The following is a 57,671-nucleotide window of genomic DNA, read 5'->3' on the forward strand; positions in this document are numbered from 1 at the left end:
GGGGACACCGTATTGAGCTCGGTGAGGTAGAAACTGCCCTGAACAGCCTGAGCGCTATTCACCGTGCTGTCGCCGTCGTGCTCTCTCCTGCCGGACAGCCTGCCTCACTCGCTGCTGCCCTGTTGGTTGACCATACAGATGATACTGACACCGAGCAGTTCAAGGCGGATGTCACTGACCAACTCCGTGCCCTGCTGCCCGACTATATGGTTCCTTCTACCCTCGCGCTGGTTGATGAAATTCCACTCAGTGCCAACGGTAAAGTTGACCGGAAAACGCTCTCCAGTCTGCTAAACCGACAAACAGAAAACAGTTATGAAGCACCACGTGATTCGATAGAAGAACAAATTGCAGAAATCTGGGCCTCAGAGTTGGGTGTCGATCAGATATCACGAAACGATAACTTCTTCATGATTGGCGGCGATAGTTTAGCCGCAACCAGGATCGTTCAGGCGATGCAGCAACAGCGAATAAGCCCAACGGGAGTAACGTTATCAATGCTCTTTACAGCACCAAGCGTTGCGGAATTTGCAATGCCGATAAAAGCACAGTGGCAGGCTCTCTCTGAGGGAGACAAGGAAGATACTGAAATTTTTGAAGAGGGTTCGCTATGAACAAACCAATGACTGATATGACCGCTTTTGAGCTCGTTGAAAGTTTGCAGAACCGCGGCGTCCAGCTTTGGGTAGAAGACAACAATTTAAGATTTAAGGCGCCAAAAGGCGTCCTTACCTCAGAACTCAAGTCTCTGCTTTCGTTTAAAAAACCTGATGTTATTGATTTACTTAACCAAGCCTCTGAGGAGACTGTGTTAACAACCCATCCAGAAGATAGGTTTGAACCTTTCCCACTCACCGACTTGCAGTTGGCTTACATAGTAGGTCGAAGAGACAACTACGAATTGGGAGGTGTTGGGTGCCACTCTTACATCGAGCTGGAAATGCCGAGGCTGGATCACGCCAGGCTAGAGAAAGCTTGGCACAAGCTCATCATGCGACATGACATGCTAAGAGCTGTCATTGACACTAACGGCCAACAGCAGGTGTTGAAGAACTATACACTGCCTTCTATATCATGTGATGACACCAAAGGTCAGCCTGAAGAAGTGTTCAGAGATTCGGTCACCAAGTCACGGGAAGAAATGGCTTATCGTCGTTATGATTCGACGTGCTGGCCACTTTATGAGTTGCGCCTGACCCAACATGACAGCAGCGCAATTCTTCATCACTCTACTGATCTACTGATCGCGGACTTTGCCAGCATTCAGCTGCTTTTGGCTGAACTTGGGGATATGTATCTGCATCCTGAAAAGGAACATGAACCACTCCAAGCCTCATTCCGTGATGTCGTTCTCTATCAACAACACAGTAAGCTTCATCAAGAAGATGATTCAAAATACCAGCTAGACAAAAACTATTGGCAGAAACGCATTCGCTCCCTCCCCGGCGCCCCGGAATTACCCGTTAATCCAAACTTGCAACCAGATCATTTGGCAACGGGTGCAGCACCCAGTTTCAAAAGGCTGTCTTTCGAATTGCCTGAAGTTCAGTGGAAGATGTTTAGTCAAATTGCTAAAACTCATCAAATTACCCCTTCCAGCGCAGTGATGAATGCGTTCGCTGAAGTGCTTCAGCGCTGGTCGAGAAATGATGACTTTTGTATCAACCTGACACTACTGAACCGAAAAGCCCCCCACCCCGATGTAAACCGAATTGTCGGCGACTTTATTGCAGTCAATGTATTGGAGGTTAATGGATTAAGAGGTGAAAACTTTAAAGACAGATCCGCGGCGCTCCAGCATCAGCTTTGGCAAGACCTAGAGCATGATGCATACACAGGTGTAGAGGTCCTTAGGGACATCACCAAAGAAAGAAAAAGTAACACACTGATCCCAGTGGTTTACACGAGCACAGTTGGTGTCGGGAGTGAATCACTCCCACAAAACGACTTTATGCATAACGCTAAATTGAACTTCGGTATTACACAGACGCCACAAGTCTGGCTGGACTGCCAAGTGACAGAGCGACGTGGCTTATTGTTTGTTGATTGGGACATACGAAGCGGCGTATTCCTTCCGGGAGCCATCGAACAAGCCTTTGATGCATTCAAAACACTGCTCGCGACATTAGCAACGTCAGAGTCTCACTGGGGCAGCCACAAGCCCGTCAGTCTGCACCCTGAGAGTAAAAAGCTGCGCGAGCAACTTAATACTGAAAAAGACACTTCTTTGCCTTCAGGCTATTTGCATGAGTCATTCTGTCAGCATGTTATCGCAGCTCCTAATGAAATCGCACTTGTGCATGATACACAAACGCCCGCGAACTATACCTACCGTGAGCTTGCAGAGTGGTCTTTGTCCATTGCAGATACATTAATCGACAGAGGTCTGCTTTCCGGAGAACCCGTCGCCATATTTATGGACAAAGGACCCAAACAAATTGCTGCGGTGCTTGGTGTACTGCTGGCGGGTGGCGCTTATGTTCCGATAGACGTAATTCAGCCAGAGAAAAGGCGCAATACCATTCTCGAAGATGCCCGTATACGCCTCGTACTCACCTCTTCAGATACATCGGAGGTAGAATGGCCAAGTGATGTTAATGCCCTCTTTGTTTCCGAATCGCCATTGCTTGAGAGTCAGAGTGAACGATTGGAAGACCGTCTTTCAGAGATCATTAAACAAGGCCAACAGGCCAATACTCACGAACAACTCGCCTACATACTGTACACATCAGGCACGACTGGTCGTCCCAAAGGCGTAATGCTGACACACGAAGGGGTGAGCAATACGATTGCCGGTTTTAACAGAGAGTTCGGTATCACCGCTAGCGATAGAACACTGGCCTTGGTTAATTTCAGTTTTGACCTCTCTGTATTGGATATATTCTGCACGTTCAGTGCAGGTGCTACCCTCGTCATTCCGGGGAATGGCTGGCGCAATAATCCTGAAGTTTGGGCAAGAACAGTGCAGAACCAGAAAGTGACGATCTGGAACTCTGTGCCGGCACATATGCAGATGCTCATGGCATGGCACGAAAACAATAGCTCAGTCAGTCTATCGACCCTGAGGCTGGCATTTATCTCTGGTGATTGGATTCCTGTCACGTTGCCGCCGAAAATTCTCGCTGCGCTACCAAACCTGAACCTGAACAGTTTGGGCGGGCCTACTGAAATTTCCGTCACCTGTATTTCAAACCGTATTATGGATGTTCCTGACGGAGCAACCAGCATTCCCTATGGTCTTCCTCTCAGTAATCACAGACTTTATGTCCAGAACACTCGCTTTGAGGACTGCCCTGACTGGGTACCGGGAGAAATGTTAGTTGGTGGTCCAGGCGTTGCAAAAGGATTCATTAACGACCCTACAAGAACTGAAGAGCGCTTCATTATTCATCCGGAGACTGGCGAACGAATGTATCGAACGGGCGATATATGTCGCTATCGACCAGATGGGGTCATCGAGATCCTGGGGCGTCAGGACAATCAAATCAAAATACGAGGTCATCGTATCGAACTAGGTGAGGTTGAAGCAGCACTCAGTGAACTTAGTTATATCAAACAAGGCGTCGCTCTAGTAAAACCAGAACCATTGGAGTTGGTCTGCGCCATTGTGCTAGATGACTCTGAATCAGAAGAAACGAATGGAGAAAGTTCCAACCTGCTTCAACGCGTTCAAGAAGAACTTTCTTCTTTACTGCCGGGCTACATGATCCCATCACAGGTCTTGGTATTGGATTCCATCCCACTTAGTAGTAATGGAAAGGTAGATAGAAATACACTCAAAGAGCACTTCTCTGCGTTGCCAACGAATTCCAACATCGAGGAATTGCCATTAGAAACACCTTTGGAGCTCAAACTCGCCGACATTTGGAAAGCACTGCTCAAGGTAGAGCACGTACAAAGAACTGATGACTTTTTCCTTAAAGGAGGTTCTAGTCTCTCCGCTGTAGAGTTGCTAAATCGACTTTCCGAGGCAGGCTTTATCGTTAACATTGATATGATTTTTAACAACGCTGTTTTTGACAAAATGGTAGGCGTATTAGAAGCATCAGAAGATGCAGAAGAAGCCTTCCGTCAATCTATCGATCTAGACCAGTTGTGTGCAGAGGCCTTCAGAAATCTACCGCAGGCGTTGCCTTTAAGCACTCCAACAGGAAAGCCGCAAAACCTATTTATGACGGGTGCCACAGGTTATTTGGGTGTCTACATACTCAAAGCACTACTCGACAAGACCGAGGATACACTCTATTGCCTTGTACGCTGCCAAGACGAAGCAACCGGTTATGAGCGCATCCGGAAAGTTATTGCTGACCAAGGATTAGACTGGGAGCTCGATACCCAAAGAATTAAAATCATTCCAGGAGATCTCACCTTAGATCACTATGGCATCAGCGATTCTGACTACGACTTCCTGGCACAAACCATAGACAAGGTCGTGCATATTGCCGCGCTAATCAGCCTTATCGCACCACTGTCTGACCTTTACCCAATCAACGTTAAAGGGTCTGCCAATGCTATTGAATTAGCAACTACCGGGAAGATAAAGCCTATCCACTATATGTCTACAATTGGCGTCCATTATCGACTTCCGTATGAAGAAAATGAACCGCCAGTGCTAGAGTCAGTGGCTCCTGATGGCCCTTGGCATAAGCCAGAACTTACTTACGAACACACCAAGTACATGGCGGAGCAAATCTTCTACCGTGCCAGGGAAAAAGGTGTTCCTGTTAACATTTACCGATCCGGTGCTATTACCTGGGATAACACATTAGAAAAACCCTTCATCAATGATGATGCGTTCGTCAAATTCTTCCGCACATGTTTAAGCGTCGGCGCTTATCCAGAGTCACGCATTTTGATTAGTACGACACCCGTTAACATTGTCGCTGACTCGATTGCAGAAATAAGCAAGATGGATGTTGAGGAAAATGGAAAGAACTTCCATGTAGTTTCACGTCAAAGCCATACAGGTGAGCAAATATATCGCTGGCTTAATGAACTTGGATGTAATTTCAAGTCGGTTGATTTTGCAACATGGGATCAGCAACTTGCGGATAGTTTCGGCCGTGGTTTCATCAATCGCTATTTCAAACATGGTATGGAACAAGGCGGACACCACCAATATCGTATCGATAATACTGAATCCGCATTAGCCCTCGTAGATAAGGCACCTCACATCATCAGTCAGGAATACTTTAAACCGCTCGTTGCTCATTACCAAGAGACGATCAAGCGCGTATTCGCACAGCCTTATAATACCGTGCACTCCGCATCAGAAGAGGAGGCGTAATTTTGGAATACACAGCTCAACCTCGAAGAATGCAAAGTGTAAAAAGCAATAAGCCATCCTCATGGTTCAGGGTACTGAAAACACACCCAAACATCAGGAGGCGTATCTTTTGCTTCCCCCATGCCGGAGGTGCTGCCAGCTATTTTAAACAATGGCCCGAGGCTGTTCCCGAAGATACCGAGTTCGTTGTTGTTCAATACCCCGGCAGGGAAGAAAGGCTGAATCACCCATGTATAAACAACATGGAAGATATGGTACGGGCGCTTTTCGACCAACTGACCGGAAACCCACACTTATTGCAAATTCCATTTGTGATATTTGGCCATAGCATGGGCGCTTCGATTGGGTATGAACTGATCCTTGAGCTGCAAAAGGCAGGTCTAAGGCTTCCTGTTGCTCTTGTTGCTTCAGCAACAGACGCCCCCGGCTACGCAAACCCGACCCAATTTCATATCAGTTCAGATAGCGAGCTCGTAGAAGAGATCGTCAGGTTAAGCCCCTCACTTTCATTCTTAAAAGAACATGAGGAGCTATTGGAAATGGTGCTACCAGCTTTAAGAGCTGACTATCAATTGATCGAGACCTACGGCAAGAGAAACGAGCCACGCCCTCCCTTGCCGATCCCTATCAAAAAACTCATTGGGGATAACGACTCTGAGCTAAGTAGAGATGATGCATTGCTCTGGAAGAACCAAACCTCTGCCAATTTCTCCTTGCAGTCTTTTCCAGGGGGGCATTTTTATCTTGCTGATCACTATGAAGCGGTTATTCGTGTCTTCATGGAAAGTTATAAAGATAGTTCGACGTTAAGTCCCTCCCTTTCCTTCCAGCTGCCTTGACCCATTCAGTGAAAACGCCCCGCACTTTTGCGGGGCATCCAATCCCGATTCGGGTAGTAAGAGCAATACCTAACATCTAACATCGTTTTCCTATCTAACCAAATCACATCAGATACCAAATTTCAGTGGGTCACCAACCACTATTGAAAGGACAACTTCGCCCAAGTTAGCACCATTTTAAATCTGTTTGATATGAAACCTGAACGTGAATGGAAGCCAAAAATGAACAGCCAGTTAGTCAAGAAGATCCTGTTGAAACCAATTATTGAAGCGCCATTTGACGCCAAATCTGTCACTTCAATGTTAGTTTTAGCAACGCTGATATTAAGTCCTGGCATAAGTGCAAATGATGCTTTCCCAGTTACGGTGACGGATGATCGGGGTAAGCCTGTAACAGTATCAACGTCACCTTCTTCCGTCGCGTCTGTTTCAGCCTTTGGTGCAGACACGCTTAAAGCACTGGGCCAGAATGCAACGGGGATTTCGACACTTCAACATCGTAAATCTGTTTTCCTTGGCGAGCAGGTTCACACCGCCGTTGATCTCGGAGAAGTCCATGAGCCGGATATGGAGAGGTTAACCCAACTGAAGCCCGACCTTATTGTGGGCTTACAACAGTATGCGGAACCCTTTTCAGGGCAGTTTGAGAAAATAGCCCCTTTGCTAACCTTTGATCTGGTGACATTGGAAGACTCAAATCGATCGATTAGTGCCTTGGCCGATGCGGTAGGAAAACACAAGCAAGGTATTGATATTAATGATGAGTTCGATAGAAAGCTCAATGAATATCGCGCCCAAGCTCCAGGTGGGGTCAGTGTTGTTTTTCTCTGGCATTGGGCAGATACCATTTATGTGTTTTACGACCACCATATCGCCACTCATATTATGACATCCCTCAAGGCCGAGTATTCGATGGGGCCCTCTCCGACGCCTGAGCTTAAAAAACCTGACGCTACCGTTCTCTCAATGGAGCAGCTACTTACTCTCAACCCAGATGTGATCATCTCATTCACAGGTGACGATAAGCCCGTCAGTTTTCACCCCGTTTGGAAGAGACTTAAAGCAGTGAAAACCTCCAGAGCGTACCGCGTTAGTGACCAATATGTAATGACTCATGGCCCAATAGCTCGAGATATGGTCCTCAGAGAGCTTGCTCATCTTTTTTACCCAGAAACGTTCCGCGAACCCATTGATATCCCAGCAGAAGCAAGAGCAAAACCGTTGGTTATATCTGAAGGATAAGCGACTGAATGATTTCCCCTACATCTTCGGCTCCACCGGTGGCTTTAAAGGCACATGAAGGGGCATGGCGTTTTGTGATCATTCTTATTTCCTGCGCCTTGCTGTTGCTCGTTTCTGGTTCGTTATCCTTAATGACCGGAGAAACATCCTTTTCAGCCACTCAAGTGATCAAGGCTTTGATTCAGCCCTCTGATTCATTGGCATCATTTTTAGTATTGGAACTCAGATTGCCCCGGTTCATCATTGCTGTATTGGTTGGCGCAACACTTGGGATGGCGGGGACTATTGTTCAGTCCATAACCCGTAACCCTCTGGGTTCCCCGGACTTGATGGGCGTGAGTGCGGGTGCATCATTTGCGATTGTTGTTTGTATGGCTTGGTCGGCACTAACCCCTCTGCTACTGCTATTGACTGGTACCTTAGGTGGCTTTGTTGCCGGACTGACCACATTTCTTATCGCTTGGAGAACGAAGCTAAGTCCACTTCATCTAACGCTATCAGGTATGTGTGTAGCGCTATTTTTTAATGCCGCTATTGTCGTCGTTTTGATTACCGCTAAGGCTGATGCTAACGGGATTTACTTCTGGCTAACTGGCAGCTTGATGGACCGAACCTGGCAACATGCGGGTCTACTTGTCCCCTTTTCGATAGCAGGTTTGGTTATGGGAGTCACTTTCTCTCGGCCACTTAACCTACTTATGCTCGATGACGTGACTTGTCATTCTTTAGGCTTTCCTGCCCATCTGTGGAGATTGCTGCTTGGCCTCATTGCCGTCGTACTGACCGCAGCCACAGTCTCTGTTGCTGGACCTATTTCTTTCGTGGGTCTTATCGCGCCACATCTCACACGATTAATGCTTCAGAACAAAAGTCAGGCTCAGTGTCTTGACCACAGACAAAGTCTGCCCGTTTCTGCAATGTTAGGAGCGACATTGGTTGGAGTGGCTGACACCATTGCCAAACTACAAAACGTGCCAGTCGGCATCTTGTGTGTCTTAGTTGGCGGCCCTTTGTTTGTTTACCTCATTAAGAAAAAAGCGGAATAAAGCATGACAACAGTTGCTTCAGAAGGAACCGACTCTTTGCCTGGAGGGAGGCATAAAAAGTCAGATAATTACCGACTAACTCTCCTTATGCTATGGTTCGTTGCCCTTGCTTTGGCGGTACTGTCTCTTATGTCGGGCTCTATTCATCTTTCACCGACTGAGGTCCTGCAGGCCTTTTTTCCTAATACAACGCATACCACCGCTTATGAAGTGATATGGAACCTTCGCCTCCCCCGAACATTACTTGCACTCTTGGTTGGGCTTCAGTTCGCCATTGCTGGTCTTATCCTTCAATGCGTGACGAGAAATCCGCTGGCAGATCCCAGCATCATAGGCATTTCAAGCGGCTCTAGCTTGGCTATCGTTACCGTCTTACTCTTGGTTGATTATGTCAACGCTATGTTTCTCTTCAACACCCCAGTGAAGATATCCCTTGAATGGCTGCCATTCGCAGCATTTATCGGAGGAGCCATATCGACACTCTTTGTTGTATTGCTGTCTATCAAATCAAACCTTCGCCCTGTCACCCTGACATTAAACGGCTTCGCGGTTGGTGCAATGACTAATGCTATTGTCATGTGGCTGGTGATTGTATGGGGAGGTGGTAGAACAGAAACGACTGTGCTTTGGCTGGCAGGAAGCCTGTATGCCAGGGATTTTTCACACATCATGCTGGTGTTGCCCTGGACACTTCTGGGCTTGTTACTACTCCCTCTTTTGAAGTCACCAATGTCCTTGCTTCGTTTTAATGAACAGCAAGCAAAGGCATTGGGCATGAACGTTATGGCTTGGAGGATCGCTTGTATCGCTGTCGCCGTCATTTTTGCTGCTAGCGCAATTTCAGTCAGCGGTCCTATTGGCTTTCTAGGATTAATTGTGCCGCATATTTCCAGATTGCTGGTTGGTGGCGACATCAAGAGGCAGTTTTGGGTCTGTGCCCTTGTTGGTGCCAGTCTGACATTAGCAGCCGACTTAGTTGCCCGTACTATTGTTAGCCCAATTGAACTGCCAGCAGGCGCCATTACTACCTTACTGGGCATACCTGTATTACTTTTTCTTCTACAAAAGCAAGTTAGGCACCAATCATGACACTATTCGCTGATCACCTTACTCTTAGCTATCAGTCGAACACTATCGTACCCGATGTATCTTTAGCGATTAACCATGACGAAATAACCTGCATCGTGGGTGCAAATGGGTGCGGAAAATCGACATTACTCAAAGCGCTAGCAGGCATACTCAGGCCTTCTCGTGGCGAGGTAAGGCTCAATGAAACCTCCTTATCAAGATGGTCCAGAAAAGCATTGGCTAAAGAACTCGCTTTTCTACCGCAAGACCCTATAGCACCCGAAGGCATTTCAGTTTTTCAACTCGTTTCACATGGCCGATTCGCACACCAAGGGTTGCTGGGCAAAGTGTCAGAAAAGGACATAGAAGCGGTAGAGATGGCTTTGAAGCAAACAGGTATGACTGCTTACAGAGATAGGCCATTTAATAGCCTTTCAGGTGGAGAAAGACAGCGCGGTTGGATTGCGCTATGTATTGCTCAACAGGCAAAGATACTGATCTTGGATGAGCCCACAACTTACCTCGATATAGGTCATCAGTACGAAGTACTTTCACTGTTAAAAAAGATAAACCGCCAACACAAGACCACTATCATCATGGTGCTTCATGATATCAATCAGGCAAGTCAGTTCTCGGATCGTATTGTCACTATGCAAGATGGAAAAGTGATCGCTGACGACTCGCCAATTAACACCATCAATGAAGAGATGATGAACAGAGTATTTGGCGTCAAGGTGGAAATGCAAATGCATCGGGATGGAGAAAAAATCTATCCTGTGGCCATACCACTTTGCGCTGGTCAATAGACACAAACGTTCTCACCAGCGCGCTGATGGTAAAGACGCTCGGATTCGGGTAACAGCAATCCTTATCGGGTAGCAGCAAACCTCCGCTCACTGCAGACTAGATGAATAATGAGAATGATTCCCATAACCATCTAGTCTTTGACAAGGAGTATCAAGTCATGCCGCTCACCCCCTTCAGCCCGCATTTAGATAACAAACACCAGAAAAACACGAGCTTGCTTTCAAAAAAAAAGGCTATTCAAAAATCATCAATTTTGAAGAAGAGCTTACCTATTGCCTGCCTGGTTATGTTACCAATAAGTCATAGTAGTATTGCTGCTGAGCAAGATGCACTGGAAGTCATTACCGTCACTGCTGACAAACGCAGCGCAAACAAAATGGATGTTCCCTCTAGCTTATCTGTTCAAACTGACCAAGACCTCAAGGACGCACAAATCACTTCGATTCAAGAACTCGGTCAGCATATTCCAAACCTACATATTTTCACCTGGGGAGGAAGCCGAGAAAGCAATATCTTCATTCGCGGGATTGGTCCAGGGCTATTCACTGACCCAACTGTTGGTTTTTACGTCGACGGCGTGAACTATACGAACAACGGGATGTTCGATCTCGACCTCATTGATATCGAACGAATTGAGGTTTTGCGGGGACCTCAAGGTACCTTGTATGGTGGTAATTCCCTCGCAGGTATCATCAATGTCGTCACCAATAAACCTGACAATTTCACCGAAGGGAGAGTTTCATTTTCTGCCGACAGCCTGAATGAGAGAAAACTGAACGCTACGGTTTACACACCCATTATCGAAGACGAACTTTTTGCAGGACTCAGCTTAGCCGGCATCCAGAGTGATGGACATATTGAAAATGTTTTTGATGGCTCAGATTACGGAAAAAAAGATGATCTATTCGCCAGAACATCACTTCGATGGATTCCATCAGATTCATTAGAAGCTAATTTCGTTATTGACTATCAGCGCCTCAGAGATGACTCCTACGCACTTGGTCTGGCCGAGTTCATCAAGAACAACCCAGAGAAAATCAATAATGATTTTAAAGGTATAGATAATCGAGATTCTGTCGGTATTTCACTGGCGGTGACAAAGAACTTTGATGCTTTCGATTTCACGTCCATCACAGGGTGGAGAGATTGGGAGAATAAAAGTTCTGCAGATCAGGACGCGAATTCCAACCCGCTTTATGTCTTTCACTCAAAATCAGATGAAAAGCAAAAGCAGCTATCTCAGGAGCTTCGTTGGAATTCCACGACCAGTACTGAGCTCAAGTGGCTTGGTGGGCTCTACGCCTACACCAGTGAATATCGAGTGATCGGAAAAAACAATGTCGACTACACGGCCTTTGGCTATGGCGGCCCATACGTTGACATGTCTAACGTTAAAAAAGATAACTCTGGTTACGCTGCTTTTGGTCAACTTGACTACAACATCACGCCAAATATTACTCTGACAGCCGGATTGCGTCTAGATAGAGAAAAGCGTAAAGCAAACATCAACTCCAATAATCAAAGCACCACCAGTGTGGTAGTGAATGGCACAAAAGACTTCGATGTTTGGTTACCAAAAGCTGGAGCGTCTTACAGCTTTACTGACGGTTCGTTGCTTTATACATCAGTGAGCCGTGGGTACCGAGCTGGCGGTTTTGACCATCTTTATCCAAGCCAGGAAGACCCTGTTTATGATGAAGAAACGAGCACTAACTATGAGATTGGCTTCAAAACTACCCAGCTAGACAACAAGCTCGATCTCTCTGCAGCCATCTTCCTTATCGATATAAAGGATCAGCAGGTCCAGCAGCTTATTCAAAGTACTAATCAGGTACTCACAGACAATGCAGGCCGAGGCAGAAGTCAAGGTATCGAAATAGAAGCTCGATACATTCCCGCGAACAATTGGTTTATCGAACTGGGTGGAAGCTTCACTAATGCCGAGTACAAAAAGTATGAAAATTGTGACCTTCTGGGGTCGGCAGGCAATTGTGACGGTAAAAAGATGGTGAACACCCCAAATGTTACGGCAAACCTTGCAGTTCAATACAAGAAGCCGTTAACACATAGCCTAGATTTGTTTACTCGCGTCGACGCTATGCACATTGGCAAATACTACTTCAACAGCTTAAACACCCTAAAACAAGATCCTTACCAGTTAATCAATGCCAAATTGGGTATTGAAGCCTCTTCGTGGGATGCCTATTTCTGGGTAAAAAATGCCTTGGACGAAAATTACTCCACCGTGGAGTACGATTTTGGCACTGGCCCAACAGCAGAAGCGGCTGACCCAAGAAGCTTTGGCATGACCCTCACCGCTTATTACTGATTCATTTAAATGAGCCCGTCACCACTGAGTGGCGGGCGCTCGTTAATTCTAAATACCTGACAACAATACTTTCGCAAGGAGCTCAATAGACATGGACTTCAATCAGCAAAAACGCGATGTTTTAATTTTGGGAGGTATGGGACAGGTCGGTCAGCAGGTCATGCAATACCTGCTCGACAACACATCCCAAAAAATTGTTGTTGCATCCCGCTCGGCCTCTCTATCAAACACCCAAACCAGTCACTTGGCGCAAAGAGTCTCGACAAAGCGTATCGATGTGTTTGATGAGCAGTCACTGAAGTCGCACTGTCAGGATTATGCACTGGTTATCTCTTGTGTCGGCCCTTCTGGCATTGTCGGAGATCGTGTTGCAAAAGCTTGTAAAGCATCAAACACGGCATTTATTGATGCAGGTGGCTATGACCCGGTATTCAAAAGCCTCAGAGAGGACGAATTTCTCACTCCTTCAAACGTCCCGCTCGTCATCAACGTAGGGCTATTACCCGGACTATCCGGTCTTTTTCCTAAATACATCCTAGAGCAGATTCGCTCAGTAGCCGATATTGATGAGATTGAACTTCAGTATGTTGGTCGTGATGCGTGGTCGTTTAATTCAGCATGGGACATCATCCATAGTCTTGGTGGCTTTGGCCATGACCGAGGTTTTGCATACCTCCAAAATGATGAAATTTTAAGGGCACCATTCCGTCAGGCCCGAAGTGCCGTCACATTCCCAAACATCGACGAAGAAATCGGAACCATGCTTGTTTACTCGGAAGAAGCGTTGGAACTTGCAAAAGAATTCAATATCTCGCACCTTCGCGCGTTTGGAACGAATATCGGCCCAAGGGCAATGAAAGCCTGTATTTTCGCCAAGATCTTGGGGCTGTATAAGTTCCGTTCAACAACTAATTTGGCCGCAAAACTCCTTGAAAAAAGTGCCAGAAAAGACCTGGAGTCACTCTCGCCCTTCTATGGTATTCAAGTGAGTTTACTCAATAAAAAACAGTTGCAATCTCAAGCACAACTAACGCTAACAAACACCTATCAAGCGACAGGCAAAATGATAGGTATTGCCGCAAGATGTGTATTAGAAGGCCACTGCTCAAAAACAGGGGTGCTAATGCTACATCAGGCGATTGCACCATCAATATTTATGCCCTACCTGGAAGAAGAAAATATTGCCGAATGGGGATTCAACATAGCGAACTATGATCAGCGCGTTAAGGAGAAAATCGCATGACGTCATCAGCAGATAAAAAAAGAGTGATTGTGCTGGGTGGTAAAGGGGAAACGGGTTACCGCATCATTCATTTTCTTCGTTCAATGAATACTTCCTGGGAGGTTGTTGGAACATCCCGTCACGCTGCTAATTTGTCGTCTGACAATACCCCTTTACTCCCTTTCGATTTGGCCTCCCCAAAAGAAGCCATCAAAACGCTATCAACATTTGATTTGGCAATTATCGCGATTGGCCCCATGGAAAAGGTTAGAGAAAAGGCCCATCAGCTCTGCCTTGATGCCGGAATTGACTGTATTGACATCAACGACAGCATAACGGCAGCAGACAGTATATTTTCATTGGATCAGAACGCTAAAGACCAAAATCGCCTTATCCTGACAGGAATGGGGTTTATGCCAGGGCTTTCAAGCTTGATGCTGGCTAGACTTGCAGAAGAAGAGCGCTCTTCACAGAAATATTATTCGATCCGCGCTTACATGGGAGCCGCATATGGTGGTGGAAAGGCAAGTCCACATGCCATCCTCTCTAGTTTCGAACCCTATGTATCTTGGATAAAAAATGGTAAAAGGCAAAAGTTGAAAACACCATGGAAAGATGGCAAACAACTATTTACCTTTTCTGGCCACACCAAAGCAATCAACCTCATCCCATACTCGGCTGTAGAGAATACCGCTATCGTCTCTGAGCAGAGTAATATCTCGGACAAGATAGAAAGTCTCGATAGTCGTTACAACATTCAATATCTGCACCAAGGTTTTGCAAGATTTTTGGCCGCTATCGCACCAAGCGAAAAGCGTAAAAACCAGCTCGCTGACATGTTTTACAAAAGCGGGCAATCCATGAAAGAAAAGCGGGACGCTGACCCTGATACCATACTTTGGTGCTACCCTGATGATTCTCCAGAAAAAGGACTCTTACTTCATGGGATGATCTCTTCCTATGATCTAACAGCACTTGTCGCTGCGTGCTGCGCGGAACTGTATCTTAACAATCAGTTTTCTAACACCCGTGGCGTTTTGAGTGTTGAAAGCCTGTCGAAGGCCCATAGGTATGCTTTGATAGAAGGACTCAGTGTACAAGGCGTCCACTTTAAAGAAGCGGACTTAGAGCAGTTAAAAGAAGCTGGGCTTTATTTTGGCTGGGTGGAGTGTCCGCAAAAATACGCCCAGCGAATGAAACACTATTCACGCAACTGGTATACCGCACCCAAACAACATCCTCGCATGATTCCTCTGCAAAAGATGTTTCTCTTGGAGTCGGATATTTGGGGAGCTCTTCGAAAAGAGTTTAACCCATTATCTTTTGCAGGTTTCATCGTTAAAACACTTTCTAGGTGGCGCCAACATCAAAAGATGCTGAGCGAATACTCGTCAAGCGTCGCATTGCCTCCACCTGATATTTGGGCAAAAGCGGTAAAAGATATCAGTATGTTTACATCTGGTTATTCATGCGCCAGAGACGCATTAGGGCAGGACAAAGCCTATCAGATGTATCGTAAAATGTTTCTTGAAACTGGAAAAATGGAGATGCGGTGGCTCTGGCCAGATGCGCAACAGTTTACGCTTTTGGAATCCCCTCATCACGGAGCAGTTCAATATTGGCTTGCATACCTGAAAAGTTATGCGGACCTCAATATCATTACCCTATCATCTGAAGTGGACGAAATTGGAAATACGTTTTTTGTCATCAAAGATTGCCTTTATGCAAACCTGTTTAGCTTCCTTGGTTGCCCCGAACTTTCTCATTTAGTCCGTGAGATGGAACGGGAAGCATTCGAATACATACTGCTTTCAAATGGTGGCAGAGTTGAATGGGATGTGTTTGAGCAAGGTAACGTTTCCGCTCTCATATGCCCTTCATCTAGTGAGAACATTGTTAAACATGCTGACCCCGAAGGACAAGAATTTGCAGCGCTTCACTTGTGAAGCGGTTCCGACATCAAAGATAGCGATGGTGTCGACAGACATTTGTTATGACGCCCGCTATTTGCAACGTTTGTCGTCAAGAGGAATACATTTACCTGAAAAAATGCATCACGAAGCAGTTTTAAAAAGAAAATGTGAGTTTTCTGCTGGTCGTTATTGTGCATTCTATGCCCAGAAAAATCTGGGCATAGAAATACCCAGCAAAGTCGGTATAGGCTCTAATAGAGAGCCCGTTTGGCCTTCCGGCATTGCCGGTTCTATTTCACACTGCCAAGGTAAAGCTGTTGCCGTGGCTGCTTATCAGTCCGACTGCAAATATCTCGGAGTAGATATTGAACCTCTCATAAAGCCCCAAACTTGTTCCCAGATATGGGATAGCATCCTTTGCGAAGACGAATTCAAATACCGTTACCACTTTTTAAACGAAGAGTTGTTTCTCACCACTATTTTCTCGGCAAAGGAATCTCTTTACAAAGCAATATTTCCATATATCAATGTGATAGCTTCTTTTGACACCGCGAAATTGACAGGTGTAGACCCTAGTTCTCGAGTTCTCTATCTTTCATTGAGCCGTTCTTTCAACGCCACACTGCAGCATGGATGCACTTTTCCAATCGGTTATCAAATGTTCACAGATAAAGTCATACTCACGTTAGTCCGTTGTAACACGAAGACTATTGGCGTCTAGGGGCTAAGAAGCCAACTTTTCACACAAGTGATAATGATTATCATTTTTTTTAATGTAATATGTACTGAGAATAAAAGCGAATATGCGAATAGAAACAAGCTAGGTCAACTACACAAAGGAAAAGGCAAATGAGTTCGGTTAGTCATCTCTTGAAAGAGAGGGATGTGACAGAAAAACATCATCAAGAGGAAGAAGAATCAGTTAATTTCGTCGAGGTAATGTCAGGCCTCGCTGTATGTATTTCGCGCTCAGACGCACCTTCAACACCTTGCACTTTCCCTGGGGACAGCGAATACGTTCACTTAAATTGCCTACTACAGGGAGAGTTTAAGGCCCGAGTCCGTAACATCAACATTCATCTGCGGGAAGGTGAGGTCACCATAGGTTTTTCTGATGGCGAAGAGTTTCATATGCCACGGCCAACCGAGTTTTGTAATCTAGCTGTTATGATTACTCCTAAACTCCTTCAGGAAATTGCGGGTGAACAGCTACTCCAGGATAGCTGGTGGAGTGATACTTCTTTCTTCGTTAAAGCTGTTGGAAAAAATCCCAAAATAGTTTCGGCCGCCCTGAATATTGCCACACTAATGAATGAGTCCCCCCAAAGAAAGTTACTACTTCACGCGGCGGTACTTAGCTACATTCATTGGAGTCTCGAAGCCTGTAATGACCCAGTTTGCCATTGCAGTTTCAATAATAGGGAAAAGCATCAGTTAGAAGCAGCCAAGCGTTATTTGTTGAGAGATTTAAGCGAGCCCCCTACGATTGCAGAAATAGCCAGCTTAGTTGGCCTGAACCAATGCAAGTTAAAACGTGGCTTTAAAATCTTATTTAATACAAGTATTTATGCATGCTTCCAACAAGAGCGGATGAAGAAAGCGCTCGAACTATTAAGGCAATCAAACGTCACCGAAACGGCCGTTACCCTTGGCTACAGTAACGTCAGTCATTTCAGTGCCGCCTTCAAGAAACAGTTCAGCATTTTACCTAAAGATGCGCGGAGAGAACTTCTGGCTAATGGAGAAAATAAATCAGCTCTACCATAAACACTGATAAGTAGATATGGCAGTTTATCGCTATGAGCTGTTCTTAAAAAGCAGAAGCGAAGCCAGTTGCGAGCTGAAATTTTCGTTCATCTTATTGGCTAGCCCGATAAAAAGCACCTCATGAACTGAGGTGCTTTAGGTGTTGAATTTGATCCCATGTAGAAACAACATTAAAGGATGTCTTTAGGCACAATTCTGCGCAGCTTTACCTTTAATTGTTTAGATGTCGACACCGTATCGTCCGGGTTGAATTCTTCGGTAATCCTCCAAGCATTCTCAGGTTCTAACTCTACTTCCATCGCTCGGCGAACATTCTCTGTGATTGGCGCAGAACTTATGATGGTAATGCTCTCGGTATTCAGATTTGCGCTTCTTGGGTCAAGGTTGTAGGTGCCAATGACAGTCGTATGATTATCGATAGTCATGGTCTTTGCATGAAGTCCAAAGATGGGTTGGGAAGGTAACCGCTTAACCATATGCTCTGTCATCACCCGCTGTCTTACCTTCGCATCAGGTTTAAATTCGTAGATCTCGACACCGGTATCCAGCAGTGCTTTTCGGTCTCTTTGATAACCGCTAAACGCCTCCAAGTTGTCATTAGATGCAAGGCTGTTAGTGAGGATTTTTATCGAGATACCGCGTCCGACAAGCTCCTTTAAAAATACCCTGTCACGCGCTGTTGTTACTAAATACGGGGTTTGGATAAGAATGCTGTCTTTTGCACTGTCAGCGAGTTCAACCAGTTTATCCTGAGTAATACTGCCACCACTAAGGAACGCACGCTTATCATTCTTGCCCGGTTTATCGTATACATATTCCACATCTTCAATAAACCGAAACTTACCTTGCTTTTCGAGATGGCGAAATGTCTCAGGCACTTTCTCGATTTCAGCGCGAATTTCAGGATTAAAGTTTTCGGGGTTGCATGCATAAGCATGTAGACGAGAGAAATCAGGGTTGGTGGAGAAAGCGTCTTCAGGGAAAAGCTTCTCAACGCTAACGCTTAAATCATGTTGCCAATATTCTTCAAAAGAGGTTGTCAGCGACTTAACTTCTTTGCCTGCCAAGAATACGTCTCTGTCTCTGAAGTTATAGGCATGATCGAAGCCAAAATATTCGTCGGCGATATTGCGCCCGCCAGTAATGGCCACTTGATTATCCACCACAAAAATTTTGTTGTGCATTCTTTGGTTCAAACCATGGAAATCGGTCAGCAGTACTTTGATTTTTTCGGCGAGGTTTTTTCCGATATTCACATTGGGGTTGTATATCTTGATCTCTATGTTTTCATGACCGGCCAGAATAAGCAGTTCGTCACCGCGGGCTTCTATCATAAGGTCATCGACAAGAACACGGACTTTTACGCCTCGCTCAGCCGCTTTAACCAGCATATCACTCGCAATCAGCCCTATGTTGTCCACGGAAAAGATAAAGTACTGAATATCTATCGATTTCTCTGCGCTTTCGGTCAGCCAAGCCCGCGACATCATAGCTTCAGCGCCCTGCTCGAGAACATAAACGCCAGTTTTAGCGCTAAGTTCATCTTCGTAAGGTGCTAAGTAGGATGAGAGGGGTTGACGCTCTATCTTGGATTGCCCATCACAATGGTTTTTCTGAGACAGTGGCACGCTATCTGGTGGAGTATCGCAGCCTAAGAGTAGGAAGGATAACGAAAGCATACTGATTTTAATCGAGGAGATTGCCAACTGATTCTATGTCCATTTAGTCTGATTCTTAACCACTTATTGAACATACACAAAGGGGTGGTTGTTGTCACTTCTTGCCACTTCAATAACGCACTGACCTTAAGCAACTTTTGTACAGCGTCTCGGCCTTTACTCTTTTGGTGATGCTAGGGGCTGTTGACTGGGTGTTTTTCTTTAAGCCGCCCATGCGGGAAAAGTGATGATAGCGAAACAGACAAATAAAGTTCCCAAAGATTTTTGTTTTTAATTTAGAGAAAAAGCACTACTATGGCGGCGTTTTGGGGAGTAGTCACTTCGTCGCGCTGTCGTCATCCCGTAGCTTATTGCTTCCGGCACGCGAGAACATTCACACAGAGTGTTTTGACAAGACCAACGCACACACTTGCTTTAACTTTCGTTTTTAGCTGTGCGGTTGGTTAGGCGATCCCCCTCTCCTGCAACCTCCGCATGCTGGAGGTACCATGTTCCTAAGCGAACTTTTCTCAGGTTATGAAGGCCTGTTAGTTCTCACACTTCTGATGCTCGGCATCGACTTGCTACTGACCCGCGGAAAAATCAGTTTCCGTAGTGCTGCTGTGTGGAGTGTTTTCTGGTTTGCGCTGGCGTTTGCCTTCGCTGCAGCGATTTATTTTTTCTGGCCGTACATGGCACCAAGCAGTGGCTTAACCAATGGTGAAGCGGCGACGTCATTTGTCACCGGTTACCTGCTTGAAAAGTCACTCAGTGTCGACAACCTGTTTGTCTTTGCGCTGATCTTTGCCCAATTCAAAGTGCCAGAGAAAAATGTTCCCCGCATTCTGATGTTGGGAATTGTGGGCGCCCTTATCCTTCGCGGTATTATGATATCACTGGGCGCGCCGTTGATTGCCCAGTTCCACGTCATTTTGTATCTGTTCGGTTTCTTCCTGATCTGGACCGGCGTACAAATGTGGCGTCAGCATGGTGAAGATAACGAGTCGTTCTCAGACAGCTTTGCGGTACGGTTGGTAAAACGCTTCCTGCGTGTTAGCCCGGATTACCATGGCAATAAGCTGTTCATCCGCGATGCGGTGGGTATCCTTGCTACCCCAATGCTGGTAGTGGTGATGGTGATTGCCATGACCGACGTGATGTTCGCACTGGATTCTATCCCTGCGATTTTCGCTGTAACTCAAGAACCCTACCTGGTACTGGCAGCTAACGTATTCGCTCTGCTAGGCCTTCGCTCTCTTTACTTTGTGCTGGGCGGTATGCTGAACAAGTTTGCTTATCTGCACCATACGCTGGCATTCATGCTGTGCTTTATCGGTGTAAAAATGCTGCTTATTGACACGCCGTTCGCTATCGCAACGCCCGTGTCTCTGGGTGTGATTGTCAGCTCACTGGCGATTGGTATTGGTGCATCTATCTGGAAACAACGTCAGGTAGAAAAATTGGCACACTAACAATCAAAACAAGGCACTCTCAAGGTGCCTTATTTCTATAAGTCAGTTTGTTAAAGCTTACCGAGATAGTCTCCGAGCAAACCACAACCTATGCCAAACATAGCGCTCGCGAATGTCCCTAGCATCACATATTCTGTGAACATCCTACTTCCATGATCTTTCAGATCCCCAAACCGAAAAACCGACTTGGCAGCTAATACCAAAGCGACCCCGGGCAATTGACCCCAAAGCACAAAAGTCACAATCAGTGTCCGTTCAAAATAGCCAATGAAGGTACCTGCTTCCTTCAATGGGCGGTTTGAAGCTGCATCTTCGGTTGCGGTTAGTTCTTGTGCCCAATTCTGCAAAATCAAAGCAATGGCTGAAGAAGACGGTTTGAGAGCAAGCAGATAAGCCAAGGTCCAACATAGCAAAGTCTGCCATTTGACGGACACCATTGCTTCCCATGCAATATGCCGCTGATCAGGATTCACAGCAAAAGCAGTAATAAGTGAAATAAGAACAATATGCAGGGTAAACTTGAGCAACATACCGCGAAGCCTTTCAGCAGGCATGGTCATACAGTAGCTGAGCACCAGATATTGGACAGCTAACGCGAACGTCGCGATGAAAACGGTCAGGATTGATGCTACCACAGCAGTGAATGCGACAAACGCTAAGCCTGCCTGCAATACAGTCACCAGAAATAACCCTTTCCGCTTGGATTCCATGATTGGGAAAAGATAAAACTCAGAGAATATGTGGATGACCACCAGAACGAGTATTAAGGTCAGCAAAACATTCCATTCCTTTGATATCTAATCAGCCTGTCAGCATACCATCTGAGTGTTTCGTCAATACGTACATAATTGGCACGGTTGATAATTCTTGTGAATGCACTTCGACTTACACCGAAATTCTCAGCCAGTTCAGCATGCTGCTTTGATGGATTATCGAGCCAGAGTAATAAAGCTCGTGCCATTTTCGCCGTCATTTGGCTCAAATGATCATCAAGAAAAGACAAGACGATTTTCACATCGCTGGTGAAAGGTTCACTGTCCGCAGAAAAGGCCAATCTGGTACTTTTCATCGCATCCAAATTTCTGCCTGACAGCGTAAATGCCTCGGAGTTATTCGATATACGAACGGGTAGCTCTCGCTCGGTGGCTTCTGCTACAGACAATGACAATCTGGCATCCTGTCCCAGCGATAACAAGGAAAGTCTTAGTATGATTGCCATCTTCACCAGTGATGCAGGCTCAACCGTGTATATTTGAAATGCGTCACCCCGGTAGATTTCGCCTTTCGCGGATTCTCCAAATACAGAAAAGCACTGTTCAATCGCTTCTATGCATCGGCGACGCAGTGTTTCTTCCATTTCTGTTGAACCGACTAAATCCCCGGTGATCACGCCAGCTATACTGATGCTCATGCAACCTCCAAGTTACATAAATAAGTAACATAACTAAATGTTACGCCTTTGTGTAACTTTGTCAAAGGTTACGCTGTTTTATCGCGTAATGGCTCTTCTTCTGAGCTTTCTAATTGGTCGTATAACGCCTGAAAGCTCTCGGATAGCTTGTGTTTAGGCGCAAAATGCATGAGTGGCTTTTGGTGGTAATGCGACTCTTTCATTTTGACCGATTGCGGAATAAAAGGCTCCAGCAACGGCAAACCTAACTCTCTCACATTCTCGATGATTTGCCCTGGGAACTTCGCCTGCGCGTTGAACATGTTGACCACCACCCCTTCCAGCATCAGCTTGCGGTTGTGATCATCACGCAGCTCGGCAAGGTTGTCCATCAAGGTCAACAGTGCCTGGTGGGAGAAGCTATCGCAATCAAATGGGATCAGCAGTTTATGGGCGGCAATCAGGCCCGCTTTACTGTAGAAATTGAGATTGGGTGGCGTATCGATATAAATGCGATCATATTCTTTTTCGAGCTCATCTAACGCATCACGTAGTTTGTAAATCTTGTATCGCCGCTCCAGCTCAGGCTCTAAGGTAGCAAGCCTCGGGCTTGAAGGAATGATATCGAGGTTTTCGTAAGCTGTTGCTTGGGGAAAGTTTTTGATTGGGGTTGATACAGAAAACCAGGAAACAGTTTGGTCGAGAAGATCAGCTATCGTTCTATCGTTCTTCGCGTTGATATCAACACCCAGATAGTGGCTGCTGTTACCCTGAATATCGAGGTCAATAAGCAGAGTTTTCTTGCCACTTGCCGCACTTAACGCTGCAAGGTTAACCGAAATACTGGACTTACCTACACCGCCCTTCTGATTGAAGATGATTCTTCGCATCGTTTTCCCTTCCAATGGTTTGAAACAGCACGACTACGAACTGTGCATACTCAACCAGTAGCTTAACAAGACCAGCAAAAGAAAAAGTGAAGATGTGTCTCGAATATACCCAGAAACAGCGGACGGCAGACACATAGTGAATGGTGAATGGTGAATGGTGAATACGAAACTATCGAATTCAGATATCTGACAACCCTGAATATTTGCCCAAGACCTACCTTGCACTAAACAAAGCAATAACAAAGAAAGGCTCTAATTTTCAAAAGGTTTGGGATATTTGGGAAAATCTTCAAATGTGAGAGAGACATACAGTGCTTGCATGAATCCTAAGTGCCATACTACCTAATCAATAATTATTACGTTGGAGAGACCTTCATGATCCCCCGTTGGCGTACCGCATCAACTTTGCCTTTATTACTCCTTCTTTTTTCGTCTTCACTTGCCAGCTTTGCAAGCGCTGAAACAGCCTCTCTCTCCACTGAGACAGCAAGTGCAGCCAGTCAGTGGGAATCTAAAGTCAACAATCTAAATAGTGAACTCAGTGATCTTGTTGAGCTACAAGCCAAAGCCAGTGGCGAAGATAAGTTGGCACTGCAACTTCAAATGTTTCAGAAGAATGAGGAGTTGCGTTCAATCATCGCCAGCGGCGTAGAAAATGACAGCTTTGACCGACCATTTCTGATCAAAGAAATCAAACAGCAACAGAGTTACGCGGAGCAAGGGGTAAAATACCTAATAGAACGTACTTCCAAACTTTCCGCACAACTGAGCGAAGCAAAAAGCGAGGACAAGTTCGCCATTCTGTCAGAATACGAAGAATCCCGTAAATACCTCGACAGCATGTACGAAGAGCAAGCACAGAACATCGACTGGCTGAAAATACTCAATGCTATCGACCCGGCGGCAGAAGAGGCTTTTAAAAAAGAAATTAGCCGTCGAACCGAGCAAATTGCTGCCAACGTCGAATACCTTCGCCAACAACTGAGCGTGGATGAAGCCCAATTGAAAGTCGCGCCGGAATCTGAAAAAGCCGCAATACAGCTCAGGCAGCTCATCACCCAACGTCGTATGGCGATCACCACCCACAGTCTTTCTGTGATGATTGACCTTTCAGACAGAGTCGGCCTTGAAACGGCAGAATACAAACGCCTTTACTTTGAAGCGACCGGCAGTGTGACGCAGGATTTGCTGAGTGGTGACGTACTTCTATCGATCGTTAAGACCTGGTCAAGCAAGTTCTGGAATTGGTTTGTTGAAAATGCGCCACAACATATTTTCCAGCTCTTCGTCTTTTTGATCATTCTGCTTATTGCCCGACAAATCGCGAACCTGACGCGCAAAGTTGTGAAGAAAGCAGTGGCGGCGAAGAACCTCAAGTTCTCGGTATTAATGCAGGACTTTTTCATCTCTATGTCCGCTAAAGCCGTTTGGTTTATTGGTATTCTGATCGCCCTATCCCAGATTGGTCTGAACCTTACACCTATTCTAACGGGTTTTGGTATCGCTGGTGTTATCGTCGGTTTCGCTCTGCAAGATACACTCTCTAACTTCGCAGCAGGCATGATGCTTTTGATTTATCGCCCGTTTGATGTCGGGGATTTTGTTCAGGCTGGTGGCGTTGAGGGTAAGGTGAGCCATATGAGCTTGGTAAACACCACCATCAAAACCTTTGATAACCAAATCATTATTGTGCCAAACAGCAAGATCTGGGGCGACGTGATTAAAAACGTGACCCATGAAAGGGTTCGACGTGTCGATATGGTTTTCGGCGTTAGCTACAGTGATGACGTGGAATATGTAGAAAAGGTACTGACTGACATTATTAGCAACCATCCTGCTGTTCTGCGTGCACCCGAGCCGATGATTAAATTACACGTACTCAACAGTTCTTCTGTTGATTTTATCGTTCGCCCTTGGGTCAAGACCGATGACTATTGGGATGTTTACTGGGATGTGACGAGAGAAGTGAAAATACGCTTCGACAATGAAGGTATTTCTATCCCTTTCCCACAACAGGATGTGCACCTTCATATGGCATCAGGTCAATTGCCCTCACCAGCAGAAAAAGAAGCCTAAAACGAGAAAGCGCCTCAATCGAGGCGCTTTCAGATTCTATCTGGATTTTACAAACAAACCCTTAAGCCATTTGTATATAAGAATCAGGCTGTAGTACGGATTGGTTGAAGCGTTATATTCCTCTAGCGCATGGATGTAATTCGATTTGTACTTCTCTACCGCTTCATGAGCTGAATCTGCATATATCGAGTCATCTTCTACTTCATATCCCTGAGCCAGCAAAGCATCCTTTTCTACCAGGAAGGTGTTTGAAGCCATATCCAAATAGGTAAACTTTTGTCTGTTGGAATTTGGAATGGTGAAGAACTGATATTTGTTAGCCATTAACGTCCCCTAAATTGATTAATAGGCGGCGAAATCGCGTTGCTCAGTTAACTGCACGTCCTGTGCTTAGGAACGAAACCCAGTCATCACGATTTCTGCTTTTTGCAGCTTCAACGGCTTTGCGAACATCGTAATCAATTCGCTTGTGGTTCACGCTCCAACTTCTCCCACTTCCCTCTACGATCGCGTAAGAGGCATGATGGCTAAAGTTTTCCATCGCATGAACCCAAGGTTCGTCATCCTTGTAGGCAGGAAGTCCCACACTGCCAGGATTAACAATGAGTTGATTGCTGCGCGTCGAAACTGATCTAGCTAAATGGGTATGACCGCAACAAATTAGGTGGCTTGGATTGCCCGCCAGTAACGCCATAATGTCATCGTTACTTCTCAATACGGGACTTCCACTTGACGCGTCTTCCAACAGGTACACCAAATCGTTTTCCGGTGTGCCGTGGCAGAAAAATATATCCTCATTAAATTGTATGGTAGGTGGCAGTGACTTCATCCAGTCAAGGGGCGCTGTACCGAGATCATCCAGAATAAACTGCATCGTCGGGTTTGAAGCTATCTCCGCTTCCTGCGCCTCATAAATCTGTCTGTCCTGATTGCCACGAATGGTGACAATTTCATTCTGCATCAATAGATTAAACGTATCACGAGGGGCGATAGGTCCGTACAAGATATCACCAAGATTGACGATTACATCAACACATTCTCGACGAATATCACGCAACACTGCATCCAATGCAAAAACGTTGCTGTGAATGTCCGAAAGCAAAGCTAAACGCATTGGCACATCCTTATATCTAGCGGTCAGCGGGATGGTGTACACCGTCGTTGGTGACAACATCACCCAAATCAAAGGGATTAACCCCTTCCAAGCAACCCACATTGTAGCCATATTCTGAAGGATCTGAGCGACGCTGGTGGTGTGTGTAAATACCACACTCTGAACAAAAATAGTGTTTTGCTGTGTGGGTGTTGAACGTATACAGTTTGAGGAGCTCCTGCCCTTTGACGATGTTAATGCCATCCAATTTAACAGAAGCCACCACGGCCCCTTTTCTGCGGCAAATTGAACAGTCACAACGGCGAGGCTTTTCAATACCATTTGGCAAGAAAAGTTCTAACTCCACCCCACCACAGTGACAAGTAAGTTTATGCTTTTCTTTTATTTCTGTAGGGCCAACTTTACGAATCATACTCACCTCATCATCCATGGCATTAAGGTCAACTGATTTGACGCGTTTTATTCAACTGCATTGATTCTAAAAATAACAGAGGGTTGAGCGTTAAACGCCACTCAACTCCCAAATCAGTTATTTCTCCGAGGCGCTAACACTTTGAACAATTGCCATCCCGACGTTCGTACTCCAGCAGATTGCCTTGGCTGTCCAACGAGAACTTGCAGCACTGATTGAATAAGCCCATCAAGTTCTGCCGACTTTTCTTTAACCGCGACTTTAACGTTGAATAATTAATATCGTGAGTTTCCGCGTAATCTTTCTGGCTTACGCCGTCTATCTCAATCGCCTTTAGCAATTCAGCCTCACTCTCAGACAAACCATGTAAAAATGGGAGAATACATTTGGTAAGATCTTGGACAACAGAAGGCGACTCTTCATCCAGCCAGAGTTCGTTACCGACCTCATCACTATCATTGCTGTCGAACCTTTTTCTCCGATAGAAATCGATGATGGCATTGTTCGCTATCTGAAACAGCCAAGGCTTTAACTTACTGCGCTCATGCAATGAAGGCAGGCTGGTATACGTCTTCACCAGTATGTCCTGCAGCAAATCCTCCGCATCGTCCGGATTGCTGACTTTGCTACGAATAAAGGCTTTAAGACTTGTCTGATACTCAGACCAAATAGCTTCTGTTGTCATTGCTCACTCTTAAATAAACGGAAATTGACTGATGGAATGTCTCCCACCAGCCAAGTGTATTTCTTTTTAAAGTTAAATCGCTTAACCGCAGCAGCTTGACGATCCGCACTGACTAGCCGCCACATCTTTACCTTCACCAAGATAGGTGTTTTTAAGGTAGAAATCGCTGAATCGTTCAACAAAGTCCGATGATACTGACTTCACGGCATAACCTGTTTCTAAAACAGCGTGCTGCCATGCCTGCATCTTTGGCAGACCACATAGGAAGTCATATCCGGCCTTTTCTTTAATAATCGCAGCGCGATGCAAGAGCGGTAACCAAGCAACATCAACTTTGCCTAGCGTGTTTGAGTCAAAGAATCGCGTGTCACCTGTCAGTTGCTTCTCAGCTTTCTGGAAAACCAATTGTAACTTACTTGCCCTTTCATCAAAGGTCGCTTTATCTTTGCTGCTCATGGTGCCGCACTGCATCAGGTAGTGTTTGGTACCCAGATAGCTCCATGCGCGCTGCACCGCTTTATCTTCGTTACTCAACTTGTCTTGCAAAGGTCCGAATTCATCTTCGATGTATTCAACGATGGCATCAGACTCGAACAAAGCCACACCACTATCGGTGATAAGCAAAGGAACCTGTCCATTTGGGGAGATTTCCAAAAACCAGCCAGGTTTATCCTTTAGGCTGATATATTCAATCTCATAGGGGATTTCCTTAGCTTCCAGCAACGCAGTTACACGTTGAACGAAAGGGCAGATTTTAAAACTAACTACTTTAATCATCAGAATGCTTCTTCTATTAGGGACTTTACCTATAAGACGAAGCTGAAAAGAAAAAGACGAAGATTTCGCAAAACTTTTTTAAAGTCTCTATTTGTTATCAGATTAAAGAAGTGACTTCGTTACTCTCTTTTAACAAACTTTGCTAAAATGCTCTTATTATAAAACCCAAATATATAAATGGAGTTTCATGTCTCAAGCCTTGCCTAAAAATCGCACTGAATGGCTGATTTTCTTTCGTCGTGCAAAATCTATCGACACATTGGATTTGATGCTGGATGGTGCGTTAAAAAAACTAAAAACGCCTGCAGAACAGGCTGATGCAATCCTTGGCCACGAGGCCAGACTGGATGAACTAGAAGGGATTCGTAAAGCGATTTAAGAAAGAAGGCACAATGGTTTTCATTATGCCTTTTAATGTGTTTAGGCTGATTGATTAAATTTTTCAGACTCTTCTGGCTCTAAAGGTTTGACTGGCGCAGGTTCAGTTTGTTCAGGTTCAAGCATTTCTTCGGCTTTCTTTTCTGCTTCCTCGACCAGTTCGCTGCCTTTCTCTTTGCCTTTATTCCACAGCTCAGAGCTTTTTTCTTTCGCGCTGTCCCAGAGGTCACTGCTTCCTTCTTCAGCACCGTTCAGTAATTCTTCGCTTTTTTCCTTGGTGGCGTCCCAAGCGCTTTTACCTGCTTCTTTGGCTGAGCCCCAAGCTTCACTTGCCGATTCTTTTGCTTTATCCCAGCTGCTTTCTTCTTCCGCACTTGCCGCGAAAGGCAATACAAGCAATAACGACAGCACCAGCGTTTTTAATGGATTCATCATGATCTCCCTTGATGATTGCTTAGCATTTCAGTCTATACCCGCTGCTAAGCCAGTATATTAAAGACAACCTGAATCGAGTTACAAGTCACCCTAACAAATATATAAAACAGTGTTCAATATTTAGAGAAAGAAAAACCGCCTTTAAATGTGCGTAAAGGCGGTGAAGGTTTGACAAGGAGAATGTCAAATTATCAGGTTCAGTTGACACTAGGGTCTGGAGATCACAAGGGTTAGTCTTTATTTTTCATGTCCCGTTTGGGGTGGCCATCATATGTCCAGAGAAGATCACGTGGGATCGGGCCTTTGTTGCGGCCACCTTGCTGAGTTTGTTCCCAGGCATGTGCCAAAATTCCTACTGATCGGGAAAGACAAAATAACCCTCTGGCCAACTCGGCGGGTATACCTAATTCGCCATAGATAACCGCTGTCGCACCATCTATGTTCATTGGTATCGCTTTGCCTTTTTCTTTCAGAAGTTGTTTTTCCACCTGTAAAGCGATGGAATGAAAACGCCCTTCAACGATGCCATCAGCTTTAGCTTCAGCAACCAGTTCCATCAACCTCGGCGCTCTGGGGTCGACAGGATGGAAACGATGCCCAAAACCGGGAATGAACTTGCCATGCAATTCACGTTGTTTTGCCAAACCTTCGATCACAGCTTCTTCTATCGACAAACTTTTAGACACAGCAATTTCATTCACCATCTGGTAGAAGGTCACAGCCTGTTCTCCCGCTCCGCCATGAACATCACCCAGTACATTTACCGCAGATGCCATTGCATTATTCAGCCCAACACCACAGGTTGAAGCCATGCGGGCAATAGCGATACTTGGCGCTTGAGGTCCATGATCTACCGCTGACATCAAGGCTGCATCCAACAACTTGGCCTTTTCCGGTGAAGGTAGTTCACCTTGCGTCATCAACCAGATCATTTGTGTGAAGCTGACGTTACCAATCAAGGATTCAATCGGATAACCGTAGTAGCTGATTTCACCCGGTTTCATGTCAATGATGTCTGTTCGCCACCAGTCTGCCACTGCTTTCTCTGGCCCGGATTCAGGGCGTCGAATACTCATACCACGCCCTTCTCTTTCAGTTGTTCAATATCACTCGCTTTATAACCAAGCTCAGAAAGGATCATATCGCTGTGTTCACTCAAAACAGGTGGTGGCATATCGACTTCGGGTCGCTTTCCATCAACAAGGAAACCTGGGCGAGCGATATGGACATCGCCTTTTGTTCCTTCAACATCCTCAAATACTGCTTCAAATTCGCGTAACTTCACTTGCGGAAGATCCAGCGCTTCCGGCACCGTCATCACCCGACCTGCAGGCACTCCCAATTTGTTCAGGGTATCTTCCCAAAACTCGGCGGGATACGCCGAAAACGCAGCTTCTAGAATCTCGGTGAGTGCCGCACGGTTCTGCAACCTAGCCTGACGTTCGGAGAATCTCGGGTCAATTTTAAGTTCGGGTTGATTGATCGCATCGCAGACAGACTCAAACTGCTCCTGTTTGTTGGCCGCGATGTTGATAAGGCCCGTGGCAGTTTTAAATGCACCTGAAGGACTGGCGGTAAAATTGTCGTTCCCTATAGGTTTGGGGTCTTTGTTGGCAACTAAGTAATTCGAAACCACCCAGCCCATGGTCGCCATGGTCGATTCCAGCATGGAGACATCAATGAAACAGCCTTCGCCACTTTGTGCACGTCCTGCCAAGGCAGAAGAAATCGCAAAAGCAGCGGTCAGGCCGCCAATGGTGTCTGCAATCGGGTAACCGACTCGGTAAGGTGCATTTTCCGGCGCGCCGGTAATCGACATCACACCTGACATTCCCTGTATGATTTGGTCATAAGCGGGAAGGTGCTTCATGGGACCTTCAGCACCGTAGCCTGATATTGCACAGTAGATAAGGTTTGGGTTGACAGCTTTCAGCACTTCATAATCCAACCCCAAGCGTTTCATCACTCCGGGGCGAAAGTTTTCCACCAACACATCTGCGGTTTCTACCAGCGATTTCAAAATCGCTTTTCCTTCAGGGTCTTTGAGGTTAAGCGTAATGGAGCGTTTTCCCGTATTTTGCGCCAGAAACGACACACCCATTTTCTTGGCATTGAGGTCAGGATCTGCACCCAATTGTCGGGCGAGATCCCCACTCCCGGGGACCTCGACCTTGATAACATCTGCGCCCATATGTGCCAACTGGTGACAGGCAAAAGGGCCTGCCAACACGTTGGTCAAATCAAGCACACGGAAGCTGGATAAGGTTGTACTCATTTGCTTGTTCCTTATCCGTCACCACGATCAACCTGCACATTCGGGCGTTGGTTTTTCGACGCGCCTATCCCTGCCTTTTCCAGACCTGTGCGGATCACTGGGAGTAGCAGCACAAATACTGAAATACACATGATGGTGAGTGTCAGCGGACGTTCCCATAAGAAGCTCAAGCTGCCATCAGAGATGATCAGTGAGCGACTAAGGTTGTTTTCCATGATGCCGCCCAGAATAAAGCCGAGAAGCATCGGTGCCATTGGGAAGTCCAAAAGACGCAGGAATATCGCCGCAATAGTGATGATAACCATCATATTGATATCGAAGGTGTTAAAGCTGACCAGATACACACCTGTGATCGAGAAGAACAGAATGAGTGGGATCAGTATTGGCCTTGGGATCACCAACAAACGTGAGATATATGGGATCAGCGGCAAATTCAGGATAAGCAGTACAATGTTGCCAAAGTACATCGAGATGATAACCGACCAGAACACGTCTGGATTATCGACGAACAGACGCGGTCCTGGCTGGATGCCGTAAGCAATCAAAGCGCCGAGCATGATTGCCGTGGTACCTGAACCCGGAATACCCAAGGTAAGCAGCGGAACAAATGAACCCGTCGATGCAGCATTGTTTGCTGACTCTGGTGCTGCAAGGCCTCGCAATGCCCCTTTACCAAACTTCTCTTTCAGGCGTTTCGGTGCAAGGTTACGCTCCAGACCATAGGAGAGGAACGAAGCGATAGTCGCTCCAGCACCCGGAAGCACACCAACGATGAAGCCGAAAATAGAAGAACGGGCAACCGTTGGCGCTACCTCTTTCACTTCTTCTTTTGACAGCTTCATGCTGCCTAGCGCAGCCATATCCATGTCAGGCTCTTCTTCTTTATGCTGTCCTTTCAGCACCGTCATCACCACTTCCGCTAGCGCAAAAGTCGCCATTGCCAAAAGTAAGAAGCTAATACCATCAATCAAGTCGATATTGTTGAACGTAAAGCGCGGCGCACCGGTGATAACGTCGGTACCCACGGTCGCAATCATCAGACCGAATACCGTCATTGCCATCGCTTTTAACACCTGACCTTTACCGGCAAACGCAGCGACTGCAGTCAAACCAAGGATCATCAACGCAAAATAGTCTGCTGACTGGAAACTCAAAGAGACTTTTGCAAGTGCCGGTGCTGCAAACAGCAGAATAATTGCACCAATCGTACCGCCAGTGAACGATGAGTACGCAGCCAATGCCAACGCTTTACCAGCCTGTCGCTGTTGAGCAAGTGGGTATCCGTCAAAAGCAGTAACAACGGTACTTGCACAACCTGGTGCGTTAATCAGAATTGAAGATGTAGAGCCGCCAAACACGGCACCGTAATAAACGCCAGCCATCAAGATGATGCCAGACGCAGGGTCCAGACCATAAGTGATCGGGATCATGAGTGCGACTGCAGAAATGGGCCCAAGACCCGGCAGCATGCCGATGAAGGTACCGGCAAAACAGCCTACAACAACCATCATAATGTTAAAAGGCATAGTTGCGGTGCTTAAGCCCGTCGCGATTCCTTCCCACATAGCCTTAACCTCCGAACAACTGGGTAAACGCGCGTCCCGGCGCGAGATAGATGTCTAGCAGCTTTGCCAGTACAAACCAGATACCCACAGCAAACGGTACAGACGCGATGAACAAAGTTCTAGGACGACGCTCACCAAGAATCCAGTAACCGACAACCAGAAAGAAAATGGTAGAAAGCAGGAAGCCGACCCACTCAAGCGCAAAAGCGAACGCAACAATCAGCGCCAGCAGTTTCGCCACCAACAGGAAATCCAGACCCGCGAGAGACAACTTCGCCCCAGCGTCGCTGCGGCCTGTGACCAGCATAAGCACGCCCAAAATGACACCCATGGAAGATAAGGCAATAGGCAAAGTCTGAGCGTGGAAAGGTTCGTATTCGTCACCGGGCAGCATAGGAATTTGACGAGCGTAGTAGCCGTATGCCACTGAAAGAAAGAGAAATATGAGACCACCGATATGGTCTTTAGTGACAACCATGTGACACTCCTTGAACTGCAAAATAAGACGGCAGTATCCGCCTTGAAAAGCGATAAGGCCTTATCCATAGGCCTAAGGGTCATTTGACCAATTGAATCAGGGCTCGGGGAACCGAGCCCTTTTCGTAGAGACTTAGCGCAGGAAGCCAAGCTCTTTCATCAGTGCACCAACTTCTTGCTCCTGACCTTCAAGGAAAGTCACGAACTCAGCACGAGGCTTGAAGATTTCGATCCAACCGTTGCGGTCACGAACTTCAGCCCATTCGTCTGTTGAATACATTTTTTCCAGTACTGCGGCGTATTCATCAGCTTGTGCATCAGACAAACCCGGTGCTGCAAAGAAACCACGCCAGTTAGTGAATTCTGCATCAACGCCAAGTTCTTTCAGGGTTGGCACATCCGCAGCTGCTGAAGAGCGCTCTGGGCCTGTCATTGCTAGAATGCGAACTTCACCCGCATCTTTGAGTGCCAGTGCTTCTGAGAAACCGGTAGACAGCAGTTGTGCTTCACCTGACAGGATGCCTGCCATTGCTTTACCACCTGCATCGTAAGCGACGTATTTCAGTTTCTTCGGATCGCCACCGGCTGCTTTGAATGCTTGAGCAGCAACCAAGTGGTCCATGCTGCCTCGCGCAGAACCACCTGCGATCGCAATAGAACGTGGGTTTTCTTTGTAGTCTGCCAAAACGTCTGCGAAGGTTTTGTATTCGGAACTGGTTGGCACCACAAAAGCGGCATAATCACCAATCGTTGCCGCGATCGGCGTCAGGTCACGAAAAGACTGAGGGAAAACTTTGGAAAGTGAGCGAATAACGATCGGGGTTGAATTCACCATCAGTGTGTTGTCGGCTTGATCAGCAGTTTCAATCAAGTGCGCAATCGCTTTACCACCGCCACCACCGGACAGGTTTTCATAAGAAACAGTCTCAACCAGACCTGCTTTAGACAGTGCTTCACCGGTACCACGTGCAGTACCATCCCAGCCACCACCTGCACCACCAGGGATTAGGAAGTGAATTTCATCTACGGCAGCGTTAGCCAGTCCCGCACTCAGTGCAGATGTGAGCGCCAAAGCTGCAACGATAGAACGTTTTTTGGCGAACAGTTTAGAAATCATAGGTTTTTCCTCGTGTCGTTCCGTCCTTTGGACGAGTTAGATTTTTGCCGAAACTCCGCTCAGAATGGCGTTTAAAGCGCAATGCGCCGTTTCGGGATCTTTGCCCTACTCTTTCAACCTATTTGCCAGCCCAAAATCTGAAAAGCTTCTGGTTTTAATGTTTTTTTAAACTTTAAAAAACATTTTGTTCATATTGTTCACTTGCGTGATAAAGAACAAAGAATCATTATTTCAAGTAGATAGATAATAGCGACTATGTTTAGGCCTCTTTCTCACCCTATTTAGTAAACAAAAGGTTTATTCTCTGGATGTTTTCACTTCGCGCGCTCAAGCTCAAAACCCGCATGATGCTGATACTCGGCATGATGGCCTTGCTGCAAACTGGATTTATTGGTCTGTTTGCACTTTTCTATCTCTCTCATTCTCTCGACGAACAAATAAGCCAACGCGCCCTAAACGTGGCCAAAACGATTGCAGCCATGCCGGCCGTGGTTGAAGCCGCTGAACAGAGAGACAGTGAATACCTTCAACCACTCGCACTCGACCTGGCAGAGGTGAATGATGCCCGCTTTGTCGTCATCGGTGACCAAAATGGTATCCGGCTCGCCCACCCCTCTTGGAAACGGGTAGGAAAGCCGATGTATGACGATGATGGTGATTACAACGAGCCCGCCCTGCTTTACGGAAAGCCCTACATTCAGAAAGCCACTGGCAGTCTGGGGGCAACCGTTCGCGGAAAAGCCCCGATATTTGATTCAAGCAGCGAGTCAGTGGTCGGCATTGTTTCAGTTGGTTTCTTACTCAAATCAGTAGATGACATCATCAACCGCTATATCACGACGCTGTATATCGTTATCGCTGTCAGCTTTTCACTCAGTGTTTTGACTGGCATGTGGTTTGCCAACCATTTCAAAAAAGCTATTTTCGGCTTAGAGCCGGAGCAGATTGGTCGTCTTTTCCAAGAGCGAAACGCCACCCTTGAATCAGTAAGAGAAGGAATTATCGCGGTAAATAACAAAGGCCGTATTACCACTTTTAACCGAGCTGCAGTAGAAACCCTTGGGCTAGATGCCAACACAAAACTTACCGATCGTCCGATCGAGGACGTACTGCCGGATAGTCGGTTAATGGACGTACTCAAATCCGGCAAACCCCATTTCGACAAAGAGATTTGGTTACAGGACCGAAACCTCATTGTTAACCGCCTGCCCTTGCTGCAGGACAACGAAATCATAGGTGTGGTATCGAGTTTTCGCCGTAAAGACGAACTCGATGCGGTCAGCAAACAGCTCACTCAAATCCAGCAATATGCCGACACGCTTCGCAGCCAATCCCATGAGTACTCGAATAAGCTCCACACGATTGCAGGGCTTATTCAAATCGGTGCAACCGACGAAGCGTTGGCACTGATCGGCCAAGAAACCCAAAGTCATCAAGCATTGATTCATCTCTTGGTGGAAGCCGTCCCGGACCCCATACTCGCGGGTTGTTTATTAGGGAAGTACAACCGCGCAAAGGAGCTGGGTCTACGCCTCGAAATTGACCCAGAAAGTTCAATGAAACAGATGCCTGATCACATCCCTCGCGAAGAACTGGTAAGTATTATTGGTAATCTGATAGACAATGCTCTCGAAGCCACGTTGAGCAACCAACGCTTGGAAGTCAAGCTATCGATGACAGATCTAGGCAACGACCTCATTTTCGAAATAGAAGATGAAGGTCAGGGAATCCATGAGGAAGACCATTCCCGTATCTTTCGTAAAGGGGTGACCACTAAGAAAGGCGAAGGCCATGGTTATGGCCTGCATTTGGTGCAAAAGCTTCTGCAAAACCTTGGCGGTACCATTTTGTTAGAGCCCGGAGATACAATGGGCAGCCGGTTTACCGTGTATATACCCAAACAACCTGAAGATACTTGTATTCAGACGTCACCAATGCGTTCAATTCGAGGCAAATTTCGCGAGGAATAGTGGTTCTATTTCCGTGGAATTTAACGAAGAAGTGGGCGCATTGATGGCCTCCCCTCGGGCGAGTTGACTGACGCAGTGCTCTTTGTTATCCCTTTTTGATGGAGGTGACTACACCTGCAAAGGGACGCCGCGATCACAACACCAGTCAATCTCGCTGAATCCTGCATCTTCAGGTCGTTTGGGTATATCCCTAAATCCTTTGAAAATCAGAGCTAAACTATAAGAAAAGTCTACACCGGAGTCAGCAGTACCTATGACACAAAGCATCCGCGTCGTTATCGCAGAAGATGACGTTCAAATCGCAGAGATTCAAAAACGCTTTCTAGAGCGCATTGATGGTGTTGAGCTGGTGGGTATCGCCCATACCCTCGAAGACGCCGAAGATTTGGTGGATGTATTCAAACCGGAACTCTTGCTACTCGATAACCACTTCCCTAAAGGCACTGGCCTGGAGCTCCTGCGAAAACTTCGCGCTAACAACAGTGAAACCGACGTGATTCTTATTACTGCCGCCAAAGAAGTGGATACCCTTCGCGAAGCACTGAGAAGCGGCGTATTTCATTACATACTTAAACCTCTGGTGTTTGAGCGCCTGCAAGATGCCATTCACCAATATGCGGCCCACTTAGAGAAGCTTCATGCGATGGAAGATTTAGTGCAAACGGATGTCGATACCCTTTTGCCACAACGTGCAGTGGCCAATACTGCCGCCCCTCAGGAAATCACCAATTCCAACCAGCGTCCTCCAAAAGGTATTGATGGCATCACGCTGGATAAAATCCGTACTGTGTTTTCTGATTCGGAAGAATCACTCAATGCAGAAGAAGTCGGCACCATGATTGGCGCGAGCCGCACCACGGCAAGACGCTACCTCGAATACATGGTCAGCACCCAGGAATTAGAAGCACAGGTTAACTACGGCAGCGTAGGCCGACCTGAGCGTAGATACATTTCCGCATAACCCTTTGCAGACTAAGAAAACATTCGTGCGCCTGTGATCCCGGTTGAATAATTCAAATAAGTCATATTTAGTTATAGTGCGTTAAAAGCTTATTTATCGCATTCCATTCACGGATTGCTTAGTCTTGTCATTCGTGCTTTGGCAATGAATATACCCAACACTTCTCAACGGAGTCAGATACTATGAGCCATGCTCCCCTTTCAGTGAAAACGTCACTACCTGAGAGCTTTCGACACCAAGATTTTCTGACTTTTCATAGAAGGGACAAAACCGAACTTGCGGAAAAAGTTGACGGCAGTGAGGTCATTAAAGGGATCACTTTACAAGGTGTACCCACCTTGCTTCATCTAACCCTCTCTGACAAAACGGCTAGCTTGAGTATTCAATTAGACAGCAAAGCATGTCCAATGACAGAAGAAGAACTTCAGCACGTTCTGAAGCACATGCTCGGACTGCGCCAAACCACGGATGAATTTGAATCTGAGTATCGCGCTCACCCTGAACTATCTCGTCTGTTAAACCATTCTGCAGGGCTGAGAATTCCACAAACTGTCACGCCTTTTGAAGCCATTACCTGGGCGATTACGGGGCAGCTTATCAGCGTAGAAGCTGCCGTTTCTATTCGACGCAGATTAATAGAAGCCACGGGCATACAGCACAGCAGTGGCATGTGGTGTTTGCCCGACGAGACGATTCTGGCACGAACAGAGATTGAAACATACCGAAGCTGCGGATACTCAAACAGTAAAGCCACAACGATTCAACGTATCGCTCAAGCCTTGGTAGACGGCAGCCTGTCTCTGTCGTTAGATGCAGACCCCGAAGAGATAGGCAAACAGCTTCTTGCTGTCAAAGGTGTGGGGCCTTGGACGGTCAGCTATACCCTGTTGCGTGGATTCGGCTGGTTGGATGGTTCACTTCATGGCGATGTCGCCGTCCGCAGAAGCCTTCAACAGTTATTAGGGTTGGAAGAAAAGCCAACGGAGAAAGAAACCCAACAATGGCTTGCGTCTTTTTCTCCTTATCGCGCCTTGGTCGCTGCACATTTATGGGCGATGGATTCGGACAAGAGCTACTAACCCGCTCACTTCTCTAGCAATTTGATGCATTAGCAGGCACTTGAACATCTTAACGTGCCACAGTTGCGGAACCCACATGATCATTACGGTATGCTTCCCGCCCTTGTACCGTGATCAATGACACATTTATGCATTACAAAAACATGTTGGGTTATCGTTACCCTAAAGGGCCGTTTGCCATGATCAGCGTGTACACCTTCACCGGTGCCGCTGTTGTTACCTCTACGGTCTTTTCGCTGCTGCTATTCCTTTCCATTGATGACAACACCATGATGAAGGTGTTGTTTGGTACTCTGGCGATCATTTTCGAAGCGGGAAAATTCTACGCTTGGTACGAATTTGGAGAACGTCGCGCACACAAAAACTACACAGGTGCAATCACAGCGTTGGTTTTCTATTTAGTGCTGGCTGCCATTTCGATTGGCGGGAGTATTGGCGGCATCAACAGTGCAACCAACAAGGCGCAGGGTGTTATCTCCATTCAGGAAGCTAAAGTCGCGGCCTACGACAGACAAATCGCGGCCATCGAAAAACAAATTGAGCTCAATAACCTCGCCGCTGAAAAGTACATTGAAATGGAACGCATCGCGACAGGCGTTACCCGTATTCAGCAGCAAAACAACAAGCTTCGTGAAGAGCAAATCAAGTTGGCAACTGAACGCGATTCGTTGCCGCCTGTAACGCAAAGCTCTGCGATTGGTTTGATTGACAGCCTAGCCGATGCGTTCAGCGTTTCTCAGCAAGCTGCGCAATTCGGTCTTGTCGTATTCCTTTCTATTTTGCTCGACCTGTTTGCGGCTTTCTTTGTCGGTGTGATTGGTGAAGAGTTGCGTTTCCGACGCTTCTATCAACACCACACTGAAATTGATATCACGCCGGAAGACGTTAGCAAGCCGATTGGCTATCTGGAACATAAACCCGCTTTAAATGAGCCTGTCACCGCGGGTGCTGCTTCCGCAGAAGAAGCACTGTCACTTGAAGATAAAGTGAAAAAAGCGGTGCAAGCCGGCGTGATCACTTGCTCTAAGAAAGCCGTTGGTAAACATTTCCTGCTTTCAACGGATGATGTGGACGCTTTGTTTGAGCAAATGATGCTTGGTGGCCTCATTGCCAAGAAAGCCAATAATCATTATTACTTGGTGGCTTAAACCGCAATCAATGAAAAAGAGCGCGTAAAGCGCTCTTTTCTTTATTCGATTAATTGGAGTCTAAAGCCTGTCAATGGGTTCCGCACTCACTTCTGTCACACTGCTATCTCCCTTTGGCTTGATGGTATCAATCACCATCTTGAGGTCGTCAATCAGCCCTTCGTTTTTGCTGTTTTGCTCTTCCAGTGTCGTCACTTGTGCTGTTAGCGATGCTTTTTCCTGCTGCGACATCGACAAATCTGACTGCACTTTATCCAGTTCACTCATCAGCTTCGCGAGTTGAGGATCGACGTCGGGCTTCGACGTGAGAGCGGTATTTAACATCTGAGCCTTTTCTTCCAGCACCAGGGCTTGTTGCTGCATAGGTTGATTGCGAAGATCTAACCCTTCCAGCGCTTGCGCAATGGCATGCAATCGGTTTTCCAGTTCAAGGATCAGTGGTTCAAACTTGCCATTATCAACATTTCTAAACCGCTTTACCTCTTGACCGATATGCTTCACGTGGTCAATTTCAAATTGAACGGCAGCCACAGCGGCATTGATGGCATCTATGTCGCGAGGATTCGCATTGACGCTGGCGACCGCTTGTTCGAGCGAAGCTTCTGACTTTGTAAAACTGATAGGCGCTACCGACTTAAACCCTTCACGGCGAAGCAAGGTGATCTGATTTTTCAGTGGCTCAACGTGGGTTTTGAGAACAACGGCAATTTCTAATTTCTTTGCATTTTCAAGGAACACGACTTGCTTGACCTGCGCATCATCAATGTCGTTATCCGCAACATAAGCGAATAACTTCCTGTAATCAGAAGCCAAGCGGTTATAGCGTGATGCATACAACTCGTCTGCGCCTATCTCTCCGAGATAAGCCATCTCAGCGATCGATTCAGCCAGCAATGAATCTGCAGTCGTTTTGAGTGTTTGCAATTGGTCAAAGAGCCCATCAACTTTTGACAGGCGTTTGTCGAAGATTTCAGCATATGTCCCATCAGAGAAGAGAGAATAGTCTTCTGTTGCTTTTGCTGGGTTTGATGCGAAGTCTTCGTAAACATCCACTGCGTCATCCCATGCATCGAACAGATCATCGACCAAGTCATCGTCGTAAAGCCTCAGTGACTTGCTTTCCTCCATCTTAGCCAGCCAACTCTCGTAGTCTGCTTTTGATGCTTTGTAGATCTTTAATGTGTTCTGGCTTTCCTGGGTGGGTGTATTGGTTTCAGCTGTAACCTGTCTTGGTTCACTGGTTGATTGACAGGCATTGAGTAAAGATGCAAAGGCGACGGCACAAAAGACCGCATTGAACTTGTTCATCGGCTAATCCCCTAGGTCACTGAATCTGATCTGACTATCAACCAGATCATCATTGTTTATTTTTCTTATAATTAGATGCTACTTTCTAGAACGGGTGAGTTGTTCACCTCAGTTAAATCTAGACCAGAGACTGTTACCAAGCGCCGCCAGTAGTGTGATAGTTATCACGTCAGATTTTGTAAGTGTTACACGACGAGATCCCGTATTTGGGATTATGCTATCAATGAGTAAAAAGAAGCCTACTACGCACAGTTTTTAAGGTGGCGTTAATATTCACACTGGTGGACGCGTGAAAGACATTGTGAGTGAAAGTAAATGATGAACGTGACCGGCAACATCAATAAATAATACTCACGATGATGAACCGCTTAAAGCCATCGATTTTGCTAGCTTGTATATCTTTACCAACCAAACACCCGTTCGATATATTGCACAGATCACAATCCTATTATCTTGTTGCTTTGGCGAATCCTCTTCTTCTAAGGAGCCCTTGCACCACACTTTCACGGCAGTTAGGCTAGAATCTGCTGACAAATCACTCGGTTTATTGAATGGAAACCAATATGGAACAGATTAAGAACCGCTCACTACTCTCCGCCATGTGCGAAAACTCGAACAATGCAATTGCCGTTGATAACCCTGCCACTGGCGATATTCTGGGTTTTGTTCCCAATCACAGCAAACAAGAAATCGAGAGTGCTGTCAGCAAAGCGGTTGAGGCGCAAAAAGCCTGGGCAAAGCAAACAGCAAAACAACGAAGTGAAATTCTTCTCCGTTGGTTCAACCTACTGATGGAAAATCAGGAAGATTTAGCCCGCATCATGACTCTGGAACAAGGTAAACCACTTGCTGAATCTCGCGGTGAAGTTGCCTATGGCGCTTCGTTCATCCAGTGGTTTGCAGAAGAAGGCAAACGCACTTACGGCGAAACCATTCCTACCCCATTGGCAGATCGCAGGATCATGACAATACGCCAACCTGTGGGTGTCGCTGCTGCTATTACACCTTGGAACTTCCCTATTGCGATGATCACCCGCAAAGCTGCGCCGGCATTAGCGGCTGGATGCAGTTTCGTGGCCAAACCTGCTGCTCAGACACCAATCAGCGCATACGCGGTTGCGGAACTCGCCTACCAAGCAGGCTTACCCCGTGATTTGTTAGCGATTATCTCGACAACGGATGCAGTGATGGCGGGCGAACATTTCTGTAGCAGTGATCAAATCCAGAAGATCTCCTTTACCGGCTCTACCAATGTGGGCCGCATCCTGATGAAACAGAGCGCTGAGAGTGTGAAACGCGTTTCAATGGAGCTGGGCGGCAATGCACCATTTATCGTCTTTGATGACGCGGATATCGATGCCGCCGTGAAGGGTGCGATTGCCTCGAAGTTCCGCAATGCAGGCCAAACCTGTGTCTGTGCCAACCGTTTCTATGTGCAGGACTCTGCTTACGATGAATTTGTCGATAAATTCTGCAAAGCCGTCTCTGAGTTGAAAATAGGCAATGGACTTGAAGACGGCATCTCTATTGGGCCATTGATTGACGATAACGCGAAAGATAAAGTCCAACGCCTGATTGCTGGTGCAACTGAACAGGGGGCCAAAGTGGCCGTTGGAGGAAAAGATCATGGTGGTCGATTCTTTGCACCGACAGTTCTCACTGATGTTAGTCACGACATGGCTATTATTCAGGAAGAAATATTCGGCCCAATTGCACCTGTCATCCGTTTCAGTAATGACGAATCACTGGTTCAAATGGCTAACGACACCATTTATGGCCTTGCCAGCTACTTCTACAGTAAAGATATCAACCGTATTTTCGCCATTGCCGAAGCACTGAACTACGGTATGGTAGGTGTTAACGAAGGTGTTATCTCTACCGAAGTCGCTCCATTTGGTGGCGTTAAGCAGTCCGGTATTGGCCGCGAAGGCGCGAAACAAGGTATCGATGAATATCTTAATACCAAATATATCTGCTTGGGTGGTATGTAAGCTGGTCAGAATGAACGTTTAACTGGTAAAAGCAGGAGTCCTCTCCTGCTTTTTCATTTCCAAACCATAAAAAATACCTACCAAATTCGCTTTGCAACAAGAAATCCCTTTCATTCACTTTTACGTTCATAAAATTCACTAATCTTTGACGAAATTCTGCTCTATAAGTATATGATTGTTTTAAAACTGCATAAAAATTCTGCAATCAAACCTCCCAAAGACAGGTCTTTTCCTTTAATGTGAAGCGCAACAGCGTTTTTTCGTGCCACAGTGCGAAACTACGCCCAATTCAAAAAGAACAAAGGTAAAAAGATGTCTGACGTACCTTCAGCTGCAGTAGAAGTCGCAGCTAATGCACAAACCGTTGCTGAATCTTCCGGTTCTGTTTGGCCATACGTGGTTGGCGGTATCGCTCTTGTCGTCGCAGCGGGATTTTGGGGCTACAAACTGGTAAGCCGTCCTACTTTCATTATCAAGCAGATCCGCCGCCGTAATCTGAAGGCAATGAAGAAAGAAGGAATCGAGAGCTCAGAAGCAACCAACGATTTAGATAGACTGCTAACTGCCATTGAAGAGCATGCAGTAGCAAACAAAATGTCCGGCACTGACATGATTAAACTTCTGGCTCCGCTAAACGACCAGAACCGTATGAAGTCAGCAAAAGATATGTACCTCACCATGCAACACATTGCTCGTGAAGTGGGCAATACCAAACTGGCGGGTGAATTCAAAGGTAAATCTACTGGCGTGAAATCTGGCTCCAAATTGATGGCGGGTCTGTTCAAGCGAGCAGGCATCTAAGCCTCGCTTCAACACCGCGAAAGGCACCTCAAGGTGCCTTTTTCATTTCTTCTTGTCATTTCATTGCTGCTTTACCACTAATGATCTTGTAGGCGGGCGTTCCCCTTACCAAGGCTTCTCTTGCAAACACATTTCCACAAGAAGGACATTCACATGGCGTTTCGGTGTAATCAACGACAATACGCTCTTTGAAACACTTCACCAAAGACCCTTTACCGCCTTTCTTGTATTTGAATAATATCGTTTTGCATTTAGCACAGATGATATCGGCAGAACGTTCAGGCAATTTCTTTTTGGGTTTCGCCACAATACCTCCATTGATTAGTCCGCTGATGTTATCTCAAAGAAAGCATCAGACCAAAGTCTTAGGACAAGAAAAAACTGAGAGAAAGCTTATGTTTATCGGAGCTAATTAACATTACATTTACAATCTCAACTATCCTTTGCGAGATATCTGCAGCAGGAAGATCACTCGTCCTCCCTGCTAAATTCCATGGCTACGGATACCTCTAACATTGGAGTGTTGTATGAAAATCAAATACTTGGTGAAGACACTTTCACTCGCATCAGCAATTATCACCGCTGGAATGGGAAGCGCTAGCGCTCAAGACCGCGACTATATCCTCGCAACCGCATCGACTGGTGGTACCTACTACCCAGTTGGTGTTGCGCTGGCAACGCTGAGCAAAGTGAAGCTGGAACCCAAGCATAAATTCTCCCTTTCCGCGATCAGTTCTGCAGGATCCGGTGAGAACGTGAAGTTACTGCGTGAGAACGAAGCTCAGTTTGCTATTTTGCAAGGTCTTTACGGAGCTTGGGCATGGAACGGCGAAGGCAAGGTGAAGCAGGCAGGTCCTCAGAAAGAGCTACGCTCTGTGTCCATGCTTTGGCAAAACGTTGAGCACTTTATCGTACTGAGTGACGTCGCGAAAACAGGCACCATGGAGGATATGAACGCGATGGACGGTAAGAAGTTCTCGATCGGTAAGAAGAATTCCGGCACTGAAGGCTCTGGCCTTCAAATTTTGTCGGGACTGGATATCAACACCGACAAATTTAACATGGCCCATCTTGGTTATGGTGCCAGTGCTGATGCGCTGCAAAATGGTAACATCGACGGTATGAACACCCCAGCAGGTGTGCCAGTCAGCGCCGTTACCCGTGCATATGCGGCCATGGGCGATAAAATCAAGATCCTGAACTTTACCGATGAGCAAGTGAAAGAAGCCAACGGCAGCTACAACTTGTGGACCCGCTTTGTGATTGAGCCAAACACTTACCCGGGACAAACCGAAGCGGTTGAAACTATCGCGCAGCCAAACTTTCTGGCAGTACGCAGTGATATCAGTGACGAAGATGTATACCTGCTCACCAAAACCATCTATGAGAATCTGGCATTCCTGAACGGCATCCACAAAGCAACTAAAGCGATGTCACTTCAGAAAGCAATTGATGGCCTGCCAGTGCCACTGCATCCTGGTGCGGCGCGCTACTTCAAAGAGCAAGGCCTAGCGATTCCTGATCACCTTGTCAGTCAATAAATCCTAAGTAAAAAGGCGCTGACCGGTCAGCGCCTCCTTTTATTTTCAGCCCAACAGGACGTCGTGCCTTCTCCGCACGCTAGAGGGAATATGACCGATAAATCTTCCAGCGCAGATTCGCCTCAGGAACTCGAAACCGAACTCAACCAGTTTGAACTCACCCAGCGGTCCGACTTTCCGCTAATCACCCGCATTGTCACTGTGTTCGGAATTGCGCTTTCACTCGTTCACATATGGTTTAACACGCTCGCCACCTTACCTGAACTCTGGGTGTCCGCTGCACACTTCGCTGGTTTTTCAGTGATGTGTGCCTTGACCTACCCTGCAGCGGCTAAATGGCGTAAAAGCCGGTTTGCTCTGGCCATCGACATTGGTATTGCAGTCGCCGCTATTGCCTGTTTGGTTTACGTAATTTTCGCGGAAGACGCTCTTTACGAACGTGGTGTTACCTTCGTGACCAGCGACTGGGTGTTTTCTGTTATTGCCATATTGATTGCACTTGAACTTATCCGACGCACCATGGGCTGGTTTATCCCTTGCCTGATTGTCGTCGCATTGAGCTATGTAGTTTGGTGGGGAAGCTGGCTGGATGGAATATTCGCCTTCCCTGGGCTTTCTGCCGAAACCATGCTTTACCGCGCCTTTTATAGTTCTGAAGGCATGTTTGGCCCGATCTCCCGAATATCATGGAGCTATGTCTTCATGTTCATTTTGTTTGGAGCGTTTCTGGTTAAATCCGGTGCGGGTGATTACATCATCAATGTTTCCCGTGCGGCGGCAGGTAAAATCATCGGCGGCCCAGGTTTTGTCGCCGTATTGGGTTCTGGCTTGATGGGTTCCGTCTCCGGATCCAGTGTCGCCAATACGGTGTCTACCGGGGTAATTACCATCCCCCTGATGAAGAAAGCTGGCTTTCCACCTAAGTTTGCAGCAGGCGTGGAAGCCGCAGCATCTACAGGCGGGCAGCTTATGCCACCTGTTATGGGGGCTGGCGCTTTTATCATGGCGTCATACACCCAAATCCCGTACGTCGAAATCATCGCGGTATCATTTGCTCCAGCGCTGATTTATTTCCTGTCGGTAGCATTTTTCGTGCGCATTGAAGCAAAACGTTCAGGTGTTCATCAACTGGAGACCGACACACCTTCGATGTTCTCCGTGTTGGCATCTGGCTGGCACTATCTCATTCCACTCGCTGTACTTGTCGCCTTGCTGGTAATGGATTTCACACCAACCTATGCAGCAGGCATTTCGATTATTTCCGTTGTAGTTTCATCTTGGCTTTCACCGAATAGAATGGGTGTTGCGGATATCTTTGATGCGCTCGCCCAAGGTGCTCGCAACATGGCGACCACCGCCGTATTACTTACAGGCATTGGATTAGTGGTGAATGTTATTAGTACCACTGGCATTGGGAATACCTTCTCCTTGATGATCAATGACTGGGCGGGGGGTAGCCTGTTCATTATGATTGTATTAGTTGCCCTCGCTTCTCTTATATTGGGTATGGGTTTGCCCGTTACTGCGTCCTACATCGTATTGGGTACCCTTTCCGCTCCAGCACTATATGGGTTGATTGCAGAGCAGCAACTGCTTGAGCTTCTCATTACAGGCCAACTGCCAGAAGAAGCCAAAACCATATTTATGCTGATTGCGCCTGAACAACTCGCCGCTCTCGGCTCGCCAATGTCATTTGAAATGGCCGTCGACTTGGTCGGCAAAATCCCTGATGACTTTAAAGCAACGCTTCTGGAGCAGTCTCTTGGTCCAGTAACTGTTGGCTTAGCATTATTAGCTGCCCATCTCATCATATTCTGGCTATCACAAGACAGTAACGTGACACCTCCCGTCTGTTTAACCGCCTTTGCAGCCGCAACCATTGCCCGCACCCCGCCAATGGCGACAGGATTCAAGGCGTGGAAAATCGCCAAAGGGCTATATCTGGTGCCATTACTTATGGCCTATACGCCATTGGTCGCTGGGGATTTCCAACAGATGGTGATAGTGACCCTATTTGCAATTCTGGGCACCTGGGCGCTTGTAGCAGGTCTGGAAGGTTATCTTGAAGGTCCAATTAATCCTCTATTCCGAACAGCGACATTTGGCATGGCGGCATTGATGATGTGGCCTGGACTTGATCTCTGGGCTCGCGTGTTGGGTGCTGCGTTATTCATTGCGTTAGTTGTTTACTCCTATAAAAAAGCACCAACACTAACCACAGCTTAAACTGACCGATTGAACCAAAAGCAAAAAAGCGCCTTTAAGGTGCTTTTTTAACCAAAGGGACACTACTTCTTTTCATCGACCAACACCAAACTATCCATCAAACCAACCATACGTCCAATTTCCGGTTTAGTGATAGTGTCATTAGCGCCCAACTCAAGTGCCTTACGGCGGTTGTCTTCACTCATTAAGGATGAAAACATGACAATGGGGATATCTTTGTATTCGCCAATATCCCTTAGCCTTTTCACTAGATGCAGGCCATCCATTTTTGGCATTTCTACGTCAGACACAACGCCATCAACGAATTCTGAAATGGGGAGCTGTTCCTCGGTACAAAGGCGAACGAATTCCATCATGTTATCCAGACCATCCTGACCATCCTTCGCAGTGATAACGTTGTAACCGGCAGACCTCAGCGTATTCTCAATCAGACGCCTGATAAATGCGGAATCATCAACAACAAGGATGGTTTTCGCCTCTCGTCTTGCCATCATGGCATCATCTATGACCACGGATCTGTCTTTGGTGACATCGTATTTTTCCATGCTGAGCTCTGGGTTAATGTCAGCTATGATTTTCTCGAAGTCCAGGATCATAATGAGATTGGCTTTCTGACGGACAACCGCCACCACACAGTCCTGATCAGAAGATTCAAGGAATTGGCTGGGAGATTCCACCTCTTCCCAAGAAATACGGTGTATTCGACTTACACTATCGACCAAGAAGCCATTCGACATCTTGTTGAAGTCAGTAACTATCACTACTTTTTTGTCGATATTGCTCGTCGTAGGAACGTTAAGCCAACTGGCTAAATCCACTAAAGGAATCAGTTTTCCACGGAGAGAAAATACGCCCAAGACATTCGGCTGCGCATTCGGATAGTCTGTTGTATCCGGAACACGAATAACCTCGCGTACTTTGGCCACATTAATTCCGTAATAGCATAATTTCTTAGACCCATCGGGTAATACTTTCTCTAATCGAAACTCTATAATCTCGAGCTCATTGGTACCACTTTCTGTCAAAATAGATGTTTTAGGTTCTATGCTCATACCAGATCTCAATGCATGTAGGGGCAATAAACAGTTATGTCCCTTAACAGCATAGTCTTAATCTATCTACAGACGACTCAATTAGCGAAATTAGTTACCTCCAATTCAACGCCTTGGGTTTAAAAGTCCATTTTATTTGGCACAGATCACAACTTAATCCACCCTGAAAGCCTGCTGTTCGTAGAGCGCGGTGACAATGGCAGACGTGCTGGAACCCACAGCCAAATCAAGGCCTGAACTGGATATATCCATGTTCTCTAGAACAATATTTTGTGTTTGGCCATTTGAGGTCAGAGTCAGTGAAACGGTACCATCCTCTGCTACAGAAGCATCATCAAAGAATGGCAGCAAGTCGGACACATCGGGGGTTGCACCAACCCCCGTCAGCAAATCAGATATATCGAGTTTGTCCTGACCCAAGATAAGATCGGTGACTCTATCGGTGTTCGATGGCGCACTTAACGAAGATTCAAGCCATTCGAAAATATCGCTGCCGTCGCCGCCCGTCAGAATGTCGTTGCCTTTGCCCGCCTGCAACGTGTCGTTACCATTCATGCCAAACAGGCTTTCACCAGCATCATCTGCCACCAGCGTATTAGCGGACTCGTTGCCGAAGTTAGCGCCTAAATAGAGTTGACCGTTATCGATGACTGAAGTGAGGATTTCTTCCTGCGTCATTCCAGACGCAGTACCGTTGACCATTTCATCAAGGCTCACGCCGCTGTAAATAATCTCCTGAACTTTGTTTCCACCTACAGATATACTTAGCGATGCGCTACCGTCACTCTCCGTAAAATCAAGGATATCTGTCAAAGCTGAAAAGTTCGGGAGGTTCCTTAGCGCCAATGCACTACTCAAGTCCACCACATCTTTAGAAGTATTGAAGTCTTCGATAGTGTCCGTCGCAGATCTTCCCGCAGAGCCGAAATCGGTAGCTTCCCAGACAAACCTGTCTACACTGTTGTCCGCTTCGCTCTCTTTACCTCCCCACAGGCTGTCATCTCCCGCCCCACCACTAAAAATATCGGCACCTAACCCACCGATAAGGATGTCATCACCAGCACCGCCTTCAAGAGTTGCATCTTCAGTACCCGACACCACTAAATTGTCTACCGAGGGATCACTGGCAGTTATCACTCCTTCTCCCGCATTAGCGACATTAATGGAAAGCTCGATGGAGTCAGATTCTGCAGAATCACCGGCAGAGGTTGTGGAAATCGCGACCACGTCGACGGTACTCGACAACACCGATGAGCCAGTGACATAAAGCTGACCCAGCTCAGCTGGCGTCAGTGTTAATACACCGCCACTAGGACCGGTGCCCACCGCTGTACCATCTGCGTTTACAAACATGAGTCCCGCAGGTACATTTCTAATTTCAATGGAAAGCGTTTCTGAAGGATCAGTGAGAGCGGCCGCCAATCCCAGTAAAGGAATCAAGGATGACACACTACCAGCAACCGCCGCAGTCTGAGGCGTGTTCAATGTCAGGGTTGGAATATCAGGTTTAGGCAGCACATTGATGCTGACCGATTCTGTGTCTGTCTTTGCCCCGCCACTGCCGGTATTTCCATTGTCATTCACCGTCACGGTCAGGGTATCTTCGCCACTGAAGTTGATGTCGCCCAAGTAAGTCACACCGGTAGATAGCGCCTCATTGATGGCATCCAGTGGCCCTTCAAGCGTCATGTTATTAGAGCCCTGACCACTCACGGTGACACCCGAAGGCAACGGTGCCGAGTCAGGTAAACCAATAACTCCATCAATTGCGCTCAAACGAATCGATATACTCCCACCTGCTGTCTCTTTGGCATCAACATCTTTCACTTGAATGGATTCGATGAGGAGTGCAGTCTCTTCATCTGCTTCAAGAGAAGTCGGTAACGTAAGCTCGGGGGCATCGTTTATCGGCGTGACAGTAACATCAATAACCTGATTCACCCAAAGCGAGCTCTCTGCTTCTACGCCGTTATCTACCGCGCGAATCGAGACCTCAAGCTGACCATTCCAGTTATTTTCGTTAGCATCGCCCGGTGTGAGTATCAACGAAGACAGAGTGGTCTGATTGGCAATCACAATCCAACTCCCGTCAGGTTGTTTTTCCGCGCTACTGCCACTCGCGACACCGGGCGGTAAGCTGATGGTGGAGCTGTCAGGCACATTGTTCAGTACGACTTTGACCACTTCCGGCCCATTTTCTGTTGCCAACAAGCCCGTACCATCATAAGACGATTTGTTATCCAACACCGTGATATTCAACGGTAGCTCAATGTTTTCATCTTCTGCGCCGGATACAGATGTGGTGATTTGCGTGTCTACTCCATCGCCAATTGGATTTACCACCACATCGATCGTCGTGCTGTATTCTTTCGGTGTACTTAACTGGTTTTCTTTGGCATAAACCACCATTTCTACCGTCATCGAGCCACTAAAGTTCTTAGGCGGAATGAAGGCAATATCATCAAGCGTGAAACTTTGGCTGTTGGCGGGCACACTGATCGACCAGCTTCCATTACCACTGTTCTGAACCAATTGGCTTCCATTAGAAACCACCTGGAAATCATCTGGTACGCCAGTGAGTTTCATCGAGACAATCTTCTCAGAGCCGTCGGTGTCCTTCAGCGTTGCCGTGACGCCTGTTAGTGCGATTTGCTCATCTTCGTTCCCCGTGATGGGTGAAGTATTACCACTGAAGATAACCGGATCATTGACCGGCAACACTTCGAACGAAACGCTGGTTGAGATAGTTTTAACCGTGACAGAGTCAGGTAAGCCCGTCTGGTCATTGACTGCCCGATCTTCAACCGTCGTGTCGATTTTGATGCTGACATCACCGCTGAAATCCTCTACGGGTTTAAAGTAAACCTTCGACAGATCAGCACTGGAGACTGTGACTGAGCTTTGCGGATTCTGACCGTTTTCATCAACAAAAAAGCCTACGGAGCTGTCAACGGTCAATACTGCCTGGGTGATTGATTCAACGCCGGATGTAGGTGTTTTATCTGGGTCAATCAGTTTAGAAGTGAAGTCCAGTTCTATGATGCCATCTTCAAGTCCTTTGTCTGGCACTGGCACCCATTCGGATTGGTTATCGACAGGCTGTTCTTCACTATTCAATCCATCGGTTTGGATGATTTTCACTTCGGTCGTCACGCCATCTACTACTGGGGCAATCACAATAGTGATCGACGTATCAAGCTCTTTGACGTCCCCACTCAGTTTGTCTGTCGTGACCAATTTGATGGGAAGTATTGCGTCACCAGCAAAATGTCTGGACATTAACAAAACAATGGCGGAAAGATCAACAGACCCATCCGCAGCCACAGGCACTTTGGTAACATATTCACTGGTCTCGAAGTTGAACTCCATCCCAGAAGCCACTGCGCCAATCGCCGACAGCGCGGAGGAATCAATAACCAATGTCAACTCATCATTGAGAGCATCAGTGGCATTAACTTGGATAAAATCGTCAATTTGGTCACCAAATTTAATCGATTTATCTTCAGTTCCGGTCACATTTTGCAAGTTGACCGATATGACACCTGCCAACTCAGTCTGGTCTGTTTCACCCTGGAAGTCGAGTGTCAGTATGATAGGCTTCTGTTCGACTTCGCGGCTTGCATCACCTTCGGAGCCATCCCCTTGATCTTGAACCAACGCGGTGATTTGAACATATATCGGCTCAGTTGTTTTAGCAGACGTAGTTATGGCTAATGTGTCTAATGCATTCTCAGGCACCGTCCAACTGCCGTCTCCATTGTTTATCCCACCCGTCACATAAAACTGAGCAAAGAGTTCAAGTTGCTCTTCTGTCAGTGGCGTCCCACTGGCATCAGCGACAAAAGTGACCACCACCTGGGTAATGATTTCCTCGCTACTGCCATCGGTATTGACACCTTCTGGCGTGACAAATGCCAGACGCCTATCAGGACTGGAAAGTGAGATAGAGCCACCACCCTCACCGACAATAGTCGTTGAAAGGATGTTGTTAGATGCATCAACAAGCTCAATGTCTCCAGTGTTCTCTACCGTCGCGATGATCCGAACATTCAGGTCTCCAATGATTTCTTTGGTATCAACGACCGCTGAGTCAGTGTCTTTCTGCTCAACGGTTAATTTGACGCTCAAGTCGAGATCCCTGTCGAGATCAGAGTTTATTGGTGCCCTAAGTAACAAATTGTTACCCGCTAATAGCTTACTGACTTGGTCAGTGCTAAGTACCGCCTCGCCTCCAGAGAAGGTAATAGGGACTGATTCACCGGCAATCGTCAAGGTATAGCCAGCGTCAATCGCGGCCTGGGACATTGAGAAGGTAATGGCGGTGATGGATTCGTTGTTATCAGTGAACCCCTCATCCGTGTTTGGGCGCCAATTAACAACCACATTCTGGTCTTCGAATCCACGGCTGTTGAGTGTGTAATCTTGCGCATCAATTTCCGGTTCGATATGGACAATGACATTTTTATCGACGGTCAAAGAATCACCGTCATTTTCAGTGACGACAATGGTGATAGTCATAGTAATGTCGTCTGTGCTGCCGGGAGGAGGAACCAATTTAACTTCCGAAAGCCCGTCTACCTTTGCTTGGTATTGTGGTTCGCCATTTGCACCCAGACCGGCATAGACTAAGTTGATTTCGTCATTGTTGGTATCTAATAAAGTGACGCCTTTGGGAATATTGGTGACCAATGTCGAAAGGGTCTCAGAGTTATCATCGGGGAGTGACTTCCCTTTCTCACCAGACTTAATCGTAAATGAAAGCGCGACTTCGCCGTCTTCAAGAATTGTCGTTTCAATCCCTGTTTCCACGCCATTTTCGATGACTGGCTGCCAAACATTCCCTAAATCTGCTTCAATATCTGGCACATCAGCTACACCTTTCAGCGCAATATTGAGGGTTTTTGCTCCGGTCTCATAAATATTAGTGACGGTTTCCGCCACTCCGCTGGCGTTGGTAACCGTCATGGTATCTTTCACCACGCCTCGCACATCGAGCACGAAATCGACATTACTTTCCGGTGGTGGCTGCAGCTTTAACCCACCAATATCTGTGTAAGCAATCTCATAGAGCCCACCACTTTCAGGTACTTCAGTCCCGTCTCCCAACAGTAATTTTGCCCCTATCGGTAATCCCGTAATCCAGACATAAAGCACTTCTGAACCGTCTGTATCTGCAGAATCACTTAGGGAGATATGTGGCGTGAGATCAATGAGATCGTCTTCTAACCCACTGATACGGGTCAGTTTAAGCGTCGTAGTGTCTGCGATTGGATTGACAGCGATGGTAATCTTTTGAGCTTCAGAGTCAGCTGTTTGCTGACCGGAGGCAAAATTGGATTTCTCCTTACTTTGAGCAACTGCGGTCAGCGTTATATCGCCGGAGAAATGGGCGTCTGGCTTCACCAACACATTATTGATATCTGCCGCAGCGACAGTATATTTACCGTCTGTAAGCGTTAACTCGGCACCGTTGAGCAACAAAGTCGCACTGCCGCTATCAAGCGTCAGGATGTAGTTCAACGCTTCTGAATCATCCCTGTCTTCAAGCTCCGCATTGAGACTAAGCGTCGCTCCCTCACTGTCCTCATCAATTCTATAGTAAAGATCCGTTGTGGAATTGTCCCAGATGGGGACATCAGCAATACCTTCAACAGTAATAGTGAAGGTTTGATTTTCTAGCTGACGTTCAGATCCATCGCTATTTTTTACAAACCCTGTAACGGTAAATGTTGGAACACCATTCGCTGCCGAATAATCCTGATCCGGCACGAAAGTTACGCCTTGCAATGTCCATAGTTCGTTCGCTGAATCAGGAGTAAACAGGTTGTCTGGCAATTCGATTTGATTCCCAGAAATTGCAAGGGCAGTGCCGTTTGCATAAAAGATACCGTGGGGGTTGGAAGGGAGTGTAATTAAAACACGATCAACGGTTTCGCCCTGATCATTATCGCCAGCATCAACCGTCATGTTGATGGCTATACCGTCAGTTGGATTCGCAACGAGATCATCATTAGGGTCTGGCTCCCTGCCCTGATCTTCTAGTCCTGTCGCATTGCTAACGATGAGCTGTGGCTCGGCATCAACAACGACAATTTCAGTGGTACCCACAACAATGTCGCCGTCACCATCGAGAATTTCATAACTGAATGATTCAGTAATTCTGTTGCTGGTTGACCCAGTATGCGTAATGCCATCGTTGGCAATGAATTCTACGGTGCCGCGACTATGTATGACCAGATCACCTAACTCTTGTCCGCCCGTACCCTCAGTGACAGTAAAGCTATTATTAATCCCCGGTTTCAGTTCATGCTGTTCACCGTTAACAGTAACTGACTTGATCGTCGCATCATCCGCCCCCCGATTGCGCGCAGGCAAAACAGTGATGCGCGAAGATGAACCTCCTTCTTCCGCCACTAAACTGCCTCCGCCAGTGCCGACACCATCGGTTTCCAGCGAGAATGGCACATCATCCAGTACATTGACGACAATATTGGCTGTTGCTTTGTCGCCATCTGCATCCGTGACTTCAACGGGGAAATTAATGGCCAGTGAATTTTTCTCTTCACCGCGGGGATGGTCTAAAGCACCAAGTAGCGCAAAAGTATACGTGCCATTCGGGAACACGGTAAGGGTAAACACCTCCCGTTGCCCTGCCATGCCCGTGTAAACCTTGTTTGCAGCAGTTTCACTGCTCAGTTCGAGCGTAACCGCAGTGCCTTTTGAACTGAGGGAAACCGGAGTGCCAGCAGCATCCTCACTGTTGTCGCGGTTAACAGAAGCGAAGCCATTAACATTAATGGCCACATCCGCAACGGCATCGCTACCGCTATTGACCTCCAACTTTCCGGTCGCAGTGTCTTCGTCTTTACCTACACCTCCCGGCGTAGTTCCAGGGCGGTTTTTGCCAGACCCAGAGCCGTTTTCATTGATGTCGCTCTCTTCGACATTCAAGGCTGGTACTTTAGTGATAATAGGCGCTGCGCCATCCTGAATATCAACGTTTATCGCCGCAATGCCATTGACCACATCACCATCTGAGTCTTTGGTATCCAATAAGATGGCAATAAGTATCTTATCACCGTCAATCGATACCTTACTGTTTGATGTCGCGTCTGCATTATGATCAACAGGTTTGTAGAGAGTGATAGAAGGCTCGATCACCAAGCCATATCCATCACTGCCTTGGGTAGCAGGAAAGCTTATCTCCATCACCAACTCACCGCCAGCGCGTCCCGAGAGAATGCCGGTTGTCTGATCGTATTCGAAGTCGATCGACTTACCGTTACTGGTCAGCACCTCTTCCATGTCTTTGATCAGGCCAGCCAACTCAGAACTTCTTATTCTGACATCATCGGGCATCAGCCGATCCGTTCGCGCACTCACATCAAAACTCACGCTAGAGCTATCGGGGTAACCAACCTGAGAGTCATTCGGTGTGAGATCCGGCTCAGTAATAATTAGCGCTTTGCTTGTCGTTGGAACGATCGTTGAATCATCATCTTTGATAGTGACCGTAAACTCGCCCGTCACTTCATCGCCATCAATATCAGTGACTTTGACTCCAACTGGAAACTCAAGCTCATTTGCCGTTTCGTCCACCGCTAAATCCAGAATGACAGTGTACTCACCCGTTGGCTTTCCATCGGCATCGGTATCGAGTTTTATTGAAAGCACCCTGTCGCCATTTGCTGGCGAAGAGGACACAGACAGGCTGGGGTCATCAATAACAATAATGATTTCGTCTGTGAGTGAAGAAAATGGCTGAGGTTGAACACTGGTCTGATAACCGCTACTGGTAATCGCATTAAGCGCAGCCTCTAGCCCTGAAGGTGCATAGAATTCGATAGACTGAATAGCATCTGCGCCTTGTGTGATACCAAGGCTAATATTTTCTTGCGAGCGTGTGTTGCCAATAACAGGGTCAATCAGCGTAGAATCGACAGGATCTATACTAGGTGGTGCGCCATCCTTTATGGTGAGCGTGAAATCAGATGTCGTTGTATCTCCATCATCGTCGGTCACTTTCACCGTTAACGGCACTTTGACCATGTCACCCGTCGGTTCATCAACAGGCTTGGCCAATGTCACTTTATATTCGTTATTGGCTTGGTCGAGTTCGATGGTAAGCACGGTAATCGTGGTGCCTGATTCGGTATAGCCAATCTGAATCGGCTTTCCATCTGTATTCAGCTCACTCAGTGGTGAAAGCAATGACAGCGGGCTACCGTTACTGGTCAAGCCTTCTATCAAAGTTTGAAAGAAACTATCCAACTGCCATGTTACTGAAGCAATGCCATCGCTGCCAATTTCCAAACCCAGAGATTCAGTCGTGGTCGTAGCGGGCTCGCCAACCATTGGATCTGTAACGGTTGAATCCATAGCGTCAATGCGTGGCTTAATGCCATCTTCTACCTGATAGGTCAAGCTGATTGGCGTATCGAGCAGGTCGCCATCAGTATCCTGTACTTGAAGCTCCACCTTAATATCGAAGACTTCTTCGTCTGTCCCAGAAGCAGATGAAATAGTGACCCATTGATTATCAGAAAACCGCCCCGAATTCAGATGATCGAGTGGACCATCCAGCGTAAACACTGAAGTAATCGAAATACCTTCCGCACCAGAACCAGAACCAGAACCAGAACCAGAAGTTTGGCTAGTGGTTAAAGTGATATTGACGATTTCGGTGCCGTCAGGCTTCTTGCCCACCAGTTCAATCACACCGCCGGATTTACTGATTTCAAAATTGAGTGGCTCTCCGCCAGATGTGAGCTCGTTCAGCTCGCTCTGAAGACCTGCCAGATTCGACACTTCTATAGTATCTGGCACCAACCTGTCTGCCGCTGCGTCGAGCGTAATCGTTCCATTGGCCACTAAAGGGGGCTCTTCCAGTTGGTCTTCAGTTAGATCGTATTGGCCTGTTATTGTGGCATTTTCACCCGAAGCGTCGTCACCATCCTTGAAGGTGACATTGAATGTACCTAAGCCAATATCACCGTCTTGATCTAACGCTTCGACCGTCACAGGAATAACGGTGTCGTCATTCTTCCCCTTCTCATCGATAGTGGCATTTTGAGTAACAACATAGGCGTATTGATCTGTAGTGCCAGAAACACGCTCAAGAGAAATGCTTATAAGGGGTGTAGAAGGGTCGCTCTTCAAAGACACTCGGATTTCATTCGCCTCAACGACAAAGGTGGTTGGTTGCCCGTTGCTTGTGATAGTACCGAGCACTTCGTTAAGTTGGGCTGTAGAAATAAATCCGATACTTTTCAAAGCATCACTATTTACGTCGAGATTAATAGGAATAGGCTCGGACACATAGTCGACATTATTTTCATTAATCGTCAGGCTTT

General features: G+C 46.8%; 42 protein-coding genes (1 of these 42 running past the window's edge). 23 read left to right on the forward strand and 19 right to left on the reverse strand.

Annotated features, from left to right (window positions below):
• The 12 genes from GMA8713_RS10945 to GMA8713_RS11000 form a co-directional block, all read left to right on the forward strand.
• Window positions 1-614: phosphopantetheine-binding protein (locus GMA8713_RS10945; protein ID WP_232314415.1), on the forward strand; the 614-nt coding region annotated here is incomplete at its 5' end.
• Window positions 611-5,287, forward strand: a complete 4,677-nt coding sequence (locus tag GMA8713_RS10950) for a non-ribosomal peptide synthetase (RefSeq protein ID WP_062709267.1) — start codon at window positions 611-613, stop codon at window positions 5,285-5,287. The genes GMA8713_RS10945 and GMA8713_RS10950, both read left to right, overlap by 4 nt.
• A 2-nt stretch (window positions 5,288-5,289) precedes the next feature.
• The gene (locus GMA8713_RS10955) at window positions 5,290-6,126 is read left to right on the forward strand and encodes a thioesterase II family protein (RefSeq protein WP_198159486.1); all 837 of its coding nucleotides are present in this window, start codon (window positions 5,290-5,292) and stop codon (window positions 6,124-6,126) included.
• Window positions 6,127-6,318: 192 nt separating this feature from the next.
• Complete coding sequence (locus GMA8713_RS10960) at window positions 6,319-7,368, forward strand: ABC transporter substrate-binding protein (protein ID WP_232314416.1); 1,050 nt, start codon at window positions 6,319-6,321, stop codon at window positions 7,366-7,368.
• A gap of 8 nt (window positions 7,369-7,376) precedes the next feature.
• A complete protein-coding gene (locus tag GMA8713_RS10965) occupies window positions 7,377-8,414 on the forward strand; it encodes a FecCD family ABC transporter permease (RefSeq protein ID WP_062709270.1) in 1,038 nt (345 codons plus the stop codon).
• A gap of 3 nt (window positions 8,415-8,417) precedes the next feature.
• On the forward strand, window positions 8,418-9,503 hold the full coding sequence (locus GMA8713_RS10970) for a FecCD family ABC transporter permease (protein ID WP_062709273.1): 1,086 nt from the start codon (window positions 8,418-8,420) through the stop codon (window positions 9,501-9,503).
• Entirely contained in the window at window positions 9,500-10,288 is a 789-nt protein-coding gene (locus GMA8713_RS10975; protein ID WP_062709276.1) for an ABC transporter ATP-binding protein, read from the forward strand. Before GMA8713_RS10970 ends, GMA8713_RS10975 begins: the two co-directional genes overlap by 4 nt.
• 158 nt (window positions 10,289-10,446) lie before the next feature.
• On the forward strand, window positions 10,447-12,618 hold the full coding sequence (locus tag GMA8713_RS10980) for a TonB-dependent receptor (RefSeq protein ID WP_084387707.1): 2,172 nt from the start codon (window positions 10,447-10,449) through the stop codon (window positions 12,616-12,618).
• A 91-nt stretch (window positions 12,619-12,709) separates the two neighbouring features.
• On the forward strand, window positions 12,710-13,861 hold the full coding sequence (locus tag GMA8713_RS10985) for a saccharopine dehydrogenase NADP-binding domain-containing protein (protein WP_002541815.1): 1,152 nt from the start codon (window positions 12,710-12,712) through the stop codon (window positions 13,859-13,861).
• Complete coding sequence (locus GMA8713_RS10990; RefSeq protein ID WP_062709280.1) at window positions 13,858-15,786, forward strand: saccharopine dehydrogenase family protein; 1,929 nt, start codon at window positions 13,858-13,860, stop codon at window positions 15,784-15,786. Before GMA8713_RS10985 ends, GMA8713_RS10990 begins: the two co-directional genes overlap by 4 nt.
• Window positions 15,767-16,474, forward strand: a complete 708-nt coding sequence (locus GMA8713_RS10995) for a 4'-phosphopantetheinyl transferase family protein (RefSeq protein WP_232314417.1) — start codon at window positions 15,767-15,769, stop codon at window positions 16,472-16,474. Before GMA8713_RS10990 ends, GMA8713_RS10995 begins: the two co-directional genes overlap by 20 nt.
• 128 nt (window positions 16,475-16,602) lie before the next feature.
• On the forward strand, window positions 16,603-17,520 hold the full coding sequence (locus GMA8713_RS11000) for a helix-turn-helix transcriptional regulator (RefSeq protein WP_062709286.1): 918 nt from the start codon (window positions 16,603-16,605) through the stop codon (window positions 17,518-17,520).
• 170 nt (window positions 17,521-17,690) lie between these two features.
• Here the strand turns inward: GMA8713_RS11000 and GMA8713_RS11005 are convergent, their stop codons facing one another.
• Complete coding sequence (locus tag GMA8713_RS11005) at window positions 17,691-19,199, reverse strand: phospholipase D family protein (protein ID WP_062709289.1); 1,509 nt, start codon at window positions 19,197-19,199, stop codon at window positions 17,691-17,693.
• 488 nt (window positions 19,200-19,687) lie between these two features.
• Here GMA8713_RS11005 and GMA8713_RS11010 point away from each other — a divergent pair, with 488 nt between their 5' ends.
• Window positions 19,688-20,650 carry a TerC/Alx family metal homeostasis membrane protein gene (locus tag GMA8713_RS11010; protein ID WP_062709292.1) on the forward strand — a complete coding sequence of 321 codons (963 nt, stop codon included), beginning with the start codon at window positions 19,688-19,690 and terminating at the stop codon, window positions 20,648-20,650.
• 50 nt (window positions 20,651-20,700) lie between these two features.
• Here the strand turns inward: GMA8713_RS11010 and GMA8713_RS11015 are convergent, their stop codons facing one another.
• The 3 genes from GMA8713_RS11015 to GMA8713_RS11025 form a co-directional block, all read right to left on the reverse strand.
• Window positions 20,701-21,426, reverse strand: a complete 726-nt coding sequence (locus GMA8713_RS11015) for a DUF3307 domain-containing protein (RefSeq protein WP_084387708.1) — start codon at window positions 21,424-21,426, stop codon at window positions 20,701-20,703.
• Window positions 21,420-22,061, reverse strand: coding sequence for a hypothetical protein (locus GMA8713_RS11020; protein WP_062709299.1), 642 nt, complete (start codon window positions 22,059-22,061; stop codon window positions 21,420-21,422). Before GMA8713_RS11020 ends, GMA8713_RS11015 begins: the two co-directional genes overlap by 7 nt.
• Window positions 22,062-22,129: 68 nt before the next feature.
• Window positions 22,130-22,930, reverse strand: a complete 801-nt coding sequence (locus GMA8713_RS11025; protein WP_062709302.1) for a ParA family protein — start codon at window positions 22,928-22,930, stop codon at window positions 22,130-22,132.
• A gap of 375 nt (window positions 22,931-23,305) precedes the next feature.
• On the opposite strand from GMA8713_RS11025, the gene GMA8713_RS11030 reads away from it, so the two are divergent.
• On the forward strand, window positions 23,306-25,006 hold the full coding sequence (locus GMA8713_RS11030; RefSeq protein ID WP_062709304.1) for a mechanosensitive ion channel family protein: 1,701 nt from the start codon (window positions 23,306-23,308) through the stop codon (window positions 25,004-25,006).
• Between the two features lie 36 nt (window positions 25,007-25,042).
• On the opposite strand, the gene GMA8713_RS11035 is transcribed toward GMA8713_RS11030, so the two are convergent.
• The 5 genes from GMA8713_RS11035 to GMA8713_RS11055 all read right to left on the reverse strand — a co-directional run bounded on the left by GMA8713_RS11035 (window position 25,043) and on the right by GMA8713_RS11055 (window position 27,994).
• Window positions 25,043-25,330: a hypothetical protein gene (locus tag GMA8713_RS11035; protein WP_062709307.1), complete on the reverse strand. Its 288-nt coding sequence runs from the start codon at window positions 25,328-25,330 to the stop codon at window positions 25,043-25,045.
• A gap of 43 nt (window positions 25,331-25,373) precedes the next feature.
• The gene (locus tag GMA8713_RS11040; RefSeq protein ID WP_062709310.1) at window positions 25,374-26,120 is read right to left on the reverse strand and encodes a metallophosphoesterase family protein; all 747 of its coding nucleotides are present in this window, start codon (window positions 26,118-26,120) and stop codon (window positions 25,374-25,376) included.
• Window positions 26,121-26,136: 16 nt separating this feature from the next.
• Complete coding sequence (locus GMA8713_RS11045) at window positions 26,137-26,532, reverse strand: GFA family protein (protein WP_062709313.1); 396 nt, start codon at window positions 26,530-26,532, stop codon at window positions 26,137-26,139.
• Window positions 26,533-26,665: 133 nt separating this feature from the next.
• Complete coding sequence (gene sigZ / locus GMA8713_RS11050) at window positions 26,666-27,217, reverse strand: RNA polymerase sigma factor SigZ (protein ID WP_062709317.1); 552 nt, start codon at window positions 27,215-27,217, stop codon at window positions 26,666-26,668.
• Between the two features lie 81 nt (window positions 27,218-27,298).
• On the reverse strand, window positions 27,299-27,994 hold the full coding sequence (locus tag GMA8713_RS11055; protein ID WP_062709320.1) for a glutathione S-transferase family protein: 696 nt from the start codon (window positions 27,992-27,994) through the stop codon (window positions 27,299-27,301).
• A gap of 187 nt (window positions 27,995-28,181) precedes the next feature.
• On the opposite strand from GMA8713_RS11055, the gene GMA8713_RS11060 reads away from it, so the two are divergent.
• On the forward strand, window positions 28,182-28,373 hold the full coding sequence (locus GMA8713_RS11060) for a hypothetical protein (protein WP_062709323.1): 192 nt from the start codon (window positions 28,182-28,184) through the stop codon (window positions 28,371-28,373).
• Window positions 28,374-28,414: 41 nt separating this feature from the next.
• Here the strand turns inward: GMA8713_RS11060 and GMA8713_RS11065 are convergent, their stop codons facing one another.
• The 6 genes from GMA8713_RS11065 to GMA8713_RS11090 all read right to left on the reverse strand — a co-directional run bounded on the left by GMA8713_RS11065 (window position 28,415) and on the right by GMA8713_RS11090 (window position 34,229).
• Window positions 28,415-28,804, reverse strand: coding sequence for a hypothetical protein (locus GMA8713_RS11065; RefSeq protein WP_062661732.1), 390 nt, complete (start codon window positions 28,802-28,804; stop codon window positions 28,415-28,417).
• 233 nt (window positions 28,805-29,037) lie between these two features.
• Window positions 29,038-29,883 carry a citryl-CoA lyase gene (locus tag GMA8713_RS11070; RefSeq protein ID WP_062709326.1) on the reverse strand — a complete coding sequence of 282 codons (846 nt, stop codon included), beginning with the start codon at window positions 29,881-29,883 and terminating at the stop codon, window positions 29,038-29,040.
• The gene (locus GMA8713_RS11075; RefSeq protein WP_062709329.1) at window positions 29,880-31,082 is read right to left on the reverse strand and encodes a CaiB/BaiF CoA transferase family protein; all 1,203 of its coding nucleotides are present in this window, start codon (window positions 31,080-31,082) and stop codon (window positions 29,880-29,882) included. Before GMA8713_RS11075 ends, GMA8713_RS11070 begins: the two co-directional genes overlap by 4 nt.
• 11 nt (window positions 31,083-31,093) lie before the next feature.
• Entirely contained in the window at window positions 31,094-32,647 is a 1,554-nt protein-coding gene (locus GMA8713_RS11080) for a tripartite tricarboxylate transporter permease (RefSeq protein ID WP_062709333.1), read from the reverse strand.
• A gap of 4 nt (window positions 32,648-32,651) precedes the next feature.
• Window positions 32,652-33,125 (reverse strand): tripartite tricarboxylate transporter TctB family protein, encoded by a 474-nt coding sequence (locus GMA8713_RS11085; RefSeq protein ID WP_062709334.1) that lies wholly within the window; start codon window positions 33,123-33,125, stop codon window positions 32,652-32,654.
• Window positions 33,126-33,257: 132 nt separating this feature from the next.
• Window positions 33,258-34,229, reverse strand: a complete 972-nt coding sequence (locus GMA8713_RS11090) for a tripartite tricarboxylate transporter substrate binding protein (protein WP_422615198.1) — start codon at window positions 34,227-34,229, stop codon at window positions 33,258-33,260.
• A 320-nt stretch (window positions 34,230-34,549) separates the two neighbouring features.
• Between GMA8713_RS11090 and GMA8713_RS11095 the strand changes: the two genes are divergently transcribed.
• The 4 genes from GMA8713_RS11095 (at window position 34,550) to GMA8713_RS11110 (ending at window position 39,399) form a co-directional block, all read left to right on the forward strand.
• On the forward strand, window positions 34,550-36,211 hold the full coding sequence (locus GMA8713_RS11095) for an ATP-binding protein (protein WP_062709340.1): 1,662 nt from the start codon (window positions 34,550-34,552) through the stop codon (window positions 36,209-36,211).
• Between the two features lie 253 nt (window positions 36,212-36,464).
• Complete coding sequence (locus tag GMA8713_RS11100; RefSeq protein WP_062709343.1) at window positions 36,465-37,172, forward strand: response regulator; 708 nt, start codon at window positions 36,465-36,467, stop codon at window positions 37,170-37,172.
• Between the two features lie 182 nt (window positions 37,173-37,354).
• On the forward strand, window positions 37,355-38,251 hold the full coding sequence (locus tag GMA8713_RS11105; protein ID WP_062709347.1) for a DNA-3-methyladenine glycosylase family protein: 897 nt from the start codon (window positions 37,355-37,357) through the stop codon (window positions 38,249-38,251).
• A 128-nt stretch (window positions 38,252-38,379) separates the two neighbouring features.
• The gene (locus GMA8713_RS11110; RefSeq protein ID WP_062709350.1) at window positions 38,380-39,399 is read left to right on the forward strand and encodes an SH3 domain-containing protein; all 1,020 of its coding nucleotides are present in this window, start codon (window positions 38,380-38,382) and stop codon (window positions 39,397-39,399) included.
• 60 nt (window positions 39,400-39,459) lie between these two features.
• On the opposite strand, the gene GMA8713_RS11115 is transcribed toward GMA8713_RS11110, so the two are convergent.
• Window positions 39,460-40,707 (reverse strand): hypothetical protein, encoded by a 1,248-nt coding sequence (locus GMA8713_RS11115; RefSeq protein ID WP_062709353.1) that lies wholly within the window; start codon window positions 40,705-40,707, stop codon window positions 39,460-39,462.
• 563 nt (window positions 40,708-41,270) lie between these two features.
• Here GMA8713_RS11115 and GMA8713_RS11120 point away from each other — a divergent pair.
• Entirely contained in the window at window positions 41,271-42,698 is a 1,428-nt protein-coding gene (locus GMA8713_RS11120) for an NAD-dependent succinate-semialdehyde dehydrogenase (RefSeq protein ID WP_062709356.1), read from the forward strand.
• Between the two features lie 312 nt (window positions 42,699-43,010).
• On the forward strand, window positions 43,011-43,499 hold the full coding sequence (locus GMA8713_RS11125) for a hypothetical protein (RefSeq protein ID WP_062709359.1): 489 nt from the start codon (window positions 43,011-43,013) through the stop codon (window positions 43,497-43,499).
• A gap of 55 nt (window positions 43,500-43,554) precedes the next feature.
• Here the strand turns inward: GMA8713_RS11125 and GMA8713_RS11130 are convergent, their stop codons facing one another.
• Entirely contained in the window at window positions 43,555-43,806 is a 252-nt protein-coding gene (locus GMA8713_RS11130) for a hypothetical protein (protein WP_062709361.1), read from the reverse strand.
• A 220-nt stretch (window positions 43,807-44,026) separates the two neighbouring features.
• On the opposite strand from GMA8713_RS11130, the gene GMA8713_RS11135 reads away from it, so the two are divergent.
• A complete protein-coding gene (locus tag GMA8713_RS11135) occupies window positions 44,027-45,040 on the forward strand; it encodes a TAXI family TRAP transporter solute-binding subunit (RefSeq protein WP_062709364.1) in 1,014 nt (337 codons plus the stop codon).
• A gap of 90 nt (window positions 45,041-45,130) precedes the next feature.
• On the forward strand, window positions 45,131-47,266 hold the full coding sequence (locus GMA8713_RS11140) for a TRAP transporter permease (protein WP_062709366.1): 2,136 nt from the start codon (window positions 45,131-45,133) through the stop codon (window positions 47,264-47,266).
• 62 nt (window positions 47,267-47,328) lie between these two features.
• Here GMA8713_RS11140 and GMA8713_RS11145 read toward each other — a convergent pair whose 3' ends face one another.
• Together GMA8713_RS11145 and GMA8713_RS11150 are read right to left on the reverse strand one after the other, a co-directional pair.
• Window positions 47,329-48,318 carry a chemotaxis protein CheV gene (locus GMA8713_RS11145; protein WP_062709369.1) on the reverse strand — a complete coding sequence of 330 codons (990 nt, stop codon included), beginning with the start codon at window positions 48,316-48,318 and terminating at the stop codon, window positions 47,329-47,331.
• A gap of 153 nt (window positions 48,319-48,471) precedes the next feature.
• Window positions 48,472-57,671, reverse strand: partial view of a retention module-containing protein gene (locus tag GMA8713_RS11150; protein WP_084387709.1) — the 3' portion only. It continues 1,054 nt past the right edge of the window; only the last 9,200 of its 10,254 coding nucleotides appear in the window; its start codon lies beyond the right edge, outside the window; its stop codon occupies window positions 48,472-48,474.

It is taken from the genome of Grimontia marina (genome assembly GCF_900060185.1).
GTDB classification, from domain to species: domain Bacteria; phylum Pseudomonadota; class Gammaproteobacteria; order Enterobacterales; family Vibrionaceae; genus Enterovibrio; species Enterovibrio marinus.

Bases quoted from the DNA above. Each gene is read 5' to 3' on its own strand.
- GMA8713_RS10950 (WP_062709267.1), top strand. From the start codon at position 611: ATGAACAAACCAATGACTGATATGACCGCTTTTGAGCTCGTTGAAAGT.
- GMA8713_RS11005 (WP_062709289.1), bottom strand. From the start codon at position 19,199: ATGCTTTCGTTATCCTTCCTACTCTTAGGCTGCGATACTCCACCAGAT.
- GMA8713_RS11120 (WP_062709356.1), top strand. From the start codon at position 41,271: ATGGAACAGATTAAGAACCGCTCACTACTCTCCGCCATGTGCGAAAAC.
- sigZ (WP_062709317.1), bottom strand. From the start codon at position 27,217: ATGACAACAGAAGCTATTTGGTCTGAGTATCAGACAAGTCTTAAAGCC.
- GMA8713_RS11000 (WP_062709286.1), top strand. From the start codon at position 16,603: ATGAGTTCGGTTAGTCATCTCTTGAAAGAGAGGGATGTGACAGAAAAA.
- GMA8713_RS11110 (WP_062709350.1), top strand. From the start codon at position 38,380: ATGCATTACAAAAACATGTTGGGTTATCGTTACCCTAAAGGGCCGTTT.
- GMA8713_RS11010 (WP_062709292.1), top strand. From the start codon at position 19,688: ATGTTCCTAAGCGAACTTTTCTCAGGTTATGAAGGCCTGTTAGTTCTC.
- GMA8713_RS11140 (WP_062709366.1), top strand. From the start codon at position 45,131: ATGACCGATAAATCTTCCAGCGCAGATTCGCCTCAGGAACTCGAAACC.
- GMA8713_RS11030 (WP_062709304.1), top strand. From the start codon at position 23,306: ATGATCCCCCGTTGGCGTACCGCATCAACTTTGCCTTTATTACTCCTT.
- GMA8713_RS10970 (WP_062709273.1), top strand. From the start codon at position 8,418: ATGACAACAGTTGCTTCAGAAGGAACCGACTCTTTGCCTGGAGGGAGG.
- GMA8713_RS10990 (WP_062709280.1), top strand. From the start codon at position 13,858: ATGACGTCATCAGCAGATAAAAAAAGAGTGATTGTGCTGGGTGGTAAA.
- GMA8713_RS11095 (WP_062709340.1), top strand. From the start codon at position 34,550: ATGTTTTCACTTCGCGCGCTCAAGCTCAAAACCCGCATGATGCTGATA.
- GMA8713_RS11145 (WP_062709369.1), bottom strand. From the start codon at position 48,318: ATGAGCATAGAACCTAAAACATCTATTTTGACAGAAAGTGGTACCAAT.
- GMA8713_RS11035 (WP_062709307.1), bottom strand. From the start codon at position 25,330: ATGGCTAACAAATATCAGTTCTTCACCATTCCAAATTCCAACAGACAA.
- GMA8713_RS10965 (WP_062709270.1), top strand. From the start codon at position 7,377: ATGATTTCCCCTACATCTTCGGCTCCACCGGTGGCTTTAAAGGCACAT.
- GMA8713_RS11070 (WP_062709326.1), bottom strand. From the start codon at position 29,883: ATGAGTATTCGACGCCCTGAATCCGGGCCAGAGAAAGCAGTGGCAGAC.
- GMA8713_RS11065 (WP_062661732.1), bottom strand. From the start codon at position 28,804: ATGAATCCATTAAAAACGCTGGTGCTGTCGTTATTGCTTGTATTGCCT.
- GMA8713_RS11125 (WP_062709359.1), top strand. From the start codon at position 43,011: ATGTCTGACGTACCTTCAGCTGCAGTAGAAGTCGCAGCTAATGCACAA.
- GMA8713_RS11025 (WP_062709302.1), bottom strand. From the start codon at position 22,930: ATGCGAAGAATCATCTTCAATCAGAAGGGCGGTGTAGGTAAGTCCAGT.
- GMA8713_RS11020 (WP_062709299.1), bottom strand. From the start codon at position 22,061: ATGAGCATCAGTATAGCTGGCGTGATCACCGGGGATTTAGTCGGTTCA.
- GMA8713_RS11060 (WP_062709323.1), top strand. From the start codon at position 28,182: ATGTCTCAAGCCTTGCCTAAAAATCGCACTGAATGGCTGATTTTCTTT.
- GMA8713_RS11055 (WP_062709320.1), bottom strand. From the start codon at position 27,994: ATGATTAAAGTAGTTAGTTTTAAAATCTGCCCTTTCGTTCAACGTGTA.
- GMA8713_RS11115 (WP_062709353.1), bottom strand. From the start codon at position 40,707: ATGAACAAGTTCAATGCGGTCTTTTGTGCCGTCGCCTTTGCATCTTTA.
- GMA8713_RS11105 (WP_062709347.1), top strand. From the start codon at position 37,355: ATGAGCCATGCTCCCCTTTCAGTGAAAACGTCACTACCTGAGAGCTTT.
- GMA8713_RS10960 (WP_232314416.1), top strand. From the start codon at position 6,319: ATGAAACCTGAACGTGAATGGAAGCCAAAAATGAACAGCCAGTTAGTC.
- GMA8713_RS11085 (WP_062709334.1), bottom strand. From the start codon at position 33,125: ATGGTTGTCACTAAAGACCATATCGGTGGTCTCATATTTCTCTTTCTT.
- GMA8713_RS11100 (WP_062709343.1), top strand. From the start codon at position 36,465: ATGACACAAAGCATCCGCGTCGTTATCGCAGAAGATGACGTTCAAATC.
- GMA8713_RS11045 (WP_062709313.1), bottom strand. From the start codon at position 26,532: ATGATTCGTAAAGTTGGCCCTACAGAAATAAAAGAAAAGCATAAACTT.
- GMA8713_RS11135 (WP_062709364.1), top strand. From the start codon at position 44,027: ATGAAAATCAAATACTTGGTGAAGACACTTTCACTCGCATCAGCAATT.
- GMA8713_RS10980 (WP_084387707.1), top strand. From the start codon at position 10,447: ATGCCGCTCACCCCCTTCAGCCCGCATTTAGATAACAAACACCAGAAA.
- GMA8713_RS11075 (WP_062709329.1), bottom strand. From the start codon at position 31,082: ATGAGTACAACCTTATCCAGCTTCCGTGTGCTTGATTTGACCAACGTG.
- GMA8713_RS11080 (WP_062709333.1), bottom strand. From the start codon at position 32,647: ATGTGGGAAGGAATCGCGACGGGCTTAAGCACCGCAACTATGCCTTTT.
- GMA8713_RS10985 (WP_002541815.1), top strand. From the start codon at position 12,710: ATGGACTTCAATCAGCAAAAACGCGATGTTTTAATTTTGGGAGGTATG.
- GMA8713_RS11040 (WP_062709310.1), bottom strand. From the start codon at position 26,120: ATGCGTTTAGCTTTGCTTTCGGACATTCACAGCAACGTTTTTGCATTG.
- GMA8713_RS10975 (WP_062709276.1), top strand. From the start codon at position 9,500: ATGACACTATTCGCTGATCACCTTACTCTTAGCTATCAGTCGAACACT.